This window comes from Streptomyces reniochalinae, assembly GCF_003323735.1.
Classification (GTDB): domain Bacteria; phylum Actinomycetota; class Actinomycetes; order Streptomycetales; family Streptomycetaceae; genus Streptomyces; species Streptomyces reniochalinae.
Genome location: NZ_QOIM01000017.1, coordinates 1 through 55,747, shown reverse-complemented (window position 1 = coordinate 55,747; position 55,747 = coordinate 1). Strand labels below are relative to the sequence as shown.

The following is a 55,747-nucleotide window of genomic DNA, read 5'->3' as shown; positions in this document are numbered from 1 at the left end:
TCGATAGCTGGGTTGTTCGCTGCCGTTGTCATGCGGCACAGCCTGCGCCGGTGCGGGTTCAGCCTGGTTTCAGCCTGGTTTCAGCGCCCTGATACCGGCCGCGGGACGCCACGGCCCGGTCTTTCGCGGCCCGGGTGGGAACGCCGGGCCGCGGGCAGGCGTACTACGGGCCGTCAGCGGCCCATCTCCTCGCGCAGCGCGGCGACGAAACCGTCCACGTCCTGCTCGCTCGTGTCGAAGGAGCACATCCACCGCACGTCGCCGGCCGCCTCGTCCCAGAAGTAGAAGCGGTACCGCTTTTGGAGGCGTTCGCTCACGTCGTGCGGAAGGCGGGCGAAGACGGCGTTGGCCTGGACGGGGTGGAGGATCTCCACTCCCCGCACGCCCCTGACGCCCTCGGCCAGCCGCTGCGCCATCGCGTTGGAGTGCCGCGCGTTGCGCAGCCACAGGTCTCCCGCCAGCAGCGCTTCCAGCTGCACCGAGATGAAGCGCATCTTGGAGGCGAGCTGCATCGACAGCTTGCGCAGATGCTTCATGTGGCGCACCGCGTCGGGGTCGAGGACGACGACGGCCTCGCCGAAGAGCATGCCGTTCTTGGTGCCCCCGCAAGAGAGGATGTCGACCCCTGCCGCGTTGGTGAAGGCGCGCATGGGCACGTCCAGCGTGGCTGCCGCGTTGGCGATGCGGGCGCCGTCCAGGTGCACGAGCATGCCGCGCTCGTGCGCGTGGTCGCACAGCGCGCGTATCTCCTCCACCGTGTAGACCGTGCCCAGCTCGGTGTTCTGGGCGATCGAGACGACCTGCGGCATGGCCCGGTGCTCGTCGTCCCAGCCGAACGCCTCCCGGTCGATCAGCTCGGGGGTGAGCTTGCCGTCCGGGGTGGGGACGGTCAGCAGCTTCAGCCCGCCGACCCGCTCGGGGGCGCCGCACTCGTCGACGTGGATGTGCGCGGTGTCGGCACAGATCACCGCACCCCAGCGGTCGGTCAGCGCCTGGAGCGCGACGACGTTGGCTCCGGTCCCGTTGAAGACCGGGAACGCCTCGGCGCGGCGCCCGAAGTGGCTGCGGACGACGTCTTGCAGGTGCGCGGTGTAGTCGTCCGCTCCGTAGGCGGACTGGTGGCCGCCGTTGGCGAGCGCCAGTGCCGCCAGGATCTCCGGGTGCACGCCCGCGTAGTTGTCGCTGGCGAACCCGCGGACATCCGGGTCGTGGCGGCGCCTGGCATCGGTGGCCGGCCGCGCCGGGGACCGGTCGGGGCGGTTCAGGTGCGGGGCGTCAGCCACAGGCGGGTTCCGTTCAGCTCTTCGGCGGGTTTGGTCCAGGTCTCGGCGACGGCCTTGGCGAGGTCGCCCACGTCCGTGAAACCCGCGAACTTCGCGTTCGGCCGGTCGGCCCGCATCTGGTCGTTCACCAGCGCCTTCACCACCAGGATGGCAGCGGCCGCCGGCGGCGGACTCTCGCCCCCCGCCTTACGGAAGGCGTCACCGAGCGCGAGCGTCCACGCCTCGGCTGCCGCCTTGGACGCGGCGTAGGCGGCGTTGCCCGCGGTGGGCTTGCTGGCACCGAGCGCGCTGATCAGCAGGAACCGGCCGTCGCCCGCACGCTTGAGCGGGGCTTCGAAGGCGAGGGAGGTGTGCTGGAGGGTGCGGATGAGGAGGCTGTGCAGGGTGTCCCAGTCGGCCAGGTCGGTCTCGGCGAACGAGGACGAGCCGCGCCAGCCGCCCACCAGGTGCACGAGGCCGTCGACGCGGCCGTACTCCTTCTCCGTCTTCGCGGCCCAGGCGCGGGTCTCCTCCAGGTCGAGCAGGTCCACGGTGTCCCCCGTGACCGTCGCTCCCCCGTGGGCGAACCTGGCGGCATCCACGGCCTGCGCCAGCCGCCCGGCGTCCGCGTCGCAGCCCACGACCGTCGCGCCCTCCTCCGCGAGCCTCAGCAGCGTGGCCTGCCCCGCTGGCCCCGCCGCCCCGGCGACAGCGATCACCCGGCCCTGGAGCCCGCCCTCACCGTTGCCCTCGTAGCCGCGCCGTGTCGTCGTGTCCGTCATCTCCGTCGCCTCCTCGCGTTCCCGACCTGCCGCCGCGCCGCCCGGTCCACCGCTCACGCCGCGGTTGCCGGGATCCGGCTGTCAGCGGTGATGCCCTGAGTCGATGCGATCACACTCCGCAGCTTCTTCGCGAGGGCCTCGTAGAACATGCTGAGCGGAAACTCGTCGGGCAGCACCTCGTCCACCAGCTTGCGCGGCGGCAGGCTCAGGTCGAGGGCGTCGGGTCCCTTGGCCCAGGTGGACCCCGGGTGCGGGGCGAGGTAGCGGGAGACCAGCTCGTACGCCTTGAACCAGTGCACCAGCTTGGGGCGGTCGATCCCGGCGCGGTAGAGCGTCTCGATCTCCTCGCGGAGGGCGACGGTGACCTGGCGGGCGAGGTCCCAGTCGATGGCGAGCTTGTTGTCCGTCCAGCGCAGCGCGTCGTGCTGGTGGAGGTAGGCGAAGAGCAGCTGGCCGCCGAGGCCGTCGTAGTTGCGCTTGCGCTCCCCGGTGACGGGGAAGCGGAAGAGCCGCTCCAAGAGCATGGCGTACTGCACGTCGCGGCCCTGCGGCAGGCCGTCGGCCTCCAGCTTCACGCCCTCGTGGAAGGCGGTCAGGTCGCAGCGCAGCTCTTCGAGGCCGTACATCCAAAACGGCTGCCGCTGTTTGATCATGAAGGGGTCGAACGGGAGGTCGCCGTGGCTGTGGGTGCGGTCGTGGACCATGTCCCACAGCACGAACGTCTGCTGGCAGCGTTCCTGGTCGGCCAGGAGTTCGCGCGCTTCCTCGGGGAGTTCGAGGCTGGTGACGTCGCAGGCCGCCTGGACGACGCGGCGGAAGCGGGCCGCCTCGCGGTCGCAGAAGATGCCGCCCCAGGTGAAGCGCTCGGGGGCCTCGCGCACGGCGATGGTCTCGGGGAAGAGCACCGCGGAGTGGGTGTCGTAGCCGGAGGTGAAGTCCTCGAAGGTGATGCCGCAGAAGAGGGGGTTGTCGTAGCGGGTGCGCTCCAGCTCGGCCAGCCAGTCGGGCCACACCATGCGCAAGACGACCGCCTCCAGGTTGCGGTCCGGGTTGCCGTTTTGCGTGTACATCGGGAAGACGACCAGGTGCTGGAGGCCGTCGGCGCGGCCCCGCGCGGGCTGGAAGGCGAGCAGCGAGTCGAGGAAGTCGGGCACCCCGAAACCGCCGTCGGCCCAGCGGCGCAGGTCGGTGACCAGGGCACGGTGGTAGTCGGCGTCGTGCGGCAGTAGCGGGGAGAGTTCCTGAACGGCGCTCACGACGCGCTCCAGCTCCTCGCGTACCGCCTCGGGCGCCGGAGCGTCCTCGGCGTCGAAGTCGATCGAGCCGTCCTTGGACTGTGCGGGTCGTACCGCCTCGACGGCCGTCTTCAGTACGGCCCAGGCGGGGTGGGCGGCCACACTCTCGGCGACGGCGCCCCCGGACGGCGAAACGCCGCCTTCGGAAGGCGCGGGCGAAAGGATTTCCGTCATGTTGACCCCTCCACAGGAGAAACTCACGTAAGGAAACCGTATACGCGTCGCCTTCTCTCCTCAAGGGGAGGGCACAGAAGATTATCCGGCGCCGCCGGGGGTATCACCGTCATTCTTCCGGCCAATGTCGATGCGGGCGATCACCTTTCCCAGCAGAGCCCAGCAGCTGGCAGAGCCCGCGGCTCCGCAGGAGAGCGAGAGGACCTCGCAGGGCTTCGGCAGCGCGCCGGCAGAGCCTCACGGACGCCGGCAGCAGAGCGGCCGGCCCCACGCAGCACACCGGGGGCGGGGGCGGTCACCCGGACGTCCGGTGCGTGGCCACCCGGCCGCGGGCCGACCGCTACTCTGGCCGCGCCACCGCCTTGACACCGCACGAAAGCGAGACCGCACCGTGCCACTGCTCACCGTCGGACACCGCGGAGTGATGGGCGTCGAGCCCGAGAACACCCTGCGCTCCTTCGTCCGCGCCGAACGCGAGGGGCTCGACGTCATCGAACTGGACCTGCACCTGAGCAAGGACGGCGCGCTGGTGGTGATGCACGACGCCGACGTGGCCCGCACGACGGACGGCGCGGGTCCCATCGGCGAGCTCACCCTCGCCCAGCTGCGCGAGCTGGACGCGGGGCAGGGCGAGCGGGTGCCGGTCTTCGAGGAGGTCGTGGACGCCGTCGGCAGCCCGCTCCAGGCCGAGATCAAGGACCGCGCCGCGGCACGCGTACTGGCCGACACCATCGAGCGGCGCGGGCTGCACGACCGCGTGACGGTGATCTCCTTCCACGCCGAAGCGCTCCGCGAGACCCGCCGGCACCTGCCCGACATCCCCCTGGTGCTGGTGGCGGGCCGTTCCTCCCCCACCGCGCCCGAGCGCGCCAGGGAACTGGGCGCCGGCATGATCTCGCTGGAGCTGCGGCACCTCGACGCGGACATCGTCGCCCGCGCCCACGCCGCCGGGATCAAGGTCATCAGCTGGACCGTCAACACCGACGAGGACCTGGCACGGGTCCGCGAGCTGGGTCTGGACGGCGTCGTCACGGACATGCCCGGTATCCGGGCGGCGGCCGGCGCCCCGGCCTGAGACGGGAGGGGGCGCCGCGCGGGCCCCCTCCCGGTGGCTCACCCCAGCGGTTTGACCAGGTACTCGAAGGCGAGGTCGGGCCGCTGCGGGATACCGAAGCGCTCGTCGCCGTAGGGGAAGGGGAGGAACTCACCGGTGCGGGTGTAGCCGCGGCGCTCGTACCAGGCGATCAGGTCCTCCCGCTGCCTGATGACCTGCATCCGCATCCGGGTGGCTCCCCACCGGACGCGCACCGTCCGCTCGGCCTCCGCGAGCACGGCCCGGCCGACACCGCCGCCTTGCAGGCCGGGGCTGACCGCGAACATGCCGAAGTACGCCTCCTCACCCCGCTGCTCGAGCTGGCAGCAGGCGACGACGGCGTCCTCGCGCTCGACCACCAGCATGAGGCTCTGCGGGTCGCGGACGACGGCGCCGACACCCTCGGGGTCGGTGCGCCGGCCCTCCAGCAGATCGGCCTCGGTGGTCCAGCCCGCGCGGCTGGCGTCCCCGCGGTAGGCGGACTCCACGAGCGCGGTGAGCACGGGGACGTCGGCCTCGACGGCATGGCGGAAGGTGAGGGGCAGCTCGCCCCGCTGCGCGGTGTCGCTCATGTCGACCGACCTTATCGGGCATACCGCATGGAGCGCGGCGCCGGCCCGGGTCCGCCCGGCACGGACGCCCGGTACGGACATGCGGCGCGGACGCGCAGCACCGGACGGCACCAGGCGGGTCACCACTACAGTGCCGAGGCATGGTGCATGTACTGAGCAGCCGCATCCTGCTGCGGCCCACGGATCCCGACAGGTCGCGGGCCTTCTACGGCGAGACGCTGGGCCTGGAGGTCTCCCGCGAGTTCGGCACGGGCCCTGAGCGGGGCACGGTCTACTTCCTGGGCGGCGGTTTCCTGGAGGTCTCCGGGCGGAGCGAGGGCCCCGCAGGTGAGACGCTCCAGCTGTGGCTCCAGGTGGCCGACGTGGCGAGCGCACACGAGGAGCTCGCCGGGGCGGGGGCCGAGGTGCTGCGGCCCCCGGTGCGGGAACCCTGGGGGCTGATCGAGATGTGGATCGCCGATCCCGACGGGCACCGCATCGTGCTGGTCCAGGTCCCCGACGACCATCCGCTGCGCTACCGGCCGGGGATCTGAGCGGTCCCGACCGTCCGGATCCCGGCGCACGCGGCGAGGGGGTCTGAACGGTTGCGCCCGTCCGGACCCCGTTGCGCCCATCCGGACCCCGGGGCCGCGGCGGGGTCCGCTCACGCCCCTGATGTCCGCAGCAGGGGCCCGGGCACCGCCGCCCCCTCCGCGGCCGCGGTCGGGGTGGCGGCCGCATGGCCGAGGACGAGGCCGGGCCGGTGGGGACGCCGGGGGTGCCGGGAGAGACCTCGGGACGGCGGTCCCACCGGGCGCCGGGTCGGCGCCCGGTGCGGCCCCGGCGCCCGGTGCGGTCCGGCCGTCAGCGGATCGGCATGCCGGACAGGGTGCGGGCGATGACCAGGCGCTGGATCTCGCTCGTGCCCTCGAAGATGGAGTAGATCACGGCGTCGCGGTGCATCCGCTCCACCGGGTACTCGCGGGTGTAGCCGTTGCCACCGAGGATCTGGATGGCCTGCGCGGTGACCTTCTTGGCCGTCTCGCTGGCGAACAGCTTGGACATGGAGCCCTCGGCGGACTCGAACTTGCGCCCGCTCACGCCCATCCAGGAGGCGCGCCACACCAGCAGGCGGGCGGCGTCGATGCTGGTGCGCATGTCGGCGAGCTGGAAGGCGACGCCCTGGTTGTCGATGATCGGGCGGCCGAACTGCTCACGCGTCCTGGCGTAGTCGAGCGCGACCTCGTACGCGGCGCGCGCGGTGCCGACGGCCATCGCGCCGACGGCCGGGCGGGAGGCCTCGAAGGTCGCCATCGCGGCGTTCTTCACCCTCTCGCCCCCCTTCTTGGCGCGCTCCTTGGCGCGGGCGAGGCGCTCGTCCAGCTTCTCCTTGCCGCCGAGCAGGCAGTGCCCTGGCACCCGCACGTCGTCCAGGACGACCTCGGCGGTGTGCGAGGCGCGGATGCCGTGCTTGAGGAACTTCTGCCCCTGGGACAGGCCCGGGGTGCCGGGCGGAATGATGAAGGAGGCGTGGCCCTTGGAGCCGAGTTCGGCGTCGACGCTGGCCACGACCACGTGCACGTTGGCGATGCCGCCGTTGGTGGCCCAGGTCTTGGTGCCGTTGAGCACCCACTCGTCCTTGGCCTCGTCGTAGACGGCGCGGGTGCGCATGGAGGCGACGTCGGATCCCGCGTCCGGTTCCGAGGAGCAGAAGGCGGCGACCTTCACGTCACTGGCGTCGCCGTACATCTGGGGCACCCAGGTGCCGATCTGCTCCTCGGTGCCGTTGGCCAGGACACCGACGGCGGCCAGACCCGTGCCGACGATCGACAGGGCGATGCCCGCGTCGCCCCAGAACAGCTCCTCCATCGTCATGGGGATGCCGAGCCCTGTCGGGTCGAAGAACTGCTGGGCGTAGAAGTCGAGCGAGTAGAGGCCGATCTTGGCGGCCTCCTGGATGATCGGCCAGGGGGTCTCCTCGCGCTCGTCCCACTCGGCTGCCGCGGGGCGCATCACGTCGGCGGCGAACCCGTGGAGCCAGTCGCGGACTTCCTTCTGGTCGTCGTTGAGGTCCAGTGCGAACTCGGTTTCGGCCATCGTCGGTCCTCCGCCAGTCTCATTCAGTCGTTACCATCGGTAATCCGCAGTCTGTTACCCGCCAGTAGCCGATGTCAACTCCCGCTCACCGCCCCGCTGCGCACCACATCCGCGCACGTGAGCGCCGTCGGAGGGTGTTACGTTGCGGCGTTGGAGCACGCGCGAGGGGGCGGGAGACGCACATGGAGACCACACGCCAGGACGACCGGGTCAACTCCACCGAACAGCGGCGCAGGGAGCTGCTGGAGGCCGCCGACCGGGTCGTACTGCGGGAAGGCCCGGGCGCCTCCATGAACGCCATCGCCGCCGAGGCCGGCATCACCAAGCCCATCCTCTACCGGCACTTCGGTGACAAGGGCGGCCTCTACCGCGCCCTCGCCGTCCGGCACACCGACTCCCTGCTGGCCTCACTGCGCGCCGCCCTGGACGCGCCCAGCGAACGGCGCGAGCGCGTCGAGGCCACGCTGGAGACGTATCTGGCCGCCATCGAGGCCCACCCGCAGGTCTACCGCTTCCTGATGCATCCGGCGGAGGACTCCCCCGGCAGCGAACGGGGCTTCGACGTGGGACAGCACTCGGCTCCCCTGCTGCGCCGGCTGGGCGAGGAGCTGGCCGAGGTCATCGCCGAGCGGCTCGATCTGGGGCCCGAGAGCGACGAGCTGGCCCGGGTGTGGGGGCACGGCATCGTCGGCATGATGCACGCGGCCGGCGACTGGTGGCTGCGCGAGAAGCCGTGCGAGCGCGACCAGTTGGTGCGTCACCTGGCCGACCTGCTGTGGGGCAGGCTGGCCGCGGCGGGCGACCGCGTGGGCGGCCCGCGCTTCTGAGCCCGGACGGGGGCCCGGGCTTCCGAACCCCGGCCGTGCCGCTCCCCTGCGCGAACCGCGCCGCTGTCCGTCCGCGCACCGTACCGCCGGCCGTCCGCGGGCGCGCTGCCATCAGCCCGTAGCGGGCCGCACTGCTACCCGTCCGCAGGCAGCCGCTCTCCCTCGGCGGGCAGCGGCGCGGACCACTCCGCCCTGCGGACGGCGCGCAGGGTGCGCCACCGCGCCACCCCGCCGAGCCGGTCGGTGTAGAGGCCACCGGAGAGGTGGTCGTGCTCGTGCTGGAGGCACCGCGCGAAGAAGCCGGTGCCCTCGATCCGGACCGGGCTCCCCGCCACGTCCTCCCCCTCGACGACCGCCACGTCGCAGCGCGGCGTCGGGGCCTCGAGCCCGGGCAGCGACAGGCAGCCCTCAGGGCCCCGAACGGTCGGCCCCTCCGTGTGCACCAGCCGCGGGTTGACGACATGGCCCCGGTGGCGGCGGTCCTCGTCGTCCGGGCAGTCGAAGACGAACACCCGGAGCGGAACACCGACCTGGCAGGCCGCGAGCCCGACACCGCGGGCCGCGTACATCGAGGCGAACAGGTCCTCCACCAGCTCATCCAGCGCCCCGTCCGCCTCCGTGACGGTGCGGCTGGGGGCGTGCAGCACCGGATCGCCGTACGTCCGCACCGGGCGTACGGCGCCGTCGGAGCCCGGGATACGGCCGCGTCGCATGGCCGCCACCCTACGCCGGGCGCCGGACCGGTGATCTTCGCAGGGTGGCGCGGTCCTGACCCGGCCCGTGTCTCGGTAGGCTTCTCCTCTACGCGAGGGGCAAGGAGGTTCAACGACGATGTCAGGCAATGCGGAGCCACTGTCGCCGCGGTCCAAGCTGGCCGTGACGGCGGGCAAGGCGGCCGCGGCGGTGTCGCGGGCCGCGGGCCGCGGCAGCGGGTCGGTGATCGGCGGCAAGGTCGCGCTGAGGCTCGACCCGGACCTGCTGCAGCGGCTGGCCCAGCACCTGGACGTGGTGCTGGTGTCCGCCACCAACGGCAAGACGACGACCACCCGGCTGATCGCCGAGGCGCTGCGCGCCAACGGCGAGGTGGTCTCCAACGCGCTGGGCGCCAACATGCCTGCCGGCATCACCTCGGCACTGGCCGGCGGATCGAGCGCCCGGTACGGCGTGATCGAGGTGGACGAGAAGTACCTGTCCGGTGTGGCACGGGACGTGACGCCCAAAGCCATAGCGCTGCTGAACCTCTCGCGTGACCAGCTCGACCGCGCGGCCGAGACCCGGATGCTGGCCGAGCGGTGGCGCGAGGGCCTCTCGGGCCAGAAGGCCGTCATCGTGGCCAACGCCGACGACCCGCTCGTGGTCTGGGCCGCCTCCTCCTCTCCGAACGTGGTGTGGGTGGCCGCGGGCCAGGAGTGGAAGGACGACGCGTGGTCCTGCCCCGCCTGCGGCGGCGTGATGCAGCGCCCCGGCGACGACTGGTTCTGCGCCGAGTGCGGCTTCCGCCGCCCGACGCCGACCTGGGCGCTCTCGGGTGACCACGTACTCGACCCGCACGGCTCCGCCTGGCCGATCCACCTCCAGCTGCCCGGGCGGGCCAACAGGGCCAACGCGGCGACCTCGGCCGCGGTCGCCGCCGCCTTCGGGGTGCCTCCGCAGACGGCGCTGGAGCGGATGTACGCGGTCAAGGCCGTCGCCGGCCGGTATGACGTGGTGCGCTACCAGGACCGCGACATCCGGCTGCTCCTGGCCAAGAACCCCGCCGGATGGCTGGAGACCTTCTCGCTGATCGACCCGCCGCCCGCCCCGGTGATCCTCTCGGTGAACGCCCGCAGCGCGGACGGCACCGACACCTCCTGGCTGTGGGACGTCGACTACGGGCGCCTCGCCGGGCACCCGATCTGCGTGATCGGCGACCGCAAGCTGGACCTCGCGGTGCGGCTGGAGGTCGCGGGCGTGCAGTTCCAGGTGTGCGAGGACGCCGCGGACGCGGTGCGCAGGTGCCCGCCGGGACGGATCGAGGCCATCGCGAACTACACCGCGTTCCAGGACCTGCGCCGCGCCGTCGGCAACTGACCACCCGTATCTTGGGAGTCCGGACGGCCCCCACGCCGACCCTCGGCCGTCCGGCCCCTTCGACCCCGCTCAAGGAGAACTGGCGGCATGAGTGACACGAGTCTGCGTCTGGTGTGGGTCTACCCCGACCTGCTGAGCACGTACGGCGACCAGGGCAACGCGCTCGTGGTGGAGCGGCGGGCGCGGCAGCGGGGGCTGGATGTCCAGCGGCTGGACGTCCGCTCCGACCAGCCGATCCCCACCTCCGGCGACATCTACCTGATCGGCGGCGGCGAGGACAGGCCGCAGCGGCTGGCCGCCGAGCGGCTGCTGCGCGACGGCGGGCTGAACCGGGCGGTGGACAACGGCGCCATCGTCTTCGCCGTGTGCGCCGGCTACCAGATCATGGGCCACGAGTTCGTCAACGACCTCGGTGAGCGGTCGGCCGGGCTCGGGCTGCTCGATGTGACCAGCAGTCGCGGCGAGGCCGCACGCTGCGTCGGCGACGTCCTCGGGGACGCCGACGAGTACCTGGGCCTCCCCCAGCTGACGGGCTTCGAGAACCACCAGGGCATCACCCACCTCGGCCCGGGGGTACGGCCGCTGGCCCGGGTGCGGCTCGGCAACGGCAACGGGACGGGCGACGGCACCGAGGGTGCCTGGCGGGACACGGTCTTCGGCACCTACCTGCACGGTCCGGTGCTGGCCCGCAACCCGCTGATCGCCGACATGCTGATCAAGCTGTCGCTGGACGTGAACGCGCTCACGCCCGTCGACGACACGTGGTACGACGCGCTGCGCCAGGAGCGGATCGCCGCGGCGACGCAGCCGGCCTGAGCCCACCCGAGCCGGCCCGGTCGGTCCCCTCGACCGGTCTACTCGGACCCGAGGGCCTGTCGAGGCCGGTTCCGACACGACACCGCCCGTGACGGGTGCCCCGCCGAGGGTGCCCACCACGGGCGGTTCTAGGCTGGTGCGGGCGTATCGGTCGGTTGCGGGAGAGTTCGGATGGATCACGGCGGGCACGGCATGACGATGGATCTGCCGCCGTTCACGGTCGCGCGGGGACTCGCGTTCACGGGTGAGCCGTTCTTCCTGGTGGGGTGCCTGCTCGCGCTCGCGCTCTACGGCTGGGGAGTGGTGCGGCTGCGGCGGCGGGGCGACGCGTGGCCGGTGGGCCGCACCATCGGCTTCGTCGCCGGTGTGCTGACCGTGGCCCTGGTGATGTGCACCGGGCTCAACGAGTACGGCATGGTGCTCTTCAGCGTGCACATGGTGCAGCACATGGTGATCAGCATGCTGTCGCCGATCCTTCTGCTGCTGGGCGCTCCGGTGACGCTGACCCTGCGGGCGCTGCCGTCCGCCGGGCGGGGCCGCAAGGGGCCGCGGGAGCTGCTGGTGGCGCTGCTGCACAGCCGCTACCTGCGGGTGATCACCCACCCCGCCTTCACGATCCCGCTGTTCATCGCGAGCCTGTACGCGCTCTACTTCACCCCGCTCTTCGACTTCCTGATGGGCTCCCTGGCCGGGCACATCGCGATGATGGTGCACTTCCTGGCCGTGGGCCTGGTGTTCTTCTGGCCGATCATGGGTGTGGACCCGGGCCCGCACCGGCCCGGCTTCGTGATGCGGATCCTGGAGCTGTTCGCGGGCATGCCCTTCCACGCGTTCTTCGGCATCGCGCTGATGATGGCGTCCGAGCCGATGATCGAGACGTACTCCGACCCGCCCGCCTCCCTGGGTGTCAGCGCGCTGTCGGACCAGTCGGCCGCGGGCGGCATCGCCTGGGCGTTCAGCGAGATCCCCTCGGTGATCGTGCTGGTGGCCCTGGTGTTCCAGTGGTACGTCTCCGAGCAGCGTCACGCCAGGCGCCGGGACCGCAGGGCGGACCGGGACGGCGATCAGGAGCTGGCCGCGTACAACGCCTACCTGGCCTCCCTCAGGACCAGGGAGCAGTGAGGACGGCCGGAGCCGGCACGCCTTCCTCCCGGCGAGCCCTTGGGGGCGCGGCGAGGTGTTCACGGGAGCGTTGAGGCGCGCGGTGGCGCACGGGGCCGCGGACGGGCGACCATGGTGGCCTGGCCGCGGCCCCGGCGCGTGCGCGACCCGTACACCGCGGGGCCGCCGGGAGGAGGACGGTGCTGTGATGGCTGGTCTGACGCGGGTGCCGGCATCCGCGAAGGCGATGACCGTGTGCACGGTCGTGGGCCTGGTGGTGGTCACGGCGTACACGGTGGCCCTGGGAAGCAGCGGGTGGCTCTGGTTCTGCTGGGTGGTGCTGGGCCTGGTCACGCTGGGCGTGTACGCGACCCGGAACTGAGAGGGCCGTGTACGCGACCCGGAGCTGAGAGGACACCGGCGGCGGGGAACGTCGCGGAGCAGGACCGAGGAAACGCGCCGCACACGCGCGCCGGGCTCCGGCGGCCCTGAGAGGCCGCCGGAGCCCGGCGCGGGGGTGGCCCCCCCGGGAAGTGACCTCGCCGGTCAGCCGCCGGCGCCGAACTCGGCCAGGAACGCCTTGTCGAACGCCTTCAGATCGTCCGGCTTACGACTGGTGATCAGCTTGTTGGTACCGCCGTCGCAGACCTTGACCTGCTCGTCGACCCAGTTGCCGCCCGCGTTGCGGATGTCGGTGCGCAGGCTGGGATACGAGGTCAGCGTCCTGCCGCGCACCACGTCGGCCTCGATCAGGGTCCACGGAGCGTGGCAGATCGCGGCCACCGGGAGCCCCGCGTCGAAGAACCCCTTCACGAACGCGACGGCCTTGGGGTCCGTGCGCAGGAAGTCGGGGTTGGCCACACCGCCGGGCAGGACGAGTCCGTCGAAGTCGGACGGCTCTGCCTGGGCGACGAGCTGGTCGACGGGGAAGGTGTCGCCCCGGTCCAGATGGTCGAAGGCCTGGATCGGCCCGGCACTGGTGGACAGCAGGATGGGCGTGCCACCCGCCTCCTTCACGGCGTCCCACGGGTCGGTCAGCTCGATCTGTTCTGCGCCCTCGGGCGCGACGAGAAAGGCAACACGCACGTACCTCACGTCCTTTCCGTCATCTCGCGTGCGCCCCTGCGGGTCCCCGCTGGGCGCGGACGTATGCGTGAGGCAGCGTCCCGAGCACGCCGAGCGCCCCGCGCGTTCCGAACACGCCGGGCCGGCTGTCAGCCCTGGGAGCGTCCCCGGAAGAGCCGGGCGGCACCCGCCAGACACACGGCGGCGAACCCGACGGTGACGGCGGCACCCACGGCGACCCCGGCCGTGGAGAAGTCGCCGCGGAAGACGTCGCGGACGGCGTCGACGGTGTAGCGGAACGGGACGGCGCGCGAGACGCCCTCGAGCCAGTCGGGGGCCAGTTCCATGGGCAGCAGCAGGCCGGAGAGCAGCATCAGCGGGAGCACGATCGTGTTGGCGATGGCGGCGAACTCGGGCGGCGTCTTCACGCGCATGCCCAGACCGTGGGAGAGCGCCGCGAGCGCGGCGGACAGCACCGCGACGAAGGCCAGACCCACGACGATCCCCCACCACGGGGCCCGCAGCCCGAAGGCCAGCCCGAGGAGCACGAGCAGCACGGACTGGGCCACCAGCTGCACGACGTCCCGCAGGGTGCGGCCCAGCAGCATGGCCGGCGGACTGACGGGGGTGACCCGCATCCGGTCGACGACGCCGGTGGTGCGCTCGACCAGCTGCCCCATTCCCACGTAGGAGCCGCCCAGCAGCGCCAGCTGGATGAGGAGGCCGGGCACGAGCATCTGCCACGACGACCCCTCCTGCCCCAGGTCGAGGCGGGTCAGCAGCGGCCCGAAGAGGGCCAGGAAGAGCAGCGGCTGGAGCATTCCGAAGTAGAGGCTCGTCTTCGAGCGCAGGGTCGCGCGCAGGCAGCGGCCGAAGACGAGGCCCGTGTCGGCCCAGAAGTGCCCGCCCTCCGGCGACGCGGGGGCAGTGGGTGGGGAAGGGGCGGTGGCGGTGGTCATGGCGGTGAGCGCTTCCGTCGGTGAGGCGACCGCGGCCGGTGTGTCAGACGCATCGGGCCGCCGGGGCGGGATGGGTTTCAGATGGCGACGGGTTCCCGGCTGGGGCCGCGTCCGGTGAGGGCGAGAAAGGCGTCCTGGAGGGAGGCGTCCGGGCCGGGCCCGTGGTCCCGCTTGAGCGCCTCGGGGGTGCCCTCGGCGACGGTGCGGCCGCTGTCCACGACGACGACCCGGTCGGCGAGCGCGTCGGCCTCGTCCAGGTAGTGGGTGGTCAGGAAGACCGTGGTGCCGTGGTCGCGGCGGATGCGGCGCACCAGGTCCCACAGTTCGGCGCGACTGCCCGGGTCGAGCCCGGTGGTGGGCTCGTCGAGGAAGAGCACCTCGGGCCGGTTGACCAGGCCGAGGGCGATCTCCAGCCGACGCCGCTGGCCACCGGAGTAAGCCGCCGTCGGCCGGTCCAGCAGCTCCGTCAGACCGAGGTCGTCGGCGAGTTCGGCGGCCCGGCGCCGCGCCTCGGCCCTGGGCACGTGGTGCAGCCTGGCCTGGGTGACCAGCTCCTCGCGGGCGCCGCAGCCCGGGTCGAGGCCGCCGGCCTGGGCCACGTAGCCGATCCGGGAGCGCACGGCGGCCGGCTCCGTGAGCAGGTCGTGCCCGGCGACGCGGGCCGTACCGCCGGTGGGCCGCAGCAGGGTGGTGAGCATGCGGAGCGTGCTGGTCTTGCCCGCTCCGTTGGGGCCGAGGAATCCGAGGATCTCCCCGCGCCCCACCGTCAGGTCGAGCCCCCGCACGGCGTGCACGGGGCCAGGACCGAGCGCGTAGGTCAGGCTGAGCCCGCGGATGTCGAGAGCGGGCCGGCCAGGAGAGGCGGCGGGTGCCGCAGGAGGTGTCGTACCAGATGCCATACGAGGTGCCATACAGAGGAGGAAAACACAGTGGACTGAAAAAATGCAATCCAATGCAGCTTTGCAGTCGGGTTAGACTTCCTGCATGAGTGAGGGGCTGCGGGAACGCAAGAAGCGGCAGACACGGCGGCGCATCCGCAAGGTCGCCATGCGCCAGTTCGTGGAGCGGGGCTTCGACAAGGTGACCATCGCGGAGGTCGCCGCCGAGGCGGAGGTGTCCGTGAACACCCTCTACAACTACTTCGAGGCCAAGGAGGACCTGGTGCTGCCGCCCGACGAGGCCTCCCCCCTGCGGCTCGCCGAGATCGTCCGCGAGCGGCCGGCGGGCGCCTCCCCCGCCCGCGCCGTACTCACCCGGCTCCGCGAGGAAGTACGCGGCCGCGAACGGCAGCTCGGCCTCACGGACGGCTTCGGGCAGGTCTTCGAGATGATGCGGGCCGCCCCCACCCTCACCGCACGCCTGGAGGATCTGGGCCACGAGATGACCGAGGCGCTGGCCGCACAGCTCGCCACCGAGACCGGCACCGACAGGGACGATCCCGCGCTGTGCGCCGCCGCAGGGCAGATCGGATGGTTCCACTCGATGGTCTTCGCCGAGATCGGGCGCCGCCTGGTCGCGGGACGCACCCCCGACGAGATCGCCACCGACGTCCTCCAACTCCTCGACGCCGTCGAGGAACTGCTGGGCGAACGCGCCTTCACCTACGCCGTACGCGGCGACACCCCACGAAAGGACCGACCGTGTTCCGGGTGACCATCAGAGGAACCTTCACCGGCCTCGGCGACGCCTCCCGCGCCGCTCTGCGGGAGGCGGCCGAGAGCTTCGGCACCTCCTTCACCGAAGCCGGCACCTTCACGTGCGACAGCAGCCTGTCGGCCTTCACCTTCCGCTGCCAGATCCCGCCGCCCCCCGAGGGAGAGGAACCCGACGAGGAGTCCTGGGCCGCCCTCCGCGCCACGGAAGCCCTGGAGGCCCACGGTCATCCCCATCGGATCCTGCGCGTGGCGGTCACGGACATGCGCGACATCAAAATCCGTCGCAAGGGAGGCAAAGGCGCAGGGGGCACGCGCGGTCCCCGCCGATGACCGGGCAGCCGGCGACCGGCCGCGTGGCCACCGGCGACCGGTGACCGTCGAGGCGGGCCAGAAGGGCGACGGCGAGAGCGGCGGCAACTTCGCGAACAACCGCGCCCCCCGGCGCGCCTCCTCGATGCGGCCTCCGTTCCCGGCACGCACTGCGCTGGGCTCCTGAAGCGCATGCGCGTGCCGGTGTTCGTGCTGCTGACCACCCTGGGCAGCCTGGTGTGGAACGCGGTGCTCGTCATGGCCGGTTACTGGCTGGGTGAGCAGTGGGGTCTCGTCGAGACGTACGCCGGAGGGGCCGTGTTCGATTCCCGCGAGGAGCGACAGCACCGGGTCCGCCGGCGCCCGACTGACGGTTCCGCCTACTCCATCGTGGAAGCATGTGCCGATGTGCAACTCCCTAACTGTGCTGGGAACGTGTGGTGCTTGGCCGGAGGCAGGACGGGCAGCGAGCGGCTTCCTGCTGGAGGCAAACGGCTTCCGCCTGGTCTTGGACCTCGGATACGCGACGCTGCCCCAACTGCTGGCGCGATGTACGGCGAGCGAGGTCGACGCCGTCGTCATCACCCATGAGCACCCGGATCACTGTGCGGATCTGAGCGCCCTGTGCCGAGTGCTGCTCTACGGCGGCGGGCGCCGGGAGCGTGTGCCGCTGTACTGCCCTACGGGGGTGCTGGGGAGAGTGCAGGCGATGGAGCCGACCGAGGACCTGCACGAGGTCTTCGAATCGCGTCCGCTGCCGGGCCTTTACCAAGTCGGTCCTTTCCTTCTGAACGGGCGACTCCTTCCGCATCACGTGCCACACGCGGGAGTGCGACTGACGGGCCCGAACCTGAGCGTGGCCTACAGCGGCGACGCCGGCCCCGACCCCGTGCTCGGCGAATTGGCGACTGGCACGGATCTGCTGGTCGCCGGAGCAACACTGCAAGGCGCCGCTGTCGACCCCTACCTGCTCAGCGCCACCCAGGCCGGCCAATGGGCTGCTCGCGCGGGAGTGGCGCGCCTGGTGCTGACGCACTTCTGGCCCGGGGCCGATCGTAGGCAGTCCGTTGCCGAGGCCGGTGTCGCCTACACCGGGGAGATCCTGACTGCAAACGAGGGAATGACCCTTGCTATTTGACACGCACAGCAGCTCAGCGCGGTGCGCACGATCGTGGACGTCCGATTCCGCGCGGACGCTGGCTGCCTCCCAAACCCCTCAACAAGTGCTGTCCGTCTTCGTGAACAGAGCCAGGTACGGGTCCACAGCCGCAGCGGGCCGAGGAGGGCGGCCGCGAGTGCAGTGGGCTGACCGGGCTGCGCAGCCGGGTGGGCGCCCTCGACGGACGACTGCGCCTGCACAGCCCCTCCGGGGACCTACCATCGTCACAGCGGAGCTGCCGTGCGCGTGACAGTCGTGAGTCCTCCGCTGCACCAGGCAGGCCGTCAGTCCGCCGTCGCGGGCGGATCGGCGAAGACGCCCCGGAGCATCCCCGTCGCCTGCCCTACCTCGATGAGATACCCGTCCGGGTCACGCAGATAGCACCGCAGCTCGGCCTTGCGGTCGATCGGCGGCGTCAGGAACTCGGCCCCCTTGGCGCTCCACTCGCGGTGGCAGGCGTCGATGTCGGCCACGCGGATGTTGAGGAAGCAGGAGGCCGTCTCCCGGTCGGCGGGCGGCCGCAGGGTGACACCGGGCTTGTCCGGCGTGGGACCCCCGCCGGGGTTCATGATGATCCACCCGTTGGCCAGCTTGACGATGCACGGGTTCTCCGCCAGCACCACCTCACCGCCCAGGATGTCGCTGTAGAAGGCCCGCGAGCGGGCCACGTCCGACACCGTGAGGAAATGGGTGAGGACCAGCCCGGTGACCGGGGCGGGGAGGTCACGGGAAGCCATACGGACTCCGAGGGACGTCGGGGCAGGTCCTCCCATGGTGCGGGCAGCCCGCCCCGGTGCCCGGGAAGGACACGTCCGGGCACCCTACGATGGAGTGCGGAGCACGCCGGACCGGCCGCGTGGTCGCCCGAGGGCCCGATCGCCCGGTCCCGGAGAATCCGGTCACCCGGAAGAGGAGCAGGCCAGGTGAGCAACACCGAGACACGCCCGGCCGAGGTGCGCTGTGCGGCCGGTCCCCACACACAGCCGCCGGCCCAGGTGGAGGTGCTCTCCGCGCGCAGCGTGCCGCTGGGCGGCCAGCGGGGGATGGCGGTGCGGCGCACGCTTCCCCAGCGTGCCCGCTCGCTCATCGGCGCCTGGTGCTTCGCCGACCACTACGGTCCCGACGACGTCTCCTCGACCGGCGGCATGGATGTCGCCCCGCATCCGCACACCGGATTGCAGACCGTCAGCTGGCTGTTCTCGGGCGAGATCGAGCACCGCGACAGCCTCGGCACCCGTGCGCTCGTCCGCCCGGGCGAGCTGAACCTGATGACGGGCGGCCACGGCATCAGCCACTCGGAGGTCTCCACCGCGGGGACCACCGTCCTCCACGGCGTCCAGCTGTGGGTGGCACTGCCCGCAGCGCACCGGCACACCGCGTCCGCCTTCCAGCACCACGTGCCGCATCCCGTCCCCCTGCGGGGCGGAGAAGCCCGCGTCTTCCTCGGCTCCCTCGCCGGCGACTCCTCCCCCGTGCCCACGTTCACCCCGCTGCTCGGCGCCGAGATCACGCTGGAACCGCACGCGGCCACCACTCTCGCGGTCGACCCGGACTTCGAGCACGGCGTGCTCGTCGACACCGGGGAGATCACCCTCGCGGGACAGGCGCTCGGCCCTGCCGCACTCGGCTACCTCCGCCCCGGAAGCGCCACTGCGACCCTCACCAACACGGCAGGTACCCCCGCCCGCCTGCTCCTCCTCGGCGGCACACCGTTCGGCGAGGAGATCGTCATGTGGTGGAACTTCATCGGTGCTTCGCACGACGACATCGCACGTGCCAGGACCGACTGGGCAGCTGGGCGGAGGTTCGGCGAGGTGGAGGGCTACGACGGGGACCCACTGCCCGCTCCCCCACTCCCGAACGCCACCCTGAAGCCCCGGAGTCGGCCAAGCTGACCAGCTATCTCTTCACTCCGCTCGGATGATCAGGCGCCGACCACGCTGTGCGTCCCCGGCTCTCCGACCGCCTCCTGCTCCTCCTCATCGGAGGCCGGCAGCGAGGGAGAGGTGAACGTGATCGAGCTCTGAGCGCGCCTGCTCTGACGTACGTCCCGCACTGCTCGACGAGGCGGGCCGCCAGAGCCACACGCCGACCACCGAGGCGCTCACCGAGCCGCGGCGGCGAGGGTCGTCATGGGTGGGCTGCGGAAGCGGGAGCCGGCCCGGATGTCACAACGGGCCGCTGGGGGCCCGCCCCGCCGTCGTCCCCGCCCGCCATGCGCCCGGGCTCTTCGCACCGGGTGTGGTTTTCTGACCAGCTCCGCTCATGATCCGCGAGAAGAGACCCGTGCAGGCCGTGCCCCTTCGGCGTCGCTGGAGGGCTCAGCCTGGCCGGCCGAGAGGTGTTGCGGCGGTGCCCTGTGTGGGCGATACCGCCAACAGACGCGGGAGCGGGTGCGGCGGGTGGCTCCCGTACCGGCACGTTCGTTTGTCGGTAGGTGGCTGGGGCGACGGGGCGGCGGGCCGGAGTGCCGCTGGTCGGTCGTCGTGCCGATGGCTGCGGTGACGATGAGGAATGTGGCCAGCCATTGTGTCCAGGTCAGCTCTTGGCCCAGGACGAGGAGTCCGAGGAGGGCGGCGGCGACCGGTTCCAGACTCACGAGGATGCCGAAGGCTGCGGAGGAGATGCGCCGCAGTGCCGCGAGTTCCAGGGAGTTGGCCACCACGGTACTGAGCAGGGCGACGACCGAGCCGGCGCCGAGGACGCGCGGGTCCAAGAGCGCCTGCGGCTGTGTCGCCACAGCGAGGGGGACGGTCAGCAGCGCAGCCCACAGGGTCGCCGGTGCGAGGATGTTGTCTCCCCGGTAGCGGCGGCCGGCGTGGGAGCCGAGGAGCATGTAGGCGGCCCAGGGGACTGCCGAGGCCAGAGCGAGAACGATGCCGGCCCCGGAAAGAGAGCCTGCGGAGCGGTAGTTGATCAAAAACACTCCGCCGGCGGCCAGTACCGCCCACACCAGGTGGAGCGGACGGCGCGCACCGGCCAGGGAGACGGCCAGGGCACCGAGGAACTGCAAGGGGACGGCGATGCCCAGGGGGATCCTGGACAGGCTCAGATAGATGGTGATGTTGACTGCGGCCAGGGACGTGCCCAGTGCGGCGATGAGCAGCAGGGAGCCGCGGTCTTCGGGGAGGCGGGGCCGCCGGGTCAGCCACAGCAGCGGAGCGCCGAACCCGAACCGCAAAGCGGTGATCACGATCGGATGTGCCAGGGCGAAGGCGGCCGTGGCGGCGGTCTGGCCGCCCTGCATGGCCAAAACGCTGACCAGGACCATTGCCGAGCCGGTGGCGGCGGCCGGCCGGGCGGGGGCCGTGCTCCTGTCCACGGTCAAACCTTCGGTGCAGGCGAACTGTGCCGCCCCGGGACGCTGTCGGTGGCGCGGGGACGGCCGCGTGCGGTGACCGTTACCGAGCCCGCCGTGACCGCTCTGACCTGAAGTGAGCCGCAGGCACAGCGGGTCCAGACGGTCAGGCCGTCCTCGGTCCCGTGCCGGGAGACGGTCTCCACCACGTCGTGGTCGGGCCAGCCGCAGTACGGGCATGTGGACACGTCGCCGTTCCTCCTCCGCGCAGGTGTGGGGGTCTCCTGGGAGTGTCCCGGCGACCGAGCATGCAGGTCCAGGTTGGGTTTATGCACAAGAACGTGTAAGAAAGCTTCATGATTGATCTGCGGCGCCTGACGGTCCTCCGGGCGATCGCCCGCTACAGCACGGTCACTGCGGCAGCCGGCTCCCTGCATCTGACCCCCTCGGCCGTCTCCCAGCAGATGCGCCAGCTCAGCCGCGATACCGGGACCCCTCTGCTGGAGCCGCACGGACGCCGGGTACGGCTGACCCCGGCCGCCCGCGTGCTGCTACGACACGCGGACCGGATGGAGGACTACTGGCAGCAGGCCGAGGCGGAGCTGGCCGCCACGCGGCCGGCCGCACTGAGCGGAACCCTGCGGCTGGCCGGCTTCCCCACCGCCGTCTCGGTCTTTCTCGCCCCGGCAGCCGCCCAGCTGCGACACGCCTCGCCGACTCTGACCATCGAGGTCCGGGAAGCAGAGCCTGCGCACTGTTTCGACCTGCTCTTCTGCGCAGACACCGACCTCGCCGTGGTGGAGGCCACCGCCGACAACCCGCCGCTGAGCGATGCCGCGTTCGCACAACGTCCGCTCTTCGAAGACCCTTTCGAGCTCCTCACCTGCGCCAGTCACCCGCTGGCCGGACGCCCATCGGTCGCCTTCCACGACCTCGCGGAGGAACCGTGGGTAGTGGGATTCCCCGGCGACTCCGCGCGCCAGCTCATCCTCGCCGCCTGCAACAGCGCCGGCTTCAGCCCGGCCATCGCCCACCAGGCCCGCGACTGGAGCGCCGTGGCGAGCCTGGTCGCACACGGTCTCGGTATCGCACTCATCCCCTCCACCGCGACCCTGCCACCCCAACCCCAGTTGGTCCGCACCCCCCTGACAGGAAGCAACAGGCCGACCCGCCAGTTCGTGCGGGTCGTACGCAGCGGCAGCGAACAGCACCCGGCCATCGACGCGGTCACCCCGCTCCTCGACAGCCTCGCCGCCAAGCACACGGACCGGGCCGGCTGACGGAGCGCCAGGCGACCACAGCCCCTGCACCACGACGCCGTACAGCAAACCCATTCGAGTCCTCACCCGGCGCGGCCTCGGCCTCCTCGCCCGAGTCGCCGTCGTACGCGCACTCACGACAGGCCGCCTGGTACAGATGCCGGCCCGCCATCAGCCCGACATCAACGCCCAACCGGCCCACCACCATCGCCGCCCCCGCCAGCCCCCACCGAGCCCGTCGTGAGGTGCTCTTCACCCACTTCACAAGATCTTCCACATTCGGACACACACCCCCCTCACCAGCGGGAGAAGCGGAAGGAAGATTCCCCATCCGGGGTGGAATGGCGGTATGATCACTGGATGCCGGTCCGTCACGACGGGCCGTCATGCTCCGTGCTCGGCACGGGATTTCGGGGGCTCGGGCAGACGTCATTCGGCAGCACTCGCGATCGAGGTACGGCACCACATGGACCACACCGGCGTCCCAGCGGCTCTCTGGCCGTTCCGTCGGCCGGAAGCCGTCGCCGCCCGCACCGCCGTCGCTCCGACCCATGCTTCCCACCAGCACGGCGACCGCCCGGCACCCGCCCGTGACCGCTCCGTCTTCCGGTCGAGGTGTTGATGACGCAGATACTGGCCTGGTCGCTCATCGCCATGGGGCTGATGTCCCTGGTGCTGCTGGTGCTGCTGGTGCGGCAGACGCAGATCACCGGGCGGCTCAGACAGGAGGAGGAGCTGCGTCACTCGGAGTTGACGCAGCTCGTGCACCGGCGGCTGCCCGCACTCGCCGCCCGGCGCACCGACCTGGCGGAGCAGGATCCGGGTCCTGCGACCGCCCGGTTCCACGGCACCGAGTTCGACGCGCGACTCGACGAGGTGGTGGACGCCTTCCGCCAGGTTTCGGTGCAGGCCAGGGAGCGCGCCGAGGAGTCCGCCGAGAACGCGCTGCGCGGCGTGGCCGACCGCCTGCTCACGCTCGTCTACCAGCTGCAACAGCTGATCGAGGACATGGAGCACGAGCACGAGGACCCCGAGGTCCTCGGCAGCCTCCTCCCGATCGACCACAAGGCGCAGAGCCTCGCCCGCTGGCTCTTCTCGCTCCGAGTGCTCGCCGGCAGCGCGCCCGGGCGTCAGCGCCCCACCACCCCGCTGTACGACGTGCTGCGCGGCGCCCTGTCCACGGCGCCGGACTACCACCGTGTACGCATCCTCGACCGGCCCCGGGTCGCCGTGCGCACCCAGGCCGTCGAACCTTTGATCCAGCTCTTCGGGCACCTGCTGGAGAACGCGGTGACGCTCTCGCCCTCCAGCTCCGTCGTCGAGGTCAGCACGATGCGCGTGGCCAACGGTGTGGCGGTGAGCGTCGAGGACGGCGGGCGCGGGATGAGCGACCACGAGTTGGCGCGCGTCCAGTCGCTCGCCTCGGGCACCGTCACCGCCGGCGTGGGAGATCTCGGCGATCCGCCACGCATCGGCTACGCGTTCACCGGCCGCATCGCGCAGCGCCACGGCCTGCGCATCGTGATCGACCGCCGCTCCCGTCTCGCCGGCGTCCGCGTCACGGTGACGCTCCCCACCCAGCTCCTCACCGACGCCCCCGAGGACGCGACGCCCGCGGGCCGGTCCGGCGCGCACCGTGCCCCAGCGGTGCCCCTCTCCGGGGACGCCGGGGGCGAGCCCACCCACCCGCCGGGCATCCCCCTGCCCCGCAGCGAGGAATCGGCCGTCCACCAGCGGGCGGGCGCCCCCCAGCCGGCGGAACACGCCGCGACCACGAATCCGACGCCGCAGGCCCCGGAACCGTCCGGCGCGGCACGGGCACCCCACGAGCCCGCGAGTGACGCGCCCGCCACCGCCCGGCGCGAGGAGCAGCCCTGGGCACCGGCCGACGACCCGTCGCCGGAGCCGGACGCCGCAGCCGGCCAGCGTCGTACCCGTCACGGCCTGCCTGTACGCAATCGCGGCGCCGCGGCCGGCGCCATGCCCGCGCCGCTCCCACCGGCGACGGCCCCCCGAGTCGACCCGTCGTCGGCAGGCGCCCGCATGGGTGCCTGGCAGAACGCTCCCCGCCCCAAGTCCGGCACTGCGGACGGCGATCCGCACGCCGAGTGAAGGACACAGCGACCATGACCTCCCGAACGTTCCGTGAAACCCCTCGATACGACGTCGAGAACGACCTCGGCTGGATTCTCGACCAGCAGCTCGTCGACGCCGTCCCCGGCACGCGCGCTGCCGTGCTCCTCTCCGGCGACGGCATCAGGCGGGCGCACTCCAAGGAGTTGCAGACGGCCGACGCCGAGCCGATGGCTGCCGCCGCCTCCGGCATCCAGGCCCTGGCGCGCAGCTACGCGCAGCGCGCCATGAGCGGTGAGGAGGGCACCTGGGAGGAGACGATCAACTCCTACCAGGGCGGGTTCCTCATGATCGTCGGAGCGGGCGACCAGAGCTTCCTCGCCGTCCGGGCGGACCGCGACGTCGACCTGGCGGCGCTCACGACGGCCGCCCACACCTGCGTGCTGCGCCTGGGTGAGCACATGGCGACACCCCGGCGCGGCGCGGACGCACCCTCGTGAACCCCGGCGCACGGGCAGACCGCGCGCCTCGGCTGGTCCGCCCCTACGCCGTCACCGGTGGTCGCTCCCGTCCCACCCGCAACACGCTCGACCTGATCACCGTGGTGCGGGTGCGGCATCTGCCACCGCCGCCCGTGGCGATGGCGCCCACCGAACTCAGCCCGGAACAGGAGCGGGTGGTGGCGATCTGCCGGGACGGGGGGCTCACCGTCGCCGAGATCGCCGCGCAGCTCTCGCTGCCGGTGAGCGTCACCAAGGTCGTCGTCTCCGACCTCGTCGACGGCGGCCTGGTGACCGCGCAGGCTCCCCCACCGCCGACCCACCTCGCCGCCGCCTACGCACAGCAGACGGACGCGCTGCTGGAGAGAGTGCTGGATGGACTCCGAAACCTCTGACACCCCCCACACCGACCGCTCGGTGCCGCACCTTCCCGACGGAGACATCACCCTGGTGAAGTTCGTCGTGGTGGGGCCACTCGGAGTCGGCAAGACGACCATGATCAGATCGCTGTCCGACTACGAACCCCTCACCACCGACGAGCCGATGACCCAGGCGGGCGAGCACATAGACCGGCTGCGCCGCATGGGCAAGACGGAGACCACGGTGGCGATGGACTTCGGCCGGATCACCCTCCAGCCCGACCTGATCGTGTACCTCTTCGGCGCCCCCAGCCAGCAGCGTTTCCAGCCGCTGTGGGACGACATGACGAGCGGCGCGCTCGGCGCCGTCGTCCTGGCCGACACCGAGCGGCTGGAGGACTCCTTCCAGGCCATGGACCGCCTGGAGGCGCTCGGCCTCCCCTACGTCGTGGCCGTCAACGAGTTCGAGGGCAACGACACGTACGACGCCGAGGAGCTCCAGGAGGCGTTCCAACTCGACCCCGACACTCCGTTGCTCACCTGCGACGCCCGCGAACGCGCCTCCTCACGGGACGCGTTGGTGAACCTCGTGCTCCACCTGAAGGACCGCAACCGCCGCCCGCATGCCCTCCAGGAGACCGTGTGACCCAGCCAGACACCTCCACACGCGCCCCGGGGGACACCCCGGATCCGCGGGACCAGGCGCCCCTTCTGCTGTACGGCGAGGAGTTCACCCACGATCCGGCACCGCTCTACGCGCGTGCACGGGAGACGGCACCGATCGTCCGGGCCAGGATCCATGAGGACGTGGAGGTCTCCCTCGTCGTCCGGTACCACACCGCGCTGAAGATCCTCCAGCACCCGGAGTTCAGCAAGAACTCCGGCCCCTGGTTCGAGGCGCGGGAGCGGCAGGGCCTGCCCATGCCTCCCGTCCTGGAGATGATGCGGGTGCGGCCCAACGCGCTCTACGAGGACGGCGAGGAGCACCGCAGGCTCAGCACCGCCGTCCGCGACAGCCTCGGCCGCCTCGACCCGCCCACGCTCCGCCGCACGGCCCGGGAGACGGCCGACCGCCTGATCGACGCCTTCGCCGAGCGCGGCGAGGCCGATCTCATGGGCGAGTACGCCGCGCTGCTGCCGCTCCAGATGCTCTTCGCGATGTTCGGCGTCCCCGGCGACCTCGGCCGCCGCATCCACCAGCTCACCGCTACCGTCTTCGACGGCGGCCCCGAGGCCGCTCAGGCCAACGTCGCGCTGAGCGAGACGTGGCAGGAGCTGGTCGCCCTGAAGCGGCGCAGGCCGGACGAGGACGTCGCCTCCTGGCTCCTCGCCCACCCGTCGAGCAACGACGACGACTCGGAGATCATCAACCAGCTCCTCCTGGTGATGGGCGCCGGCATGGAGCCGGAGCAGAACCTCATCGCCTCCACGCTGCTCCAGCTCCTCAGCGACGACAGCTCCTACGGGCGCCTTCGCTCCGGCAGCCAGCGCATCGCCGAGGCCCTTGAGACGACGCTCCTCGACTACGCCCCGATGGCCAACTACGCGACGCACTACCCGGTGCACGACCTGGAGATCGACGGCATCCTGCTGCCCGCCTGGGAGCCCGTGATGATCTCCTTCGGCTCCTGCAACCAGGACGAGGCGCTCCGCGGCGACTCCGCGACGGGCGGCACGGGCGGCTCGGGATACCGCGCGCACCTCGCCTGGAGCGCGGGCCCGCACGAGTGCCCGGCCTGGTCGGTGGCGATGATGATGGCGAGCGTCGCCATCGAGGTCCTGCTCGACCGGCTCCCCGACATCGAACTCGCCACTCCGCGACCCCGGTTGTCCTGGCGGCCCGGCCCGTATCAGCGGGGGCTCTCCGCCCTTCCGGTGGTCTTCCCACCACAGCCCGTCCGGTTGCAGGATTCGACCGAAGATCCGTACGGAAGTCCAGGAGGACGCACCCCATGGCAACCGTCCACGACCACAAGTGCCCCCACCACGCCGCAGCAGACGGCGCGCCCGTACGACTCGACCCCCGGGGAGGCGACGTCCACGGCGAGGCCGCACACCTCCGGGGCCAGGGGCTTGCGGCGCGTGTGGAACTCCCTGGCGGGGTGGTGGCGTGGTCAGTAGGGCACCATGCGGTGGTCAGGGGCCTGCTCGGTGACAAGCGGGTCTCCAAGGACCCGCGGCAGCACTGGACGGCGTTCCGCAACGGCGAGATACCCGCCGACTGGTCGCTGATGAGCTGGGTCGGCGTGCAGAACATGTTCACCGCCTACGGCTCCGACCACCGCCGCCTGCGCACGCTCGTCAGCCAGGCGTTCACGCCGCGCCGCACCGAGCGGCTGGGTCCGCGGATCGCGGAGCTCACCGCCGGCCTGCTCGACGACCTGGAGGCGGCACACGCCGCGCGGCCCGGCCCGGTCGACCTGCGCGAGGGCTTCGCCTATCCCCTGCCGATCGCCGTCATCTGCGAGCTGTACGGCGTCCCCGAAGGCGACCGCGACATCCTCCGCACCTCCGTCGACGGGCTCTTCTCCACTTCCAAGAGCCCGGAGGAGGCCGAGGCTCACATGGCCACGCTGATGCGCGTGATGTGCGACCTGGTGGCCGGCAAACGGGAGAAGCCCGGCGAGGACCTCACGACCGCGCTCATCGCGGCCCGCGACGCCGACGGCTCCCGCCTGAGCGAGCAGGAACTCCTGGACACGCTCTTCCTGATGATCGGCGCCGGCCACGAGACCACCGTCAACCTCCTCCACCACGCGATACGCAACCTCGTCGAGAACCCCGGCCAGTTGGCCCGGATACGCGCCGGGGAGTGCTCCTGGGACAGCGCCGTGGAGGAGTCCCTGCGCCATCAGCCCCCCATCGCCAACCTCCCGCTGCGGTATGCCGTCGAGGACATCGAGCTCGACGACGGCACCGTGATCAGGGCGGGAGAGGCGATTCTCGTCAACTATGCGGGTGCCGGGCGCGATCCGGAGCACCACGGGTCCGACGCTGACGTCTTCGATGTGGAGCGGCCGACTCGTACGGACCATCTCTCCTTCGGCCACGGTGTGCACTTCTGTGTCGGCGCCCCCCTCGCCCGGCTGGAGGGGCGCATCGCGCTCCCGGCGCTCTTCGAGCGCTTCCCCGGTCTCGCCCTCGCGGAGGACGCACGCAACGACACCGCGACCGAGTCGTTCATCGCCAACGGCCGCCAGGCGCTGATGATGCGCCTCCGATCCCGGTGACCTGAGTGGGAGATGCGTCAGCGACCTGAGTCGTACACCCGTCGCTGGTCGCGTGTACGAGCCGTCCGGGTCCGAGGGTTCCACCGCCGACGGCGACCGATGCCCAGCGGGGGCGCGCCGGGAGGCCGGGGCGTCGTCGTGCGACGGCCCCGCCCCTGGCCCAGCGTGCGAGGAGCGCTCCGGGGTGCGCGGAGGGACCCTCGACCTGCTGCCGACGCATCTCCTGCTCAGGTCACTGGGACGGCTTTCGACCATGCGCTTCTGTCCCGCTGTCCGGCGCCGCGCCAGGAGGCTGTCGACCGGCGCGGTCCACGCATTGTGATGTAGGACACGCCGCTCAGGAAAACCCCAAGCCGCGGTGCGCCGTCAGGCTAGGACGTGAAACGTTCACCGGCTTCCTTGACCGAGGCGCAGTTGGTCCGGCGGATCTCCCGCGGAGACACTGCCGCCTTCGACGAGCTGTACCGGCGCAGCGCCCCCTGGCTGACCGCGCGATTGCGGCGGCGCTGCGCGGACGACGAAATCGTCGCCGAAGTCCTGCAGGAGACCTACCTCGCGGTGTGGCGGGCGGCCGGGCCGTTCGCCGACAGCCTGCGCGGCGAGGAAGCGGGCAGCTGGTTGTGGACGGTCGCCGCCCGTCGGCTGGTGGACGCCTTCCGGGCACGCGGTCGCCACCGCGCCCTCCCGCCGGCGTGCGCCACACCCGACCTGGCGCCCTCGGCCGAGCACGAAGTGCTGGAGGCCGCGATAGGAGGCGATCTCGGCGCTGCGCTGGACCGGCTGGCCCCCGAGCTGCACCAGGTGCTGACCGCCATGGTGCTCGACGGGCTGACGGTCCGCGAGACCTCCGTGCTGCTACGGGTCCCGGAAGGCACCGTCAAGACGCGTGCCCGCCGCGCTCGTCTCGAACTGCGAAAGGCCCTGTCATGACTGCGCACGTGCCCCGCGAACTGCTGATGAGCTACGTCCGGGCCTCCGGCGCGTCCGACGGTGCGAGCGCCGGGGCGCTGTGGGCGCTGGAGGGCCATGTCGAGCAGTGCGCTGCCTGCCAGGCGGAGGTCAGGGAAGTGTCTGCCACCCACTGCCCGGCCGACACCGCGCTGATGGACCGGGTGCACGCGCGCCTGTCGGAGGCTTTGCCGCCGGTACGCCGCCGCCGGTGGCGCCGGGTACGAACGGTGCTGAGCCGGTGGGCGGCTCCCGCGTTCGGGCCGTGGGTCATGGCGGTCGTGCTCATCGTTCTCTGCGCCCTGGTCCTGTCTTCCGCCGCGGCACGCAACTCCCCGCTTCTGATGCTGCTGGCCCCGGCGATGCCACTGCTGGGAGTGGCCGTGAGTTGGGGCCCGCGCTTCGATCCGGCCCATGAGCTGATCGCATCCACCCCGAGGGTGGGTCTCGGGCTGGTCCTGCGGCGGTCGTCAGCCGTGCTGTCCCTGGTGATTCCGGCCCTGGCAGCCGCCGGCTGGATCACCGGCACCGCACCCGCGCTGGTCCTGCTGCCTGCCCTGGCACTGACGTGCGCAGCCCTCGCGCTGGGCAGCGTGGTGGACATCCAGCGTGCGGCTACCGCGCTGGGCGCCGGATGGGCACTGTTCGTGGTGCTCCCCACCCTCGGCAGGGGCCGCGGTGTCCCGCCTTACCTGCTGGAGTCCGCCGCCCCGGGGTGGGCTGCCGCGGCCGCGTTCCTCGGTGTCGCCGTCGTCCTGCGCCGTAACGCCTATCTGCACCCTCGAAAGAGCGGCGCCCGGCATCGCTGAGGAGCGGAGCGTTCTTCTTCCCGCACAGCCTTTCACCCGCAATCCCAGGAGGCACGACCATGCCCACAACCGTCAGTCCGAGCGAGACGGCCCCCACCCGCTACGCCCATCACATCCAGGCTCAGGCGCTGACCGTGCGGCGGGGCCGACGCACCGCCGTCGACGGAATCGACCTGAACCTGGGCACCGGTGTGCACGGCGTGCTCGGTCCCAACGGAGCGGGCAAGACAACCTTGATCCGTACGCTCGCCACCGTCTTGACCCCGCACAGCGGCGACCTGGAACTCCTGGGCAGCGCTCTGCGCAGCCGTGGTGAACTGCGCGCACTGCGCCGCCAGTTGGGTTACCTGCCCCAGACCTTCGGCCACTATCCGCGCTTCACACTGCGCGAGTTCGTCGCCTACATGGCCTGGCTCAAGGAAGTGCCCCGCCACCGGATGGCCGACGCTGTGCAGCACGCCATCGACCGGGTCGACCTCACCGACCGGGCCGAGGACCGGATGGGATCGCTCTCCGGCGGCATGCTGCGCCGCGCCGGCATCGCCCAGGCAATCGTCAACGACCCCGCCATCCTGCTGCTCGACGAACCCACCGTCGGCCTCGACCCCGCCCAGCGCATGGAGTTCCGCACGCTGCTGCGGGACATCGGGGAACAGTCCTGTGTGCTGGTCTCCACCCACCTCGTCGAGGACGTCGGCGCGGCCTGCGCCGGCGTTGTACTCATGGACGAGGGCCGCACGGTCTTCGCGGGCCCGCTCGACCACCTGCGTGCCGCGGGCAGTGACACCGACCAGGGCGACAGCGCCATAGAGCGCGGCTACACGGCCCTGTTGCGCCGGCATCCCGCAAATCAGCCCGAAGCCGGACGGTAGCGACGGGCATGCCCTCCTCCGCTCTTCCTGTCCCGATGTACCCGACCACCCGTGGGAGACCGTGATGTTCCGAATCGTGCGCCTGGAGGCGAAGCGCTCGATCGCGCTGCCGCTCCTCTTGGTGCTGGCCGCGCTGACTCGTGCCTTTCTCTGGATGGACATCCAGGAGTGGGCGGCCAGTTGGGCGTCGCTGGTCCAGTCGGCGCGGGCCATCGCCTGGGTCTCGCTGCCGGTGGTGCTGGCAGCCGGCATCTGGCACGGCGGGCGTGAGGGCCGCAACGAGGTTTCCGAACTCTTCGCCGCCACACCCCGTCCGCGCCCGGTGCGGCTGCTGCCCGCCTTCGTGGCGATCGTCGGCGCGGTGGTGATCGCCGAAGCGGGCGTGGTCGCCTGGGCGGCGACGCTGATCGCCCGGCATGCGACCTACAGCGGCGGACAGTGGCCGCTGGGCCTCGCGGTGGGACTGCTGGCCGCCATCGCCGTCACCCTGCTCGGCCTGGGCATCGGACGTGCCGTGGCCACACCGGTCGCGGCGCCGCTGGCGGCAGTCGCACTGTTTCTCGTCCTGGCCGTCAGCGCGGACGAACGACCGGCCAACCGCCTGGTGGACGTGGTGCTTCCGATGCTGCCGAAGACGGACGACTTCCACCGGGTGCTGCCCTCCTTGTCCGTGAGCCAGTGCGTCTGGTTCACCGCTCTGGGTGCCACCGGCGTGCTGCTGACCGTCGCGGGCACCAGGCGTGCCCGCTGGCTGGCCCTGACGCCGGCCGTCGCCGGGATCGCCCTCGCGGCCCTCCTGGCCCCCTCCGGCGCGATCGTCCGCGACCCGCAGGCCACCGCGCTGGTCTGCGCGCGGGAGAACAACCGGATCTGTGTCACCAAGGTGCACACGCACGCCCTGCCCACACTCGTCGCACCCGCCCAGAAAGTGCTCGACGCCTTCGCCGAAGTACCGGGTGGCCCGGAGCGGGTCGAGGAGAAGCCGGAGAGCTGGAAGCTCGACGCTGCCGCACCGGCGTCCCACGGCGGGAAGCGCGGCACGGTGCGCACCGAGTTCCCGCAGCTGACCCAGTCAGGCAGCATCAGGTGGAAGCCGGACGTTCTTCTGGCTGCCCTCGCCCAGGACACCATGTTCGACGAAGCCTGCTACAGCGAGGAGAAGGACTTCACCCGCGCCACCGACGCCTCGGACGCGGTGGCCGCGCTGCTCCTTCGCACCCCCACCGACGAGCTGAGCCCCGGCGCCCGCGAGGCATACGACACGCTGCGCCCACTGCCCGCCAAGGAGCGCTACTCCCGGATAGGGGAGGGCCGGAAGGCCGGACTGACCTGCGGTGACCCACTGGCCGTCATCATGGGCCGGGGAGCGGGCCGATGACCCGGGGTTCGCGCGGCCTCATGCTGTACGCGCGTTCCCGGTCGATTCCAGCCACCCTGCTGGTCTTCCTGGCCGCGGCCTGCCTCGCCTGGACCGGATACCTGACGGACGATCCGGCGACAGCCCACAGGATCGGTCTGATCGCCGTCGTGCTGGGCGTCGCCGCCGTCCCCCGCACGCTCGCCGGTCCCGACGAGGAGCTGGAACGCGCCACCGCCCTCCCCTGGCGGCTGGTGCGCACCCTCCATCTGACGCTGCTCGCCGGGCTCCTCCTCAGCCTGCTGGCTGCCGACCACCTGATCACCGCCCGGCAGTCTCACACGGTGCCGTTCGACAACCTCGCGCAAGCCGTTCCGGCGCTCACCGCGTCGACCGCCCTGAGCGCAGCATGCTTCGGGGCGCGCACGGCCTGGATGCCCTCGGTCGGCTGGGGGCTGCTCATGATCGCGGTCGGCCCCCGCATCTCCCTCGGCGGGCAGGCACTCACATGGATGGTGCAGGAGCCGCCCACCGTCACCTCCGCCACGACCGCGGCCCTCCTGACCGTCGTGGGGGTCGCCGCGTACGCCCGGCGCGGAAGCCGCCTGTGAGAGGGATGTATGCGAAGCGCTCGGCGGCGGGGCGAGGAGGTCACACGTCGATGCTCTCCCACCCGCGGCGCGGCGGGCGTTCGGCAGGCTGCCCTGCGGGGCGGCTGCGGTAGACGATGTAGGGGCGCATCAGGTACCACCAGGGCGCGCTGAACATGTGCACGAGCCGGGTGAAGGGAACGGCCGCGATCAGCACCATGCCGACCACGGCGTGCACCTGGTAGGCCACCGGGACCTCGGCCATGGCCGCCAGGTCGGGTCGCAGTGTGAACAGGCTGCGCGCCCACACCGCGAGGGTGGCCCGGTAGTCGTAGCCGTGAGCGGGAGTGGAGTGGGCGAGCTTGGCGTACATGCCGCAGCACAGGGCGCCGCCCAGCAGCAGGTACATCGCCTTGTCGTTGCGGGTGGTGGCGCGGAAGACGGGCCGGTTGGTGCGGCGCCGGTAGACCAGCACGGCGAGCCCTGCCACCGTCAGCACCCCGGCCAGTGTTCCGCCCACCAAGGAGAAGAGGTGGTAGGGGCGTTCGGCCACTCCCACCGCCGACGTCCAGGAGGCCGGGACGAACAGTCCGATCAAGTGCCCCGCCAGCACGAAGAGGATGCCGTAGTGGAAGACCGGCGAGGCCAGGTTGAGCAGCCGCGTCTCGTACACCTCCGAGGAGCGGGTGGTCCAGCCGAACCTGTCGTAGCGGTACCTCCACCACAGTCCCGAGACCAACAGTGCGAACGCGGCGTAGGGCAGGGCGCCCCACAGCAGAATCTGCATCACAGTGCCCTTCCGGGCCTCATCGGGCCCGCTCGGTGAGGGGTACGAGGACCGGCCCGGACGTGCCGTAGGGGGTGAGGCCGACGTCCTCGCGGGGCGGGCCGGCCGCCGCCGCCCGTTCGGCCCGGGTCCGGTCGGCGGCACCGAGAGCGGGCAGGGTCGCGCAGATGCCGGCGACGACATGCGCGTAGGGTGTGCCGGCCTGCGCCAGCGCGGTACGGAGTTGTTCCAGTCCGGCCCGGTAGCGGCGCAGCAACTCGTCGGTGCGGCTGACAGCGCTGAATTCGAGTACCACCGGAAGGAAGTCGGGCAGCTCCCCGCCGATCAGTTCCATTCCGTTGCGCTGGTAGGTCTGTTTGACGCGGAGCAGCGCGGCACCGCGGCGCCGGGTGTCGCCGTCCTCCCACCAGGTGAGGTGGAGGCAGTGCCGCTTCTCGAAGTCGAAGGTCCGCACGTAGTGGGTGGCCAGCTCGTCGAGTGGGGTGGCCTCGGCGTGGTCGAGGAAGGCCAGCAGGAATCGGGCGGCAGGCGTGCCGGCGTCGGTCACGGCTTCGCGCAGCAGCGGCAGCTGCCGGTGCAGATCCTCTTCGGGGTAGCTGAGCATGCGGGCCGCCGCCTGCCGGAGCACGGCGGTGTGGAAGGCGGCTTCGCGCTTCGCGCCGGCCCTCACCGCGGCGCTCCTTGTCGGGCCGCTGCCGGCCGGCGCCGTCCTGCCGGGCTCATTCGGGCTCCTCCTGCTCGGTGCGGTGGCGGGCGCGCAGGCCGTGGAACGCCTCCACGCTCACCAGCGGCAGCGCCTTGCGACCCGAGCGGTCGCCGAAGGGGCCCGAGCCGCCCATGCCGGGGCCGCCCTGTTCGTCGAGCCGGCAGTGTTCGGGTACCGCCGACTCTTCCAGCCGCTCGGCGTCTCCGACCGCCGCGGTGGGGATCACGTAGCGTTCGTCGTACTTGGCGAGGGCCAGCAGCCGGTACATGTCCTCCAGCTCGGTGGCGGAGAGTCCGACGCTCCCCGCGGTGCGTGCGTCCGGTGTCTGACCGAAGGTGGTCTGCCGCATGTGGGCGCGCATCGCGGCGAGCTTCTCCAGCGCGCTGCGCACGGGCTGCACGTCACCGGCGGTGAACAGTTCGGCCAGGTACTCCAGCGGGATGCGCAGCGTGTCGATGGCGCCGAAGAGGTTGTCGGCGTCCTCGCCGTCGAAACCGGTCTCGGTCAGTGCCTCGACCACGGGCGAGAGCGGGGGTACGTACCAGACCATCGGCATGGTGCGGTATTCCGGGTGCAGCGGCAGCGCCACCCGGTACTTACTGATCAGCGCGTGCACTGGGGAGCGGCGCGCGGCTTCGATCCAGTCGTGGGCCACCCCGTCGCGGGCTGCGGCAGCGCGCACCTGCGGGTCCTCGGGGTCGAGGAAGAGACCCAGCTGGGCCTCGTACAGGTCCTGTTCGTTCCGGGTAGCCGCTGCGGCGGCGACCTTGTCGGCGTCGTAGAGGAGCACCCCCAGGTAGCGCAGCCGGCCCACGCACGTCTCGGAGCAGACGGTGGGCAGGCCCACCTCGGTGCGGGGATAGCAGAAGGTGCACTTCTCGGCCTTGCCGGTGCGGTGGTTGAAGTAGATCTTCTTGTACGGGCAGCCGGTGACGCACTGGCGCCAGCCGCGGCAGCGGTCCTGGTCGACCAGCACGATGCCGTCCTCGCTGCGCTTGTACAGCGCTCCGGAGGGGCAGACGGCCACGCAGGACGGGTTGAGGCAGTGCTCGCAGATGCGGGGCAGGTAGAACATGAAGGAGTCCTCGAAGGCGAAGCGCACCTTCTCCGATGCCCGCTGCCGGGTTGCGGCCACCATCGGGTCCAGTTCGGCCTTCTCGGGCAGTCCGCCGAGGTTGTCGTCCCAGTTCGCACTCCACTCGATCTTCATCGGTTTGTCCGAGAGCAGCGAGCGGGGCCGGGCTACCGGGTAGTCGTCACCGAGCGGCGCGTTGGTGAGGTTGCGGTACTCGTACGTCCACGGCTCGTAGTAGTCCTTGACCGTCGGCTGCACCGGGTTGGCGAACAGCGTCGCGAGCCGTTTGAGGCGGCCGCCCGAACGGGGAGTGAGCTGTCCGCGCTTGTTGAGCTGCCAGCCGCCCCGCCAGTGGTCCTGGTCCTCCCAGCGGCGTGGGTAGCCCTGCCCCGGCCTGGTCTCGACGTTGTTGAACCACACGTACTCCACGCCCGAGCGGTTGGTCCACGTCTGCTTGCAGGTGACAGAACAGGTGTGGCAGCCGATGCATTTGTCGAGGTTCATCACCATCGCCAACTGGGCCATGACACGCATCAGTAGTCGACCTCCTGTGAGCGGCGGCGGATGACGGTGACCTCGTCCCGCTGGTTGCCCGTCGGCCCCCAGTAGTTGAGCGACCAGCACGTCTGCGCATAGCCGCCGATCAGGTGCGTGGGCTTGAGCAGCAGCCGGGTCAGCGAGTTGTGCGTACCGCCGCGGCGGCCGTCGGTCTGGCTGCGGGGCACGTTGACGGTGCGCTCCTGGGCGTGGTGCAGGTAGACGGTGCCGCGGGGCATCCGGTGCGAGACCACGGCTCTGGCCACCACCACCCCGTTGCGGTTGACCGCCTCGATCCAGTCGTTGTCCCGCACCCCGATGTCCTCGGCGTCCTGCGGGGACATCCAGATCAGCTGCCCGCCCCGGGAGAGAGCCAGCATGAACCAGTTGTCCTGGTACTCGGAGTGGATGGACCACTTGTTGTGCGGGGTCAGGTAGCGGACGGTCACCTCACGGCGGCCGTCGGCCCCCAGGGAGGGTTCGCCGAAGAGCCGCCGCATGTCCAGCGGGGGCCGGTAGACCGGGAGGGCCTCGCCCAGTTCGTGCATCCAGTCGTGGTCGAGGAAGAAGTGCTGACGGCCGGTGAGAGTGTGCCAGGGCTTGCCGTGCTCGGTGTTGAGCGTGAACGGCGTGTACCGGCGGCCTTGTGCCTCACTGCCCGACCACTCCGGGGAGGTGAGCACGGGAACCGGGGCCGCCTGGGTGTCGGCGAACGTGATCCGGCTGCTTTCCTGGCCCCGCGCCAGGGCGGACAGATCAGCCCCCACCCGCCGCTCCAGCGAGCGGAAGCCCTCAACCGCCAGGCGGCCGTTGGTGGTCGCCGACAGCGCCAGGACGGTGTCGGCGGCTTTGACCGCGGTGTCCAGCCGGGGCCGGCCGTCGGCCGGGCCGCCCCGCACCCGCCCGCACGTCTCCCCCAGCTGGGCCACCTCCTCGTCCGGGTGCAGCACGACGCCCTTGACCGGCAGGCCCAGTCGTTCGGTGAGCGGGCCCAGCGCCGCCATCTTGGCTCCGATCGCGGTGTAGTCGCGCTCGACGACCGTCAGCGCCGGCATGGTGGAGCCGGGCACGGGCTCGCACTCGCCACGCCGCCAGTCGTGTGCCTCACCACCGCGCTGGGCCGTCTCCCCCGGTGTGTCGTGCTGCATGGGGGTGGCCACCAGATCGCGGCGGGTGCCCAGGTGGTCGCGGGCCAGCTCGCTGAACCGGTCGGCGATGGCCATGAAGGCGTCGAAGTCGGTACGGGCCTCCCACGGCGGGTCGATGGCCGGGGTGAAGGAGTGCACGAACGGATGCATGTCCGTGGACGACAGATCGTGCTTCTCGTACCAGGTGGCCGCCGGCAGCGTGATGTCGGACAGCAGGGTGGAGGACGTCATGCGGAAGTCCAGCGACACCAGCAGGTCCAGCTTTCCCTCGGGGGCGTGCTCGTGCCACGCCACCTCGCGTGGCCGCTGTTCCTCGAGGGCTTCCTCCGCGCGCAGCGTGCTGTGGGTGCCCAGCAGGTGGCGGGAGAAGTACTCGGCTCCCTTCGCCGAGGAGCCCAGCAGGTTGGACCGCCACAGCGTCAGGATGCGGGGCCAGTTGCGGGGCGCGTCCGGGTCCTCGACGGCGAAGCGCAGCCGCCCTGCCGCCAGCTCCTCGACCGCGTACTCGGCCGGTTCACGGCCTTTGACGGCCGCCTCGTCCACCACGTCGAGCGGGTTGCGGTCGAAGGTGGGGCTGGAGGGCATCCAGCCGCAGCGCGTCGCCTGCGCCAGCAGATCGACGGCCGTGCGGCCTTGGAAGCGGCCCTCGGCCAGCGGTGAGGCGAGCACGTCGGCAGGGAACCGGTCGTAGCGCCACTGGTCGGTGTGGAGGAAGAAGAACCCGGTGCCGATCGTCTGGCGGGGCGGGCGGGACCAGTCCAGCGCGCCGGCCAGCGTCGTCCAGCCGGTGAAGGGCCGGCACTTCTCCTGCCCCACGTAGTGGGCCCAGCCGCCGCCGTTGCGGCCCTGGCAGCCCGTCAGCAGGAGCAGCGCAAGGAACGTGCGGTAGATCGTCTCGGAGTGGAACCAGTGGTTGGTGCCGGCCCCCATGATGATCATGCAGCGGCCCTCGGTCTGCTCCGCCGTGGCGGCGAACTGGCGTGCGATGCGCACGCACGCGGCGGCCGGTACGGATGTGTGCCGCTCCTGCCAGGCGGGGGTCCCCGGTGCGTCGGCGTCCTCGTAGCCGGCCGGCCAGCTGCCGGGAAGGCCGGGCCTGGCCACGCCGTACTGGGCGAGCAGCAGATCGAAGACGGTGGTCACCAGCGGGCCGTCCGCGCCGCCGAGCCGGCGGGCGGGCACGCCCCGGCGCAGGATCTCGCCGCGGCCCTGCCCGTGGTCACCCCCGTCGGTGTCGAAGCGGGGCAGCAGCACTTCCACCTGCCGGACACCGCCTTGATCTGCGGATTCGGCCATCGACAGCGCGGGGGTCAGCTCTCCCAGGTCCAGGTTCCAGCGCCCCTGGCCCGCGTCCGTCCAGCGGTCTCCGAGGGAGCCGCCCGGCACCGCCGGCTCGCCGCTCCCGGCATCGAGGACGACGGTCCGCCACTCGGCTCCCTCGTCGCGGTGTCCGAGGTCGGCCGCGCGCAGGAACTTGCCCGGGACGAAGGCCCCTTCCCGTTCGGTCAGCGTCACCAGGAACGGCAGGTCGGTGAAGCGGCGCACATAGCCGTCGAAGAACGGCACGGTCCGCTCGACGAAGCACTCCTTGAGGACGACGTGTCCCATCGCCATGGCCAACGCAGCGTCCGTCCCCGGATGCGGGTGCAGCCACTCGTCGGCGAACTTGGCGTTGTCGGCGAAGTCGGGGGCCACCACGACGACCTTCTGGCCCCGGTAGCGGGCCTCAGCCATCCAGTGCGCGTCCGGCGTCCGCGTCACCGGCACGTTCGACCCCCACATCAGCAGGAAGGCCGCGTCCCACCAGTCACCCGACTCCGGCACGTCCGTCTGGTCGCCGAAGACCTGCGGTGAGGCGATCGGCAGATCCGCGTACCAGTCGTAGAAGGACAGCATGGTCCCGCCGATCAGCGAGAGGAAACGGGACCCGGCCGCGTGGGAGACCATCGACATCGCCGGGATGGGCGAGAAGCCGGCGATCCGGTCGGGGCCGTACTCCTTGGCCGTGTGGACGTGCGCCGCGGCGATGATCTCCACGGTCTCGTCCCAGTCCGTCCGCACCAGCCCGCCCTTGCCGCGCGCCTGCTGGTAGGCCCTCCGGCGTTCGGGGTCACCCACCACGTCGGCCCAGGCCAGCACGGGGTCGCCCAGCCGGGCCTTCGCCTCGCGGTACGCCGTCAGCAGCACCCCCCGCACGTACGGGTAGCGGACCCGGGTGGGCGAATAGGTGTACCAGGAGAAGGCCGCGCCCCTCGGGCAGCCGCGCGGCTCGTACTCGGGGCGGTCCGCTCCCACGGACGGGTAGTCGGTGCCCTGGGTCTCCCAGGTGATGATCCCGTCCTTGACGTAGACCTTCCACCGGCACGAGCCGGTGCAGTTGACGCCGTGCGTGGAATTGACGACCTTGTCGTGGCTCCACCTGTCGCGGTAGAAGACGTCGCCCTCACGCCCCCCGGACCGCTCCACCCGGTGCAGGTCACCGGCCGTTTGCCCCGGGCGGAGGAATGTCGTCGCCGACAACAGCGCGGCCCCCGCCTCCGTCCCGGACCTGCGCCTCGCCCGCACCGCGGCTCCCCATCGTCAGTTGCCCGTCACCGTCGCCGTACCCCCGCCATGGAACGGGGTGACGCCGTGCGGTGCCGGGAGGCGAGGCGGAAGTTGCCCCGGTTGGCCCACGAACGGATGCTGACGAGGGCGCGGTGTAATCGGATGACGATGTGAACCGTTCGTCAGGCAGCGGCAGCGCCGCCCTCCTCCGTGACCACCCGCGCGGTGCAGGGATGCCGCCCGCCGCCGGAGCCATGGTGATGGCGACCGGCATCGTGTCCATCGCGTTCCAGACCGCCGGCTACTCGATCGTGTCCTTGATCGCGCTCGGTGTCGGCGTCACGGCCTGGGTCCTGCTGGCGGCCGACTTCGTCCGCCGGCTGCTGACCGCACGCTCCCGCGTCGAGGCCGACGCGCACACTCCCGCCGCGCTCACAGGTGTCGCGGCGACCGCCGTGCTGGGCACCCGGCTGGCCCTGGCCGACCTGCGCCCGGCGGCGATCGCCCTGCTGGTTCTCGCCACCCTGTTGTGGCCCCTGCTGCTGGTCGCCGTCCTGCGCAACCGGGGCCGTCGGATGCCCGGCTCCGTCTTCCTGATCTGCGTCGCCACGCAGAGCCTCGCCGTGCTCGCCGCCGCCCTCGCCGCCTCCTTGCAGGCCGGCTGGCTGGCCGACGCCGGCCTGGCCGTCTTCGGCGTGGGCATCGTCCTGTACGCCGAGGCGCTGCTGCGGTTCGACGTACGGCAGGTGCGCACCGGGCACGGCGACCACTGGGTGTCCACGGGAGCGCTGGCCATCTCAGCCGTCGCCGCGAGCCGGCTGGCCTCGACCGGCCACTGGACGGGCGGGGCCGCCGCCACGCTGGACAACCTCACCCTGGCTCTGACCGCCGCGGCCCTTGCCGGGTACGCCGTCCTGCTGCTCGCGGAGGTGCGCTGGCCCCGCCCCGGCGCGGACGTCCGCCGCTGGGCGACGGTCTTCCCCTTGGGCATGACCGCTCAAGCTGCCCTGACCGCCCCCTCCCCCGTCCTCCACCCGGTGGGCCATGCCCTCCTGTGGGTGGCCGCCCTCGCCTGGCTGGCCACCGCCGCCATGAGCGTCGTCCTCCTGCGCGGCGCCCTCGACAGCCCATGAGCTCCCTTCCTGGGCGGGCCCCGACGGGGCCGCCCCCTCCACGCCGTGCCCAGGGCCTCGCGGTCCGCGCGGTCAGCCGGTGGCCGCTCCCGGCCCGGCCGGCTCGCGGCGCAGGGGCAGCTCCACCCAGCCGAACCGTGGCAGCCGCAGCGCAGTGTGCCGTCGGGGCCGGCTGCGCCCGGCACGGGAACTGCGCCGCGGCCCGCGGCATCGACATCCCCTCGGCCATGCAGACCGACGTGCCCGGCCAGGTCGTCGGCCTGTCCGACGTGCTGGCCGCGGGCGACGTGCGCCACCTGTCGGTCGCCCACAACGGGGCCGGACGCGCCGTACCGCACCTCGTCGCCGGGGAGCGGCTGCCGCGGCTCTTCCGCTGGCGGGCCCCAGAACTGCCGACGAACCTCTGTCTCAGATCACTAGGTCACCGCCAATGGGTCCGGGAACGGCAAGTCGGAATCCGAAACCCACCTACGCGGAGATGCGGCATCGGTTGCGCGACGGCGACACCACTCCCGCCGGGGCACAGCCCCGTCGGAGTCAGTCACGCTCGGAGCGCGACCCACACAGCTCCTGACTAGGGGAACGGGTCAGGCATGCTGACCCTTCGGCGACGCGTGCATGGCACGGGAACTCCGGCCGACGCTGTCCCCCGTCTGCCCCGTCCATCAAGGCGTACCCCGCGCCGTCAGTCTAGCCTCGGCCTCATGCTCACCATGCGCACAGTTGCGTTGGCCGATGCGCGGCGGACCATTGACGCCGGCATCGTCGAGGCTGAGCGCGCATCGGCTCGTCCAGCATTATCACGGTCGTCGATGCCGGCGGCAGGCTCCTCGCCCACATGCGGATGGATGGCGCACGGCTCGGCAGCGTCGCACGCCATCGACAGGGCGCATACCAGCGCGCTGTTCCGCCCTCTCACCGGAGACCTTGCCCGTGACTGGGAGCCCGGTGGCCAGTTGTGGGGGACGGCAGCTTTCCGGGTTTGGGCGAGTTCTGGTCTTCGCCGGGGGACTCCCACTGACAGTCGATGGACACACGGTGGGGGCGGTCGGCGTGAGCGGCGGCTCGCGGCAACAGGACGCGACAGTGGCCGAGGCCGCCGCAGCCGCGTTGTGACAAGCTGCCGCCGGCCGAGAGAGGAAGCCGTGGCAAGCACGGTCGTCCGGCGCACCGCCCAGGGCGGCACCACACACAAAGGGGCGTACAGCGATGGCGGGAACCATCCTCATCACGGGCGCGGGCAGTGGCTTCGGTAAAGAGGTCGCGCTGCGGCTCGCGGCCGGCGGACACGACGTGATCGCCGGCGTGGAGATCATCGCGCAGGTCAGCGCGGTACGGGCGGAAGCCCGGGAGCGGGGTGCAGCGGTGCGGGTGGAGAAGCTCGACGTCACTGATCCGGGCGACCGGGCGCGAGCGCTCGACTGGGACGTGGAGGTGCTGCTCCACAACGCCGGCGTCTCCGAAGGCGGCTCGACCGTGGACATCCCCGCCGAACGCCTCCGCCGCCAGTTCGAGGTCAATGTCATCGGTCCGGTCCTGTTGACGCAGCCTCTGGCGAAGCGGATGGCCGAGCGGCGCGGCGGCCGCATCGTCTTCATGTCGTCGGTGGCGGGGCTCACCGTCGATCCGTTCACTGGCGCCTACGCGGCATCGAAGCACGCGGTGGAGGCGTTCGCCGACGCACTGGACCAGGAGCTGGCCGAATTCGGCGTGACGGTTGCCACGATCAACCCGGGCCCGTTCCTCACCGGCTTCAACGACACCATGTTCGAGACGTGGAAGGAGTGGCGCGACGACCCCGCCGAGCGTCTTTTCGACTACTCCGCCCTTGCCTTCCCGCACGAGCAGTACGATCCGGAGCCGGTCTACGACACCACGATCCGGGTCCTGCTCGGTGAGGACCGGCGCTACCGCCACCTGCTCCCCCAGGAGATGGAGCCGCAGGCCCGCGACCAGGTTGCCGCGCAGTGGGGCCGGGAACTCAACGACGGACGCCGCCCCGCTCTCGTACAGAAGGCCCACGACATGGCGCCCGGCACCCCGGTCGAGTCCTCCTGACGAAAGGCAGCCCATGCGGTACGTTCCGCTCGGCGCGTCGGGCCTTGAAGTCTCCCGTCTGGCCATCGGCACCCTCACGGCAGGCGACGCCCCGCAGTTCGCCCCATGGCCGGCCTGGACGCCGACGCCTACCGCCGCTTCTTCGACATCGCCTTCGACGCGGGCGTCAACCTGGTCGACACCGCCAACATGTACTCCTGCGGCCAGGCCGAGGAGATCACCGCACAAGCCCTCGCCGGACGCCGCGACGCCCTCATCCTCACCTCCAAAGTGCGGATGCCCCTCGACGACATCGCCCAGCGGTACGGCGTCTCCGTGCCCCGGGTCGTCCTCGCCTGGCTGCTGGGCCGCCCCGGCGTCACGGGCGTCGTCCTCGGCGCCCGCAGCGAGGCGCACCTGCAAGACAATCTCGCCGCAGCCGAGCTGCGACTGACCGACGAGGGCCAAGAGGCGATCACGCGTGTCTCCCAGCTTCCTGCCTACTACCCATGGTGGCACCGAGCCCTCAACGCCGGCGACCGGCCCGATCCGGCCGAGCAACCCTACCTGGCGGAGTTCCAGCGCTACGCCCTGCCGGGCGACTGACAACGCTCCACAGACGGCATGCCCTCTGTGACTGCCCCTGACCATGGAGAGCGACCGCACGGAGCAGCCAGATAGTGGGCAGCGGATCGGCGAACAGAGCGTAGTCCACGGTTGGCCCGTCCGACAGGCCGCAGAAGAAGCGGCTGCTTACGGTGGGAGAGGTTTCGGCGACGGCCACACCCCTCCCCGAGTCAGTGCCGCTCACATGCGAAGACGGGAGAACCCCATGACTGAGCACACCGTGCGGGCTGCTCACGCCCCGAGCGCCCTTGTGGATCCGCTTCACAACCGCGGTGTCGCCTTCACGCAGACGGAGCGGGGCGCCTTGGGCCTCACCGGGCGCCTGCCCTCGGCAGTGCTCACGCTGGATCAGCAGGCGCAGCGGGCCTATCAGCAGTTGCGGTCACAGGAGAGTGACCTGGCCAAGAACGTGTACCTGGAGCAGTTGCACGACCGCAACGAGGTCCTCTACTACAAGGTGCTCATGGACCATCTGGTGGAACTGCTGCCAGTCGTGTACGACCCGACGGTGGGCCAGGCGATCGAGCGGTACTCGCACGAGTACCGCCGCCCGCGCGGGATCTTCCTGTCCATCGACCGGCCGGACGATATCGAGCGGGCTTTCTCCACGCTTCGGCTCGGTCCCGAAGACGTGGACTTGATCGTGTGCAGCGACGCCGAGCAGATTCTGGGAATCGGGGACTGGGGAGTGGGTGGCATCCAGATCTCGGTCGGCAAGCTGGCGGTGTACACCGCGGCGGCAGGCATCGACCCGGCGCGCGTCATCCCGGTCTCGCTGGATGTGGGAACGGACCGCGAGGCATTGCTGAAGGATCCGCTGTATCTGGGCAACCGGCACGCGCGGGTCCGCGGCGCCGCCTACGACGCATTCATCGAGAAGTACCTGCGGACGGTCTCGGCCATGTTCCCGCACGCGCTGTTGCACTTTGAGGACTTCGGCCCCAGCAACGCACGGCGGATCCTTCAGACCTACGGCGACGACTACCGGATCTTCAACGACGACATGCAAGGCACCGGCGCGATCGCCCTGGCCGCTGCCCTGTCGGCGGTCAAGGTCAGCGGGGTGCCGATGCGTGAGCAGAAGCTGGTGGTCTTCGGCGCCGGCACCGCCGGGGTAGGCATCGCCGACCAGCTGCGCGACGCCATGATCCGCGACGGGGCCGGCCACGAGCAGGCCACCAGCCAGGTGTGGCTGATCGACAAACCGGGCCTGCTCACCCGCCACACGAGCGACCTGCGTGATTTCCAGCAGCCTTACGCACGCGATCCGGCGGAGGTCACCGACTGGACGGCCGGCGACAATGGCGGGTACTCGCTGCTGGAGACCGTGAAGCAGGTCAAGCCGACCACTCTGCTGGGAACCTCCACCGTGCAGGGGGCCTTCACCCGCGAGGTCGTCGAGGCGATGGCGGCGGGCACCGAACGCCCGCTGATCCTCCCGCTGTCCAACCCGACCTCGCGCATGGAAGCCTCACCGGACGACGTCATCGCCTGGTCGAAGGGCAAGGCTCTGGTCGCCGTCGGCGTTCCCGTCGAGCCCGTCGAGCACAACAAAGTGACGTATCGGATCGCACAGGCCAATAACGCGCTTCTGTATCCCGGCGTGGGTCTGGGCACGATCGTCTCCGCCGCGTCGAAGGTGACCGATGGGATGCTGCTCGCCGCCGCCCAGGCGGTGGCCGACCAGGTCGATGTGTCCGCGCCTGGCGCCTCCCTGCTGCCGCCGGTGGAGAAGTTGCGAGAGTCCTCGGCGCTCACCGCAGCCGCCGTGGCCCGCGCGGCGGCCAGGGACAGCGTTGCCACCCGCACACCGGACGATCCGGACCAGGCTGTCCGTCAGGCCATGTGGCAGCCCGTCTACGGCGAGGGGACGACGGCATGACCGGGCGCGGGCACACCGAAGGCGACGAGGCTCCCGAAGTCCACGACGTGCCCATCGGCCTCGACGCCGCGGGCACCCGGCGCGAGACCGACTCGATGGGCGCTGTCGATGTCCCCGCGGGCCGGTACTGGGGAGCGCAGACGCAGCGGTCTTTGATCCACTTTGCGATCGGTGACGACCGGATGCCCATGGCCGTCTACCACGCCTACGGGCACGTCAAGAAGGCGGCCGCGATCGTCAACGGGCGCACGGGACGGCTGCCGGCCTGGAAAGCTGACCTGATCGGAAGGGTCGCCGACGAGGTCATCGCGGGCATGCTCGACGACCACTTTCCGCTGTACGTGTGGCAGACGGGCTCCGGGACGCAGTCCAACATGAACACCAATGAGGTGATCAGCAACCGGGCCATCCAGCTGGTCGGCGGCGACTTGGGCAGCAAGACCCCGATCCATCCCAACGACCACGTCAACCTGGGGCAGTCCTCTAACGACACCTTCCCCACCGCCATGCACATCGCTGCGGCCAAGACGGTCCACGAGCATCTGCTGCCCAGTGTCCAGGCCCTGCACAGAGCGATCGAGACCAAGGCGGAGCAGTGGCGCGACGTGGTGAAGATCGGCCGCACTCACCTGGAAGACGCGGTCCCACTCACCGTCGGACAGGAATGGTCCGGATACGCCCACCAACTGGCGCAAGCCCTCGATCGGGTCACCACCTCCGCCGAGGCCCTGCACGAGCTGGCCGCGGGCGGCACTGCGGTGGGCACGGGGCTCAACGCACCACCGGGGTTCGCCGGGCAGGTCGCCGCTGAGATCGCGTCCGCGACCGGCTACCCGTTCACCACAGCCACGAACAAGTTCGCTGCTCAGGGCAGCCTCGACGCCATGGTCGGCGCCTCCGCAGGACTGCGGGCACTCGCCGTGCCACTGATGAAGATCGCCAACGACATCCGGTGGCTGGCTTCAGGACCACGCTGCGGGCTGAGCGAACTCATCCTGCCTGCCAACGAACCCGGCTCTTCGATCATGCCCGGCAAGGTCAACCCGACGCAATGCGAGGCAATGGTCATGGTCTGCCTCCAAGTGCTGTCTCAGGACACGGCCATCGCCTTCGCCGGCTCACAGGGCAACTTCGAACTCAACGCGATGCGCCCCATCGTCATCAGCAACTTCCTGCACGCGGCCACCATCCTCACCGACGCGTGCACCAACCTGCGCCGGTACTGCATCGAGGGCGTCGAACTCCACCGGGAACAGATCGACTCCTACGTCAACCGGTCCCTCATGCTGGTCACTGCCCTTTCGCCGGTCATCGGCTACGAGCAAGCCTCGACCATCGCACACAAAGCCGACAAGGAGGGCTCAACCCTCCGTGAGGCCGCGCTGGACTCGGGCTCCATCACCGCTGAGGAATTCGACCGCGCCGTCGACCCAGCAACCATGGTCCACCCCGCTCAGCAGGACCAATGAGGGTTGCCGTACCCGACCCCACGCGGCCAGTTGAGCAAGAACGCGTGTCACCGCACGGCCGTGGCAGGCGTAGTCGACGCCACTTAAGCGTTTGCAACCCATGCGCGGTCGAGGCGAGACCTGCCGTCAACGCTGCGGTCGCCGTGCAGTTGACCGTCACGGGGCCGTCCAGCACGCTCTTCGACAGCTCCATCAGCACCACCGGGCACACCGTCACCACCGCATCCGGCGGCACGCACCCGTGCGACGGAACCAACAACGGCGCCAACCCCTCGCCGGGCGCCGCCCCCACGGCGGCCCTCGACGACGCCGCCAAGAAGGAGAGCTTTGCGCTCTACGCCGCGCCGCCCTCCTCCAGCGCATGGTCGAGGCGGGGCGGCTGGGCCGGAAGACCTGGCGCGGCTTCCACGTGTACGACCAGGGGTGAAGGGTCCCTGGTGACGCCGGGGTGCTGAGGGGCGCCCCGGAGTCGCCGGCGCCCGGCACGGAGGCAGGGTCCGTGCCGGGCGCCGTGGGGCCCTCTACCCGCGTGCGGGTATTTCCGTCTAGGCTGGCGGTGCAACTGGTTCGCCCCCGCCCGCCAGGTGGGAGGCGTCGTAAGAGGGAACCCGGTGGAATTCCGGGACTGCCCCGCAGCGGTGAGTGGGAACGACCGCCGTCATGAGCACTGGGCCCCGGTGAAAGGGGCCTGGGAAGCGACGGCCAGTAGGAGCCCTCCGGAACCGATGTCCGGTGTCCGGCAGGCACGCCCACGAGTCCGAAGACCTGCCCGTTGCCCGTACGCGCTCCTGCGTGTGCGGTACCTTCCGGTGACCTCGAGGGCGGGTCGGCGACCACAGCTGGCGGACGGACGCATGCCGCGCGTCCCCTGTCCCCGGCGTTCTCGTCCCTTCGCGTCCTCGTCCCGTCCCGGGACCCGACGAGACATCTCGCGAAGGAGATCTCCGTGACAGCGAAGTCCGCAGCCGCGGCAGCACGGGCCACCGTGTACGGCTACCCCCGCCAGGGCCCGAACCGGGAACTGAAGAAGGCCATCGAGGGCTTCTGGAAGGGCCGCGTCACCGCCGACGACCTGGCCCGCACGGCCGCCGACCTGCGCAAGGCCAACTGGCGGCAGCTCGCCGAGGCCGGTGTCCACGAGGTGCCGACCGGCGACTTCTCGTACTACGACCACATGCTCGACGCCAGCGTCATGGTCGGCGCCGTCCCCGAACGCCACCGCGAGGCCGTCGAGGCCGACGCGTTGGACGGGTACTTCGCGATGGCCCGTGGCACCCAGGACGTGGCACCCCTGGAGATGACCAAGTGGTTCGACACCAACTACCACTACCTCGTCCCCGAACTGGGCCCGGACACCGTCTTCGCCGCGAACCCCGTCAAGCAGGTGTCCGAGCTGAAGGAGGCCCTCGCGCTCGGCCTCACGGCCCGGCCCGTCCTCGTCGGCCCGGTCACCTATCTGCTGCTGGCCAAGCCCGCGCCGGGCGTCGCCGCCGACTTCTCACCGCTGAGCCTGCTGGAGAAGCTGCTGCCGGTCTACGCCGAGGTCCTCGCTGACCTGCGGGCCACAGGTGCCGAGTGGGTGCAGCTCGACGAGCCCGCCCTCGTCCAGGACCGCACGCCGGAGGAGCTGGAGGCCGCGGCCCACGCCTACCGCGAGCTGGGCAGGCTCGCCGACCGCCCCAAGCTGCTGGTCGCCTCGTACTTCGACCGTCTCGGGGACGCCCTGCCCGTCCTGGCCAAGAGCCCCGTCGAGGGGCTGGCCCTCGACTTCACCGAGTCCGCCGCAGCCAACCTCGACTCCATCGCCGCCACCGGCGGCCTGCCCGGCAAGCGCCTGATCGCGGGCGTCGTCAACGGCCGCAACATCTGGATCAACGACCTGGAGAAATCACTCGCCACCCTCGGCACCCTGCTCGGCCTCGCCGACAGTGTCGACGTCGCCGCCTCCTGCTCCCTCCTCCACGTCCCGCTCGACGCCAGGGCTGAACGCGACATCGACGCGGAAGTGCTGCGCTGGCTGGCCTTCGCCCGGCAGAAGACCGCCGAGATCGTCACCCTCGCCAAGGGCCTGGCCCAAGGCACCGACGCCATCGCCGGGCAGCTGGCGGCCAACCGCGCCGACCTGGCCTCCCGCGCAGGCTCCTCGCTCACCCACGACCCGGCGGTACGGGCACGGGCCGCCGCCGTCACCGAGGCCGACACGCACCGCTCCCAGCCGTACGCCCAGCGCGCCGCCGTCCAGCGGGACCACCTGGGCCTCCCGCTGCTCCCGACCACGACCATCGGCTCGTTCCCGCAGACCACCACGCTGCGCACCGCCCGGGCCGACCTGCGCGCCGGACGGATCGACACCGCCGCCTACGAGGAGCGCGTCAAGGCCGAGATCCGCGACGTCCTGGCGTTCCAGGAGCAGGCCGGCATCGACGTTCTGGTGCACGGCGAGCCCGAACGCAACGACATGGTGCAGTACTTCGCCGAGCAGCTCACCGGCTATCTGGCCACGCAGCACGGCTGGGTGCAGTCCTACGGCACCCGCTACGTGCGCCCGCCCGTCCTCGCCGGCGACATCTCGCGGCCCGAGCCGATGACCGTGCGCTGGACCACCTACGCCCAGTCGCAGACCGCCCGCCCGGTCAAGGGCATGCTGACGGGGCCTGTCACCATGCTGGCCTGGTCCTTCGTCCGCGACGACCAGCCACTCGGCGACACGGCACGCCAGGTCGCCCTCGCCCTGCGCGACGAGGTGGGGGACCTGGAGGCCGCCGGGACCCCGGTGATCCAGGTCGACGAGCCCGCGCTGCGCGAGACGCTGCCGCTGCGGGCCACCGACCGTGACGCGTATCTGGCCTGGGCCACCGAGGCGTTCCGCCTCTCCACCGGCGGAGTCCGTCCGGCCACCCAGATCCACACCCACATGTGCTACGCCGAGTTCGGCGACATCGTCCAGGCCATCGACGACATCGACGCCGATGTCATCAGCCTGGAAGCCGCCCGCTCCCACATGCAGGTCGCCCACGAACTGGCCGACCACGGCTACCCGCGCGAGGCAGGGCCCGGGGTGTACGACATCCACTCGCCCCGCATCCCCAGCGCGGAGGAGGCGACGGCGCTGCTGCGCAAGGGGCTTGAGGCCATCCCGCCCGAGCGCCTGTGGGTCAACCCCGACTGCGGACTGAAGACCCGCGGCTGGCCTGAAACCCGCGCCTCCCTGGAGAACCTGGTCGCCGCCGCACGCACGGTCCGCCAGGAACTCCCCGACGGCGCGGCCTAACCCCATAAACCGTGGCCCGGGGGCGGTGGGCAGGTGGCCCTTCCACCGCCCCCGGGGCACGTTCCTCCTACCGTCTCTCTCCCCCTCGTCCCCTCATGACCCGATCCCCTCCCCGCAACGACGTCAACACGGTGCCGCGCGACATCCGCAGGAGCACCTTGGCCAGGAGGACGCCGCGGCATGTCGTCACGAGGAGTGTCGTGTCCGAGCACCACGTCCGTGTCCACCCCAGCGCCGGCCGGTCGCCGTCGCCCGTGCCCAGGCCACCGCCCACCGCGACGGCACCGCGCCCGGCGCGTCAGTCTTCGGCACCCGGGCGCGCCGAGTACCAGGCCCAGGCGATCATCGACCTCGCCCGGCGGCTGCGCGAGAAGGCCGGGCCGCTCGGCCGGGTGCGCTCGGTGGTCCTGCACACCAGCCACCACACCCACCACGTCATCGGCTCGGGCGCGAACGACCCGCAGAAGTACGACCCGACCGCGAGCCGCGAGACGCTGGACCACTCGGTGCCCTACATCTTCGCCGTCGCGCTGGAGGACGGCACCTGGCACCACGAGCGCTCCTACGCGCCTGAGCCTGCCCGGCGCCCCGAGACCGTCGAGCTGTGGCGGAAGACCACCACTGTCGAAGAGGCCGAGTGGACCCGCCACTACCACGACCCCGACCGGAGCGCCGCGCATTCGGCGGACGCGCGGTCCTCACGCTCGACGACGGCACCGTCATCGAGGACGGACTCGCCGTCGCCGACGCGCATCGGCAGGGGCCCGCCCCTTCGACCGTCCCGCCTACGCCGGCAAGTTCCGCACCCTCGCGGAGAACATCGTCGCGCCGGAGGCCCAGGACCCGCTTCCTGGCCGCCGCCGAGCACGTCGCCGAACTGAGCGCGCGGGACCTCGACGGGCTCTTCCCGCCGTGGACACCGACGCCGTCGCCGCCTACGACGCCCAGCTTCCGAGTTCGGCAAGACCCCCTGCTCGGCACGCGCACGCTGGAAGACCTCGGCTACAACGTCCAGGACGTGGCAGTGCGCTGCTCCTTCGAGGAGGTCGCCCACCTGCTGTGGCACGGCGAAATCCCCGACACCGGTGTACTCCGCGAGTTCCAGGCCCGCGAACGGGCGTTGCGCCCGCTGGACCGGATCACGTCCGAGGTGCTGGCGCGGCTGCCCGAGACCTGCCATCCCATGGACGTGCTGCGCACCGGGGTCAGCTTCTTCGGCGCCGGGGACCCGATCGAGGACGACGGCAGCCTGACGGCGAACCGGGTGCAGTCTCTGGCGCTGCTCGCGAAGCTGCCCACCGTGGTCGCCGCCGATCAGCGCCGCCGCCGCGGCCTGGCCTCGATCCTGCCGGACCGGACCTCGGATACGCGGAGAACTTCTTCCACATGTGCTTCGGCACCGTCCCAGAACCTGAGATCGTCCGCTGCTTCGAGATCTCGATGACGCTGTACGCCGAGCACAGCTTCAGCGCCTCGACGTTCACCGCCCGCGTCGTCACCTCCGCCCTCTCCGACCTCTACAGCGTGGTCACCGCCGCCATCGGAGCCCTCAAGGGCCCGCTCCACGGTGGCGCGAACGAGGCCGTGATGCACATGCTGGACGAGATCGACGACCCCTCGCGAGCCGCCGAATGGCTCGGCCAGGCGCTCGCCGGCAAACGCAAGATCATGGGCTTCGGCCACCGCGTCCACAAACACGGCGACTCCCGCGTACCGATCATGCAGGAGGCACTGGACAACCTCGTCGCCCGCGCGTCCGACCCCGAGGTCACCCGCCTGACCGCCCTCCACACCGCGCTGCGCGAGGTGATGGTGACCCGGAAGGACATCCACCCCAACCTCGACTACCCGGCCGGTCTCGCCTCCCACCTGATGGGCTTCGACATTCCCGTCTTCACGCCCGTCTTCGTGATGAGCCGCATCACAGGCTGGACGGCCCACATCACCGAGCAGCTCGCTCACAACGCGCTCATCCGCCCCCTCGCCTCCTACGACGGACCCGGCCAAAGGCCGGTGCCGCTGTCGTCCGACCGGACGGGCAGGGGCCGGGTCCTCGCTCCGCAGGGGGACCCGTCCCCTGCGAAACTGACCCCATGAGCACGGAAGAACGCGCGATTCTCGTCGTCGGCATCGGAGCGGGCGATCCCGACCATCTGACACTCGCCGCAGTGAAGGCCATCCGCCGGGCGGATGTCTTCTTCGTGGTCGGCAAGGGAGCGGCCAAGTCCTCGCTCTCCGACCTGCGTCACCGCGTGATCGAGGAGCACGCGCAGGCCCCCTACCGCGTCGTGGAGATCGACGACCCGAGCCGGGACCGCCGCGCGATGGACCGCGCCGACTACACGTCGGCGGTACAGGACTGGCGCAGCCGGCGCGCGGACCTCTTCGAGCGGACGATGTGTGAGAAGATGTCCGCGGGAGAGACCGGAGCCTTCCTGGTGTGGGGGGACCCCACGCTGTACGACAGCACGCTCGGTGTCCTCGCGGACATCGAGGCGCGCGGCACGGTCTCCACCACGGTCGAGGTCGTCCCCGGCGTCAGCAGTGTCTCCTCTCTCGCCGCCCGGCACCGGATCCCGCTCAACCAGGTCGGACGTCCCGTGCACATCACCCCCGCGCGCCGCCTGTCCGAGGTCGGCCAGAACGACGACGGGGACATCGTCGTCATGCTCGACGCACACGAGTCCTTCGCCCAGGTCGACGGCGACGACGTCTGGATCTACTGGGGCGCCTACCTCGGCACCCCGGACGAACTCCTCGTCGCCGGTCCGCTGCGCGAGGTGTCGGACCGCATCCGTCAGACGCGGACTCAGGCACGGGCCCGTCACGGCTGGATCATGGATACCTATCTGCTGCGGATCATGGATCCGGACGAACGAACCACAGATGAAGGCCGAGATTCCGGCAGATCTCCGTCGTGACCGTCGGGTAGTGCGTGGTCATGAAATGCAGCCCCGGCGCGTCTTCCTCGATCAGACGGCGGCCCATGTCGGTGGCGTGGGCGATGCCGAGGGCTCTGACTGCCTTCGGGTCATCCTGTGCCGCGCGCATACGCCCGGCCAGCCGTTCCGGGAAGGTGGGTGCCCTGCTCGCCGGCACCGGGCACCGGTCCTCCGCGTCCGGTGAACGCTGACCTGGTCCTGCTCCAGTCGCCGGCCGGACGCTCTTCGGCGGGAGGCGACCGCATGGTGAGCGTGCGTTCCTCGTCGCCGAGCCGCTGCTGCCACGCCTGGAGGTCGCCCGCGAGCGGGACCTTCTCGGGGAGCCAGAAGTTCGTGGTGAGCCGGTTCCACACCTCCAGGTCCTTCTCGTCGGTGACCCGGTCCCAGTTCACCGGACGGATGCGGGCGGCCGGGTCGTGGCGGTAGGAGGTGTATGACTTGCGCCTCGGCTTCGCGGCGCCACTCCACTCGGCCGGCGTTCTTCCCTTGGGCCGTCAGGTGCCGTCATCGGAGGAACTGTGGTCGGGCCCGCCCGGCCATGCGGTGGGCACGACCTCCCCGACCGGTCCGCGCCGTACGCAGTGGCCGCCGTCGAACAGCACGGCCTCCCCGGCCAGTGCCCGCACCGCGAGCATGTCGTGGCTGACGAACAGCAAGGCGGTTCGGGCAGGGGCGAGCAGATGGGGCAGTGCGTCGAGAACCCGTTGCCGGGATACCGTGTCCAGCGCCGATGTCACTTCGTCGCAGACCAGCAGCGCCGGACGGGCCGTCAACGCCCGCACCAGGGCGCAGCGTTGCAGCTGCCCGCCGGAGAGCCGGTCGGGGGTGCGGTGCAACAGAACTTGGTCGAGCCCCAACGCATCGGCGGTCATGGCTGCTTCGGCCACTGCGGACTCGTGCGTCAGGCCGCGCAGCAGTTTCGCGGTGTCCGCGAGTTGTCCGAGTACGGGTCGGTGTTTCTCGAAGGACTCGGCGCTGGTCTGGTGCACGTACTGGACGACGCGACGCTGGTTGGCGGTGCGTTGGTCGACGCGGCAGGGAAGGCGTCGGCCATCGATTCGTGTTTCGCCCCGGGACGGGGTGGTCAGGCCGGCCAACACGCGTGCGAAGGTCGTCTTCCCGGAGCCGGACGGACCGAGCAGTGCGGTTCTGCTGCCAGGCGGGAACGCCATCGACACCGGACCCGCGAGTGGATCCCCGGACGGGCGGCGTACGGCGATGTCCACCGCGATGACCGTGCCCCTGCTCTCCGGAGCCGGAAGGGCAGGGTCCAGGCGGGTCGTGTCCGGCATCCCTGTGCGGTATTCCGCAGCGAGCAGCTCGCGAGTGGCCCGATGGCGGATGGCGGGAGGACCGCCCGCGGCGGCTGGTGGGGGCGCTCCTGTGCCGAGGAGATGCGCCGTCGGACCGTCGTCCACCGCCCTGCCGTGCTCCAGGACGATGACCCGGTCGGCCGTATCCCGGACCAACGGCAGGTCGTGGCTGAGGAGTAGTACGCCCGCTCCGTCTTTCGCGAGGGTACGCACGGTGCGGCCCAGCGCCTGGGCGAGCGCAGGATCCAGTCCGCTTGTCGGCTCGTCCAGTATCAGCAATCCAGCGCCGGTAACCAGCGCGGAGGCGAGTACCAGTCGCTGCTGCTGGCCGCCGGAGAGCTGGTGCGGGAAGCGGCGTCGGACGGTTTCCCAATCCAGTCCGACACGTGCAAGTGCGCGTCGTGCGGCGGGCTTTCGCGAGGCACGTTGCGGGTGGCCGAGAGCAGCCAGCTCCGTCAGCGCACCTCCGACCCGCCGGGCTGGGTCGAGTACCGTCTCCGGATGTTGGGGCAGGTGCGCGACGCGGCCCGCCCGGGCCCCGGTACGACGATCCGGTGCCAGAGCAAGCAGGTCCGTACCCGAGAAGAGGACCCGGCCGGTCAGCCGGACACCGTGGCGTGACGCTCCGAGAGCCGCCAGTCCGAAAGTCGTCTTGCCGCTGCCGGACGGGCCGATGACGGCAGTGACGGTCCCCGCCTCAACTGTCAGCCCGACGCGGTCCAGTAGCGGACGCTCCGCCTCCTGGGCGTGCGCCGATACCTCCGGGATGTGCAGCAGCGGCACGTGCGCGGTCTCGCTCACCCCTTCCTCCTCTTCCGTGCGAGGGTGTGGTCCACGAGCAGGTTGCCACCGACACAAAGTGCGGTGAGCAGACCGGCAGGCACCAAGACAGCGGCAGGCTGGGAGAACAGGGCGGCTCTGTTGCGCTCGATGAGCACCGCCCAGTCCGGTGAGGACGCCGACAGCCCGAGGCCGAGGAAGTTGGCGGACGCCAGCAGGTACAGCACCACGGCGAACCGGCCGCCGGCGTCGGTGGCCACAGGAGCGGCCAGCTCCCGTGCCACATGCCGCAGGTGGATGTACGCCCAGCCGCGCCCCTGCATGCGCAGCGCTTCGACGACCGTCCGCGTGCCGGGGTCGAGCGCGGCGCTGCGCACCAGGCGTGCCACAGCCGGGGCCTGGAGCACTCCGGCAACCAACACCAGCCAGTACCAGTCACGATGCCCCGTCGCGGCCAGAGTCATCAGCACCAGTAGGCCGGGAAAGGCGAGCAGGAGATCCAGACCACGCATCACCGTCTCGTCCAGGCCGCGCCGCGGGCCCGCGGCCAACAACCCAAGTGGTACACCCACGACCATGCCGACCAGCAGCGCGCCCAGTGTGCTCCCCAGTACCGAGACACCGCCGTGCAGAACGAGCCACAGCATGTCGCGACCCAAAACGTCCGTGCCGAGCGGGTGCCCGTCGCCGGGAGGCTGCGAGGGCATGGCGCCCTCGGCCGACGGGGCTTCCCCGGTCGGCCGGATCAGCGGGCCGAGCAGAGCCACGAGTACCGGCACGCCGAGCAGCAACAGAGCGGTCCACGGTGGGCGGGCCCGACCGACGGCGACGATCGCCGATCGCTCCCGCGTACTCATGCCGTCCTACCTTCTTGAGCGCGTCCCGGGAGTTCGCGACTCTGGGACAGCGCGGGTGGGGCAGGGATGGTTTTCATGCTGGCTGCCCTCGATGGCTCAGGTGGCTGATCCCCCTGCCCCACCACT

Annotated in this window: 54 protein-coding genes, 5 pseudogenes and 1 riboswitch (1 of these 60 cut by a window edge); of the genes and pseudogenes, 38 read left to right on the top strand and 21 right to left on the bottom strand. The window is 71.3% G+C overall.

Translation table 11 applies throughout. The features are described 5' to 3' along the window. From DQ392_RS00360 to DQ392_RS00345, 4 genes are all read right to left on the bottom strand, one after another. Positions 1-32: the start of an ATP-binding cassette domain-containing protein gene (locus DQ392_RS00360; protein ID WP_114013400.1), read on the bottom strand. 982 nt of this gene lie to the left of the window's left edge; 32 of the gene's 1,014 nt are visible here — the first part of the coding sequence; its start codon is at positions 30-32; the stop codon falls past the left edge of the window. 141 nt (positions 33-173) lie between these two features. Continuing rightward, complete coding sequence (locus DQ392_RS00355) at positions 174-1,283, bottom strand: threonine aldolase family protein (protein WP_181856213.1); 1,110 nt, start codon at positions 1,281-1,283, stop codon at positions 174-176. After that, positions 1,262-2,044: an SDR family NAD(P)-dependent oxidoreductase gene (locus DQ392_RS00350; RefSeq protein WP_114013399.1), complete on the bottom strand. Its 783-nt coding sequence runs from the start codon at positions 2,042-2,044 to the stop codon at positions 1,262-1,264. Before DQ392_RS00350 ends, DQ392_RS00355 begins: the two co-directional genes overlap by 22 nt. A gap of 53 nt (positions 2,045-2,097) precedes the next feature. Then, the gene (locus DQ392_RS00345; protein WP_114013398.1) at positions 2,098-3,513 is read right to left on the bottom strand and encodes a DUF6421 family protein; all 1,416 of its coding nucleotides are present in this window, start codon (positions 3,511-3,513) and stop codon (positions 2,098-2,100) included. Between the two features lie 391 nt (positions 3,514-3,904). Here DQ392_RS00345 and DQ392_RS00340 point away from each other — a divergent pair, with 391 nt between their 5' ends. Next, positions 3,905-4,588: a glycerophosphodiester phosphodiesterase gene (locus DQ392_RS00340; RefSeq protein WP_114013397.1), complete on the top strand. Its 684-nt coding sequence runs from the start codon at positions 3,905-3,907 to the stop codon at positions 4,586-4,588. A gap of 38 nt (positions 4,589-4,626) precedes the next feature. Here DQ392_RS00340 and DQ392_RS00335 read toward each other — a convergent pair whose 3' ends face one another. After that, complete coding sequence (locus DQ392_RS00335; RefSeq protein WP_114013396.1) at positions 4,627-5,178, bottom strand: GNAT family N-acetyltransferase; 552 nt, start codon at positions 5,176-5,178, stop codon at positions 4,627-4,629. A gap of 140 nt (positions 5,179-5,318) precedes the next feature. Here DQ392_RS00335 and DQ392_RS00330 point away from each other — a divergent pair, with 140 nt between their 5' ends. Then, positions 5,319-5,711 carry a VOC family protein gene (locus DQ392_RS00330; protein ID WP_114013395.1) on the top strand — a complete coding sequence of 131 codons (393 nt, stop codon included), beginning with the start codon at positions 5,319-5,321 and terminating at the stop codon, positions 5,709-5,711. 310 nt (positions 5,712-6,021) lie between these two features. Here the strand turns inward: DQ392_RS00330 and DQ392_RS00325 are convergent, their stop codons facing one another. Beyond that, positions 6,022-7,254 carry an acyl-CoA dehydrogenase family protein gene (locus tag DQ392_RS00325; protein ID WP_114013394.1) on the bottom strand — a complete coding sequence of 411 codons (1,233 nt, stop codon included), beginning with the start codon at positions 7,252-7,254 and terminating at the stop codon, positions 6,022-6,024. A gap of 182 nt (positions 7,255-7,436) precedes the next feature. Here DQ392_RS00325 and DQ392_RS00320 point away from each other — a divergent pair, with 182 nt between their 5' ends. Further along, on the top strand, positions 7,437-8,081 hold the full coding sequence (locus tag DQ392_RS00320; protein ID WP_114013393.1) for a TetR/AcrR family transcriptional regulator: 645 nt from the start codon (positions 7,437-7,439) through the stop codon (positions 8,079-8,081). 134 nt (positions 8,082-8,215) lie between these two features. On the opposite strand, the gene def is transcribed toward DQ392_RS00320, so the two are convergent. Continuing rightward, positions 8,216-8,794 carry a peptide deformylase gene (gene def / locus DQ392_RS00315; protein ID WP_114013392.1) on the bottom strand — a complete coding sequence of 193 codons (579 nt, stop codon included), beginning with the start codon at positions 8,792-8,794 and terminating at the stop codon, positions 8,216-8,218. 118 nt (positions 8,795-8,912) lie between these two features. Here def and DQ392_RS00310 point away from each other — a divergent pair, with 118 nt between their 5' ends. The 4 genes from DQ392_RS00310 to DQ392_RS34230 all read left to right on the top strand — a co-directional run bounded on the left by DQ392_RS00310 (position 8,913) and on the right by DQ392_RS34230 (position 12,450). Beyond that, on the top strand, positions 8,913-10,151 hold the full coding sequence (locus DQ392_RS00310) for a MurT ligase domain-containing protein (protein WP_114013391.1): 1,239 nt from the start codon (positions 8,913-8,915) through the stop codon (positions 10,149-10,151). 87 nt (positions 10,152-10,238) lie between these two features. Further along, positions 10,239-10,967: a type 1 glutamine amidotransferase gene (locus tag DQ392_RS00305; protein WP_114013390.1), complete on the top strand. Its 729-nt coding sequence runs from the start codon at positions 10,239-10,241 to the stop codon at positions 10,965-10,967. A gap of 171 nt (positions 10,968-11,138) precedes the next feature. Further along, positions 11,139-12,089, top strand: a complete 951-nt coding sequence (locus DQ392_RS00300) for a cytochrome c oxidase assembly protein (RefSeq protein WP_114013389.1) — start codon at positions 11,139-11,141, stop codon at positions 12,087-12,089. Positions 12,090-12,276: 187 nt separating this feature from the next. After that, a complete protein-coding gene (locus tag DQ392_RS34230) occupies positions 12,277-12,450 on the top strand; it encodes a hypothetical protein (protein WP_181856212.1) in 174 nt (57 codons plus the stop codon). Positions 12,451-12,614: 164 nt separating this feature from the next. On the opposite strand, the gene DQ392_RS00295 is transcribed toward DQ392_RS34230, so the two are convergent. From DQ392_RS00295 to DQ392_RS00285, 3 genes are all read right to left on the bottom strand, one after another. Beyond that, positions 12,615-13,154 (bottom strand): type 1 glutamine amidotransferase domain-containing protein, encoded by a 540-nt coding sequence (locus DQ392_RS00295; RefSeq protein WP_114013486.1) that lies wholly within the window; start codon positions 13,152-13,154, stop codon positions 12,615-12,617. Between the two features lie 128 nt (positions 13,155-13,282). After that, positions 13,283-14,092 carry an ABC transporter permease gene (locus tag DQ392_RS00290; protein WP_114013388.1) on the bottom strand — a complete coding sequence of 270 codons (810 nt, stop codon included), beginning with the start codon at positions 14,090-14,092 and terminating at the stop codon, positions 13,283-13,285. A 77-nt stretch (positions 14,093-14,169) separates the two neighbouring features. Further along, positions 14,170-14,991 carry an ABC transporter ATP-binding protein gene (locus DQ392_RS00285; protein ID WP_114013387.1) on the bottom strand — a complete coding sequence of 274 codons (822 nt, stop codon included), beginning with the start codon at positions 14,989-14,991 and terminating at the stop codon, positions 14,170-14,172. An 85-nt stretch (positions 14,992-15,076) separates the two neighbouring features. Between DQ392_RS00285 and DQ392_RS00280 the strand changes: the two genes are divergently transcribed. The 5 genes and pseudogenes from DQ392_RS00280 to DQ392_RS00265 all read left to right on the top strand — a co-directional run bounded on the left by DQ392_RS00280 (position 15,077) and on the right by DQ392_RS00265 (position 17,194). After that, a complete protein-coding gene (locus DQ392_RS00280) occupies positions 15,077-15,745 on the top strand; it encodes a TetR/AcrR family transcriptional regulator (RefSeq protein ID WP_114013386.1) in 669 nt (222 codons plus the stop codon). Continuing rightward, on the top strand, positions 15,742-16,077 hold the full coding sequence (locus tag DQ392_RS00275) for a DUF6204 family protein (protein ID WP_245980997.1): 336 nt from the start codon (positions 15,742-15,744) through the stop codon (positions 16,075-16,077). The genes DQ392_RS00280 and DQ392_RS00275 overlap by 4 nt, the downstream gene beginning before the upstream one ends. A gap of 40 nt (positions 16,078-16,117) precedes the next feature. Further along, positions 16,118-16,243 (top strand): hypothetical protein, encoded by a 126-nt coding sequence (locus tag DQ392_RS35735; RefSeq protein WP_281272937.1) that lies wholly within the window; start codon positions 16,118-16,120, stop codon positions 16,241-16,243. Then, a pseudogene (locus tag DQ392_RS34935) lies at positions 16,240-16,368 on the top strand (DedA family protein); the annotation flags it as partial. The gene DQ392_RS35735 and the pseudogene DQ392_RS34935, both read left to right, overlap by 4 nt. Positions 16,369-16,462: 94 nt before the next feature. Then, positions 16,463-17,194: an MBL fold metallo-hydrolase gene (locus DQ392_RS00265; protein ID WP_114013384.1), complete on the top strand. Its 732-nt coding sequence runs from the start codon at positions 16,463-16,465 to the stop codon at positions 17,192-17,194. Between the two features lie 305 nt (positions 17,195-17,499). Here DQ392_RS00265 and DQ392_RS00260 read toward each other — a convergent pair whose 3' ends face one another. Beyond that, positions 17,500-17,952 carry a VOC family protein gene (locus tag DQ392_RS00260; RefSeq protein ID WP_114013383.1) on the bottom strand — a complete coding sequence of 151 codons (453 nt, stop codon included), beginning with the start codon at positions 17,950-17,952 and terminating at the stop codon, positions 17,500-17,502. 186 nt (positions 17,953-18,138) lie between these two features. On the opposite strand from DQ392_RS00260, the gene DQ392_RS00255 reads away from it, so the two are divergent. Next, complete coding sequence (locus DQ392_RS00255) at positions 18,139-19,110, top strand: pirin family protein (protein ID WP_114013382.1); 972 nt, start codon at positions 18,139-18,141, stop codon at positions 19,108-19,110. 368 nt (positions 19,111-19,478) lie between these two features. Here the strand turns inward: DQ392_RS00255 and DQ392_RS00250 are convergent, their stop codons facing one another. Next, positions 19,479-20,537: an EamA family transporter gene (locus DQ392_RS00250; protein ID WP_114013381.1), complete on the bottom strand. Its 1,059-nt coding sequence runs from the start codon at positions 20,535-20,537 to the stop codon at positions 19,479-19,481. 2 nt (positions 20,538-20,539) lie between these two features. Beyond that, positions 20,540-20,761, bottom strand: coding sequence for a hypothetical protein (locus DQ392_RS00245; RefSeq protein WP_114013380.1), 222 nt, complete (start codon positions 20,759-20,761; stop codon positions 20,540-20,542). A gap of 108 nt (positions 20,762-20,869) precedes the next feature. On the opposite strand from DQ392_RS00245, the gene DQ392_RS00240 reads away from it, so the two are divergent. From DQ392_RS00240 to DQ392_RS00190, 12 genes are all read left to right on the top strand, one after another. Beyond that, a complete protein-coding gene (locus DQ392_RS00240; protein ID WP_114013379.1) occupies positions 20,870-21,793 on the top strand; it encodes a LysR family transcriptional regulator in 924 nt (307 codons plus the stop codon). Positions 21,794-22,393: 600 nt separating this feature from the next. Then, positions 22,394-23,884 carry an ATP-binding protein gene (locus DQ392_RS00235; protein ID WP_114013378.1) on the top strand — a complete coding sequence of 497 codons (1,491 nt, stop codon included), beginning with the start codon at positions 22,394-22,396 and terminating at the stop codon, positions 23,882-23,884. Positions 23,885-23,898: 14 nt separating this feature from the next. After that, the gene (locus DQ392_RS00230; protein WP_027739344.1) at positions 23,899-24,345 is read left to right on the top strand and encodes a roadblock/LC7 domain-containing protein; all 447 of its coding nucleotides are present in this window, start codon (positions 23,899-23,901) and stop codon (positions 24,343-24,345) included. Next, positions 24,342-24,740 carry a DUF742 domain-containing protein gene (locus DQ392_RS00225; RefSeq protein ID WP_114013377.1) on the top strand — a complete coding sequence of 133 codons (399 nt, stop codon included), beginning with the start codon at positions 24,342-24,344 and terminating at the stop codon, positions 24,738-24,740. Before DQ392_RS00230 ends, DQ392_RS00225 begins: the two co-directional genes overlap by 4 nt. Further along, positions 24,721-25,350, top strand: coding sequence for a GTP-binding protein (locus tag DQ392_RS00220; RefSeq protein WP_027739342.1), 630 nt, complete (start codon positions 24,721-24,723; stop codon positions 25,348-25,350). The genes DQ392_RS00225 and DQ392_RS00220 overlap by 20 nt, the downstream gene beginning before the upstream one ends. After that, the gene (locus DQ392_RS34930; protein WP_245980991.1) at positions 25,347-26,825 is read left to right on the top strand and encodes a cytochrome P450; all 1,479 of its coding nucleotides are present in this window, start codon (positions 25,347-25,349) and stop codon (positions 26,823-26,825) included. The genes DQ392_RS00220 and DQ392_RS34930 overlap by 4 nt, the downstream gene beginning before the upstream one ends. Then, positions 26,810-27,934, top strand: coding sequence for a cytochrome P450 family protein (locus DQ392_RS00215; protein ID WP_245980990.1), 1,125 nt, complete (start codon positions 26,810-26,812; stop codon positions 27,932-27,934). Before DQ392_RS34930 ends, DQ392_RS00215 begins: the two co-directional genes overlap by 16 nt. Positions 27,935-28,333: 399 nt before the next feature. After that, positions 28,334-28,864 carry an RNA polymerase sigma factor gene (locus DQ392_RS00210; protein ID WP_245980989.1) on the top strand — a complete coding sequence of 177 codons (531 nt, stop codon included), beginning with the start codon at positions 28,334-28,336 and terminating at the stop codon, positions 28,862-28,864. After that, positions 28,861-29,691 (top strand): zf-HC2 domain-containing protein, encoded by an 831-nt coding sequence (locus DQ392_RS00205; RefSeq protein WP_147266461.1) that lies wholly within the window; start codon positions 28,861-28,863, stop codon positions 29,689-29,691. Before DQ392_RS00210 ends, DQ392_RS00205 begins: the two co-directional genes overlap by 4 nt. Positions 29,692-29,750: 59 nt before the next feature. After that, complete coding sequence (locus DQ392_RS00200; RefSeq protein WP_114013374.1) at positions 29,751-30,563, top strand: ATP-binding cassette domain-containing protein; 813 nt, start codon at positions 29,751-29,753, stop codon at positions 30,561-30,563. A 64-nt stretch (positions 30,564-30,627) separates the two neighbouring features. Beyond that, the gene (locus DQ392_RS00195; protein WP_114013373.1) at positions 30,628-31,941 is read left to right on the top strand and encodes a hypothetical protein; all 1,314 of its coding nucleotides are present in this window, start codon (positions 30,628-30,630) and stop codon (positions 31,939-31,941) included. After that, complete coding sequence (locus tag DQ392_RS00190; RefSeq protein WP_114013372.1) at positions 31,938-32,531, top strand: hypothetical protein; 594 nt, start codon at positions 31,938-31,940, stop codon at positions 32,529-32,531. The genes DQ392_RS00195 and DQ392_RS00190 overlap by 4 nt, the downstream gene beginning before the upstream one ends. 40 nt (positions 32,532-32,571) lie before the next feature. On the opposite strand, the gene narI is transcribed toward DQ392_RS00190, so the two are convergent. From narI to DQ392_RS00170, 4 genes are read right to left on the bottom strand one after another with little or no spacing between them, the layout of a single operon-like run. Further along, positions 32,572-33,297 carry a respiratory nitrate reductase subunit gamma gene (narI, locus tag DQ392_RS00185; RefSeq protein ID WP_114013371.1) on the bottom strand — a complete coding sequence of 242 codons (726 nt, stop codon included), beginning with the start codon at positions 33,295-33,297 and terminating at the stop codon, positions 32,572-32,574. A 19-nt stretch (positions 33,298-33,316) separates the two neighbouring features. Beyond that, positions 33,317-33,967: a nitrate reductase molybdenum cofactor assembly chaperone gene (gene narJ / locus DQ392_RS00180; RefSeq protein WP_245980987.1), complete on the bottom strand. Its 651-nt coding sequence runs from the start codon at positions 33,965-33,967 to the stop codon at positions 33,317-33,319. Positions 33,968-34,016: 49 nt separating this feature from the next. After that, complete coding sequence (narH, locus tag DQ392_RS00175) at positions 34,017-35,612, bottom strand: nitrate reductase subunit beta (RefSeq protein ID WP_114013370.1); 1,596 nt, start codon at positions 35,610-35,612, stop codon at positions 34,017-34,019. After that, positions 35,612-39,328 carry a nitrate reductase subunit alpha gene (locus tag DQ392_RS00170; protein ID WP_114013369.1) on the bottom strand — a complete coding sequence of 1,239 codons (3,717 nt, stop codon included), beginning with the start codon at positions 39,326-39,328 and terminating at the stop codon, positions 35,612-35,614. The genes narH and DQ392_RS00170 overlap by 1 nt, the downstream gene beginning before the upstream one ends. 152 nt (positions 39,329-39,480) lie before the next feature. Here DQ392_RS00170 and DQ392_RS00165 point away from each other — a divergent pair, with 152 nt between their 5' ends. The 13 genes and pseudogenes from DQ392_RS00165 (at position 39,481) to cobF (ending at position 52,650) form a co-directional block, all read left to right on the top strand. After that, positions 39,481-40,443: a tellurite resistance/C4-dicarboxylate transporter family protein gene (locus DQ392_RS00165; protein WP_245980984.1), complete on the top strand. Its 963-nt coding sequence runs from the start codon at positions 39,481-39,483 to the stop codon at positions 40,441-40,443. Between the two features lie 172 nt (positions 40,444-40,615). Next, a pseudogene (locus DQ392_RS34925) lies at positions 40,616-40,829 on the top strand (hypothetical protein); the annotation flags it as partial. 395 nt (positions 40,830-41,224) lie between these two features. After that, on the top strand, positions 41,225-41,380 hold the full coding sequence (locus tag DQ392_RS36085; RefSeq protein WP_425470449.1) for a hypothetical protein: 156 nt from the start codon (positions 41,225-41,227) through the stop codon (positions 41,378-41,380). Next, positions 41,377-41,559 (top strand): heme-binding protein, encoded by a 183-nt coding sequence (locus DQ392_RS36080; RefSeq protein WP_425470442.1) that lies wholly within the window; start codon positions 41,377-41,379, stop codon positions 41,557-41,559. Before DQ392_RS36085 ends, DQ392_RS36080 begins: the two co-directional genes overlap by 4 nt. Positions 41,560-41,652: 93 nt before the next feature. After that, a complete protein-coding gene (locus DQ392_RS00150; RefSeq protein ID WP_114013367.1) occupies positions 41,653-42,501 on the top strand; it encodes an SDR family oxidoreductase in 849 nt (282 codons plus the stop codon). Between the two features lie 105 nt (positions 42,502-42,606). Next, entirely contained in the window at positions 42,607-43,086 is a 480-nt protein-coding gene (locus tag DQ392_RS00145; RefSeq protein WP_220182580.1) for an aldo/keto reductase, read from the top strand. Between the two features lie 226 nt (positions 43,087-43,312). Further along, positions 43,313-44,989: an NAD-dependent malic enzyme gene (locus DQ392_RS00140; protein ID WP_114013366.1), complete on the top strand. Its 1,677-nt coding sequence runs from the start codon at positions 43,313-43,315 to the stop codon at positions 44,987-44,989. Beyond that, positions 44,986-46,458, top strand: a complete 1,473-nt coding sequence (fumC, locus tag DQ392_RS00135; RefSeq protein WP_114013365.1) for a class II fumarate hydratase — start codon at positions 44,986-44,988, stop codon at positions 46,456-46,458. The genes DQ392_RS00140 and fumC overlap by 4 nt, the downstream gene beginning before the upstream one ends. Before the next feature lie 332 nt (positions 46,459-46,790). Further along, a pseudogene (locus tag DQ392_RS36075) lies at positions 46,791-46,885 on the top strand (3-hydroxybutyryl-CoA dehydrogenase); the annotation flags it as partial. Between the two features lie 119 nt (positions 46,886-47,004). Next, positions 47,005-47,245: riboswitch (cobalamin riboswitch) on the top strand. Between the two features lie 159 nt (positions 47,246-47,404). Further along, positions 47,405-49,729 (top strand): 5-methyltetrahydropteroyltriglutamate--homocysteine S-methyltransferase, encoded by a 2,325-nt coding sequence (metE, locus tag DQ392_RS00125; RefSeq protein ID WP_114013364.1) that lies wholly within the window; start codon positions 47,405-47,407, stop codon positions 49,727-49,729. 320 nt (positions 49,730-50,049) lie between these two features. Next, a pseudogene (locus DQ392_RS00120) lies at positions 50,050-50,683 on the top strand (MmgE/PrpD family protein); the annotation flags it as partial. A gap of 40 nt (positions 50,684-50,723) precedes the next feature. Then, positions 50,724-51,826 (top strand): annotated as a pseudogene (locus DQ392_RS00115) (bifunctional 2-methylcitrate synthase/citrate synthase); the annotation flags it as partial. Further along, on the top strand, positions 51,823-52,650 hold the full coding sequence (gene cobF, locus DQ392_RS00110; RefSeq protein WP_114013363.1) for a precorrin-6A synthase (deacetylating): 828 nt from the start codon (positions 51,823-51,825) through the stop codon (positions 52,648-52,650). The pseudogene DQ392_RS00115 and the gene cobF, both read left to right, overlap by 4 nt. Here cobF and DQ392_RS00105 read toward each other — a convergent pair. The 4 genes from DQ392_RS00105 to DQ392_RS00090 all read right to left on the bottom strand — a co-directional run bounded on the left by DQ392_RS00105 (position 52,589) and on the right by DQ392_RS00090 (position 55,621). Next, positions 52,589-52,780, bottom strand: a complete 192-nt coding sequence (locus DQ392_RS00105; protein ID WP_114013362.1) for a methylenetetrahydrofolate reductase — start codon at positions 52,778-52,780, stop codon at positions 52,589-52,591. The two genes, cobF and DQ392_RS00105, sit on opposite strands and share 62 nt — an antisense overlap. After that, positions 52,761-53,063 (bottom strand): ribonucleotide-diphosphate reductase subunit beta, encoded by a 303-nt coding sequence (locus DQ392_RS34920; protein ID WP_245980982.1) that lies wholly within the window; start codon positions 53,061-53,063, stop codon positions 52,761-52,763. Before DQ392_RS34920 ends, DQ392_RS00105 begins: the two co-directional genes overlap by 20 nt. 102 nt (positions 53,064-53,165) lie before the next feature. Next, a complete protein-coding gene (locus DQ392_RS00095) occupies positions 53,166-54,785 on the bottom strand; it encodes an ABC transporter ATP-binding protein (protein WP_114013361.1) in 1,620 nt (539 codons plus the stop codon). After that, positions 54,782-55,621 carry an ABC transporter permease gene (locus DQ392_RS00090; protein ID WP_114013360.1) on the bottom strand — a complete coding sequence of 280 codons (840 nt, stop codon included), beginning with the start codon at positions 55,619-55,621 and terminating at the stop codon, positions 54,782-54,784. The genes DQ392_RS00095 and DQ392_RS00090 overlap by 4 nt, the downstream gene beginning before the upstream one ends. Positions 55,622-55,747 lie beyond the last annotated feature (126 nt).

Excerpts from the sequence above, each read along its gene's own strand:
- DQ392_RS00300 (WP_114013389.1), top strand. The coding sequence starts at position 11,139 with ATGGATCACGGCGGGCACGGCATGACGATGGATCTGCCGCCGTTCACG.
- DQ392_RS00235 (WP_114013378.1), top strand. The coding sequence starts at position 22,394 with ATGACGCAGATACTGGCCTGGTCGCTCATCGCCATGGGGCTGATGTCC.
- DQ392_RS00240 (WP_114013379.1), top strand. The coding sequence starts at position 20,870 with ATGATTGATCTGCGGCGCCTGACGGTCCTCCGGGCGATCGCCCGCTAC.
- DQ392_RS00230 (WP_027739344.1), top strand. The coding sequence starts at position 23,899 with ATGACCTCCCGAACGTTCCGTGAAACCCCTCGATACGACGTCGAGAAC.
- DQ392_RS00290 (WP_114013388.1), bottom strand. The coding sequence starts at position 14,092 with ATGACCACCGCCACCGCCCCTTCCCCACCCACTGCCCCCGCGTCGCCG.
- DQ392_RS00320 (WP_114013393.1), top strand. The coding sequence starts at position 7,437 with ATGGAGACCACACGCCAGGACGACCGGGTCAACTCCACCGAACAGCGG.
- DQ392_RS00090 (WP_114013360.1), bottom strand. The coding sequence starts at position 55,621 with ATGAGTACGCGGGAGCGATCGGCGATCGTCGCCGTCGGTCGGGCCCGC.
- DQ392_RS00305 (WP_114013390.1), top strand. The coding sequence starts at position 10,239 with ATGAGTGACACGAGTCTGCGTCTGGTGTGGGTCTACCCCGACCTGCTG.
- DQ392_RS00150 (WP_114013367.1), top strand. The coding sequence starts at position 41,653 with ATGGCGGGAACCATCCTCATCACGGGCGCGGGCAGTGGCTTCGGTAAA.
- DQ392_RS00350 (WP_114013399.1), bottom strand. The coding sequence starts at position 2,044 with ATGACGGACACGACGACACGGCGCGGCTACGAGGGCAACGGTGAGGGC.
- def (WP_114013392.1), bottom strand. The coding sequence starts at position 8,794 with ATGCGACGCGGCCGTATCCCGGGCTCCGACGGCGCCGTACGCCCGGTG.
- DQ392_RS00195 (WP_114013373.1), top strand. The coding sequence starts at position 30,628 with ATGTTCCGAATCGTGCGCCTGGAGGCGAAGCGCTCGATCGCGCTGCCG.
- DQ392_RS00345 (WP_114013398.1), bottom strand. The coding sequence starts at position 3,513 with ATGACGGAAATCCTTTCGCCCGCGCCTTCCGAAGGCGGCGTTTCGCCG.
- DQ392_RS34230 (WP_181856212.1), top strand. The coding sequence starts at position 12,277 with ATGGCTGGTCTGACGCGGGTGCCGGCATCCGCGAAGGCGATGACCGTG.
- DQ392_RS00105 (WP_114013362.1), bottom strand. The coding sequence starts at position 52,780 with ATGCGCGCGGCACAGGATGACCCGAAGGCAGTCAGAGCCCTCGGCATC.
- DQ392_RS00280 (WP_114013386.1), top strand. The coding sequence starts at position 15,077 with ATGAGTGAGGGGCTGCGGGAACGCAAGAAGCGGCAGACACGGCGGCGC.
- DQ392_RS00205 (WP_147266461.1), top strand. The coding sequence starts at position 28,861 with ATGACTGCGCACGTGCCCCGCGAACTGCTGATGAGCTACGTCCGGGCC.
- cobF (WP_114013363.1), top strand. The coding sequence starts at position 51,823 with ATGAGCACGGAAGAACGCGCGATTCTCGTCGTCGGCATCGGAGCGGGC.
- DQ392_RS00190 (WP_114013372.1), top strand. The coding sequence starts at position 31,938 with ATGACCCGGGGTTCGCGCGGCCTCATGCTGTACGCGCGTTCCCGGTCG.
- DQ392_RS00260 (WP_114013383.1), bottom strand. The coding sequence starts at position 17,952 with ATGGCTTCCCGTGACCTCCCCGCCCCGGTCACCGGGCTGGTCCTCACC.
- narH (WP_114013370.1), bottom strand. The coding sequence starts at position 35,612 with ATGCGTGTCATGGCCCAGTTGGCGATGGTGATGAACCTCGACAAATGC.
- DQ392_RS00325 (WP_114013394.1), bottom strand. The coding sequence starts at position 7,254 with ATGGCCGAAACCGAGTTCGCACTGGACCTCAACGACGACCAGAAGGAA.
- DQ392_RS00200 (WP_114013374.1), top strand. The coding sequence starts at position 29,751 with ATGCCCACAACCGTCAGTCCGAGCGAGACGGCCCCCACCCGCTACGCC.
- fumC (WP_114013365.1), top strand. The coding sequence starts at position 44,986 with ATGACCGGGCGCGGGCACACCGAAGGCGACGAGGCTCCCGAAGTCCAC.
- DQ392_RS00220 (WP_027739342.1), top strand. The coding sequence starts at position 24,721 with ATGGACTCCGAAACCTCTGACACCCCCCACACCGACCGCTCGGTGCCG.
- DQ392_RS00145 (WP_220182580.1), top strand. The coding sequence starts at position 42,607 with ATGGCCGGCCTGGACGCCGACGCCTACCGCCGCTTCTTCGACATCGCC.
- narI (WP_114013371.1), bottom strand. The coding sequence starts at position 33,297 with ATGCAGATTCTGCTGTGGGGCGCCCTGCCCTACGCCGCGTTCGCACTG.
- DQ392_RS00310 (WP_114013391.1), top strand. The coding sequence starts at position 8,913 with ATGTCAGGCAATGCGGAGCCACTGTCGCCGCGGTCCAAGCTGGCCGTG.
- DQ392_RS00335 (WP_114013396.1), bottom strand. The coding sequence starts at position 5,178 with ATGAGCGACACCGCGCAGCGGGGCGAGCTGCCCCTCACCTTCCGCCAT.
- DQ392_RS00285 (WP_114013387.1), bottom strand. The coding sequence starts at position 14,991 with ATGGCATCTGGTACGACACCTCCTGCGGCACCCGCCGCCTCTCCTGGC.
- DQ392_RS00330 (WP_114013395.1), top strand. The coding sequence starts at position 5,319 with ATGGTGCATGTACTGAGCAGCCGCATCCTGCTGCGGCCCACGGATCCC.
- DQ392_RS00140 (WP_114013366.1), top strand. The coding sequence starts at position 43,313 with ATGACTGAGCACACCGTGCGGGCTGCTCACGCCCCGAGCGCCCTTGTG.
- DQ392_RS00265 (WP_114013384.1), top strand. The coding sequence starts at position 16,463 with ATGTGCAACTCCCTAACTGTGCTGGGAACGTGTGGTGCTTGGCCGGAG.